General features: G+C 51.7%; 49 protein-coding genes (2 of these 49 running past the window's edge). 26 read left to right on the forward strand and 23 right to left on the reverse strand.

What is annotated here, in order from left to right; translation table 11 throughout:
• Nucleotides 1-250 carry the end of a 3-deoxy-manno-octulosonate cytidylyltransferase gene (gene kdsB, locus C9J03_RS08265; protein ID WP_039468745.1) on the forward strand. It extends 497 nt beyond the left edge of the window, so the window shows 250 of its 747 coding nt (coding positions 498-747); its start codon lies off the left edge, out of view; the stop codon is at nucleotides 248-250.
• Nucleotides 251-325: 75 nt separating this feature from the next.
• Here the strand turns inward: kdsB and C9J03_RS08270 are convergent, their stop codons facing one another.
• From C9J03_RS08270 to elyC, 3 genes are all read right to left on the reverse strand, one after another.
• Nucleotides 326-1201 (reverse strand): DMT family transporter, encoded by an 876-nt coding sequence (locus tag C9J03_RS08270; RefSeq protein ID WP_044622952.1) that lies wholly within the window; start codon nucleotides 1199-1201, stop codon nucleotides 326-328.
• A gap of 209 nt (nucleotides 1202-1410) precedes the next feature.
• Nucleotides 1411-2799, reverse strand: coding sequence for an L-cystine transporter (locus C9J03_RS08275; protein WP_044622953.1), 1389 nt, complete (start codon nucleotides 2797-2799; stop codon nucleotides 1411-1413).
• A gap of 335 nt (nucleotides 2800-3134) precedes the next feature.
• Nucleotides 3135-3917, reverse strand: coding sequence for an envelope biogenesis factor ElyC (elyC, locus tag C9J03_RS08280; RefSeq protein WP_044622954.1), 783 nt, complete (start codon nucleotides 3915-3917; stop codon nucleotides 3135-3137).
• Between the two features lie 120 nt (nucleotides 3918-4037).
• Here elyC and cmoM point away from each other — a divergent pair, with 120 nt between their 5' ends.
• The 10 genes from cmoM to C9J03_RS08330 all read left to right on the forward strand — a co-directional run bounded on the left by cmoM (nucleotide 4038) and on the right by C9J03_RS08330 (nucleotide 18691).
• On the forward strand, nucleotides 4038-4859 hold the full coding sequence (cmoM, locus tag C9J03_RS08285; RefSeq protein WP_039468754.1) for a tRNA uridine 5-oxyacetic acid(34) methyltransferase CmoM: 822 nt from the start codon (nucleotides 4038-4040) through the stop codon (nucleotides 4857-4859).
• Nucleotides 4856-6178, forward strand: coding sequence for a chromosome partition protein MukF (mukF, locus tag C9J03_RS08290; RefSeq protein WP_039468757.1), 1323 nt, complete (start codon nucleotides 4856-4858; stop codon nucleotides 6176-6178). Before cmoM ends, mukF begins: the two co-directional genes overlap by 4 nt.
• Entirely contained in the window at nucleotides 6159-6890 is a 732-nt protein-coding gene (gene mukE / locus C9J03_RS08295) for a chromosome partition protein MukE (RefSeq protein ID WP_044622955.1), read from the forward strand. The genes mukF and mukE overlap by 20 nt, the downstream gene beginning before the upstream one ends.
• A complete protein-coding gene (gene mukB, locus C9J03_RS08300) occupies nucleotides 6890-11353 on the forward strand; it encodes a chromosome partition protein MukB (RefSeq protein ID WP_044622956.1) in 4464 nt (1487 codons plus the stop codon). The genes mukE and mukB overlap by 1 nt, the downstream gene beginning before the upstream one ends.
• 294 nt (nucleotides 11354-11647) lie before the next feature.
• The gene (locus C9J03_RS08305; RefSeq protein WP_044622957.1) at nucleotides 11648-12646 is read left to right on the forward strand and encodes a hypothetical protein; all 999 of its coding nucleotides are present in this window, start codon (nucleotides 11648-11650) and stop codon (nucleotides 12644-12646) included.
• A 332-nt stretch (nucleotides 12647-12978) separates the two neighbouring features.
• A complete protein-coding gene (locus C9J03_RS08310) occupies nucleotides 12979-13764 on the forward strand; it encodes a tetratricopeptide repeat protein (protein ID WP_044622958.1) in 786 nt (261 codons plus the stop codon).
• Between the two features lie 294 nt (nucleotides 13765-14058).
• The gene (gene torE / locus C9J03_RS08315) at nucleotides 14059-14232 is read left to right on the forward strand and encodes a trimethylamine N-oxide reductase system protein TorE (RefSeq protein ID WP_039464313.1); all 174 of its coding nucleotides are present in this window, start codon (nucleotides 14059-14061) and stop codon (nucleotides 14230-14232) included.
• A 58-nt stretch (nucleotides 14233-14290) separates the two neighbouring features.
• A complete protein-coding gene (gene torC / locus C9J03_RS08320) occupies nucleotides 14291-15475 on the forward strand; it encodes a pentaheme c-type cytochrome TorC (RefSeq protein WP_039464311.1) in 1185 nt (394 codons plus the stop codon).
• 23 nt (nucleotides 15476-15498) lie between these two features.
• Nucleotides 15499-17988: a trimethylamine-N-oxide reductase TorA gene (gene torA / locus C9J03_RS08325; RefSeq protein WP_044622959.1), complete on the forward strand. Its 2490-nt coding sequence runs from the start codon at nucleotides 15499-15501 to the stop codon at nucleotides 17986-17988.
• Nucleotides 17989-18250: 262 nt separating this feature from the next.
• Nucleotides 18251-18691: a group II truncated hemoglobin gene (locus C9J03_RS08330; RefSeq protein WP_039464305.1), complete on the forward strand. Its 441-nt coding sequence runs from the start codon at nucleotides 18251-18253 to the stop codon at nucleotides 18689-18691.
• Between the two features lie 118 nt (nucleotides 18692-18809).
• On the opposite strand, the gene C9J03_RS08335 is transcribed toward C9J03_RS08330, so the two are convergent.
• Genes C9J03_RS08335 through C9J03_RS08345 form a run of 3 tightly spaced genes read right to left on the reverse strand, consistent with a single transcriptional unit; the run spans nucleotide 18810 to nucleotide 21714 of the window.
• Nucleotides 18810-19553 carry a LutC/YkgG family protein gene (locus tag C9J03_RS08335; RefSeq protein ID WP_044622960.1) on the reverse strand — a complete coding sequence of 248 codons (744 nt, stop codon included), beginning with the start codon at nucleotides 19551-19553 and terminating at the stop codon, nucleotides 18810-18812.
• 2 nt (nucleotides 19554-19555) lie between these two features.
• Nucleotides 19556-20980: a LutB/LldF family L-lactate oxidation iron-sulfur protein gene (locus C9J03_RS08340; protein WP_044622961.1), complete on the reverse strand. Its 1425-nt coding sequence runs from the start codon at nucleotides 20978-20980 to the stop codon at nucleotides 19556-19558.
• Nucleotides 20981-20994: 14 nt separating this feature from the next.
• Nucleotides 20995-21714, reverse strand: coding sequence for a (Fe-S)-binding protein (locus C9J03_RS08345; protein ID WP_044622962.1), 720 nt, complete (start codon nucleotides 21712-21714; stop codon nucleotides 20995-20997).
• A gap of 593 nt (nucleotides 21715-22307) precedes the next feature.
• On the opposite strand from C9J03_RS08345, the gene C9J03_RS08350 reads away from it, so the two are divergent.
• Nucleotides 22308-23096: a TSUP family transporter gene (locus tag C9J03_RS08350; RefSeq protein WP_039464295.1), complete on the forward strand. Its 789-nt coding sequence runs from the start codon at nucleotides 22308-22310 to the stop codon at nucleotides 23094-23096.
• Nucleotides 23097-23136: 40 nt separating this feature from the next.
• On the opposite strand, the gene cuyB is transcribed toward C9J03_RS08350, so the two are convergent.
• Nucleotides 23137-23847, reverse strand: coding sequence for a cysteate racemase (cuyB, locus tag C9J03_RS08355; protein WP_044622963.1), 711 nt, complete (start codon nucleotides 23845-23847; stop codon nucleotides 23137-23139).
• Nucleotides 23848-24053: 206 nt separating this feature from the next.
• Between cuyB and C9J03_RS08360 the strand changes: the two genes are divergently transcribed.
• Complete coding sequence (locus tag C9J03_RS08360; RefSeq protein WP_039464291.1) at nucleotides 24054-24944, forward strand: LysR substrate-binding domain-containing protein; 891 nt, start codon at nucleotides 24054-24056, stop codon at nucleotides 24942-24944.
• 61 nt (nucleotides 24945-25005) lie between these two features.
• Here the strand turns inward: C9J03_RS08360 and C9J03_RS08365 are convergent, their stop codons facing one another.
• Entirely contained in the window at nucleotides 25006-26307 is a 1302-nt protein-coding gene (locus C9J03_RS08365; RefSeq protein WP_044622964.1) for an anaerobic C4-dicarboxylate transporter, read from the reverse strand.
• A 377-nt stretch (nucleotides 26308-26684) separates the two neighbouring features.
• Here C9J03_RS08365 and C9J03_RS08370 point away from each other — a divergent pair, with 377 nt between their 5' ends.
• The gene (locus tag C9J03_RS08370) at nucleotides 26685-27455 is read left to right on the forward strand and encodes a TSUP family transporter (RefSeq protein ID WP_039464284.1); all 771 of its coding nucleotides are present in this window, start codon (nucleotides 26685-26687) and stop codon (nucleotides 27453-27455) included.
• On the opposite strand, the gene C9J03_RS08375 is transcribed toward C9J03_RS08370, so the two are convergent.
• Nucleotides 27415-28260 carry a LysR family transcriptional regulator gene (locus C9J03_RS08375; RefSeq protein WP_044622965.1) on the reverse strand — a complete coding sequence of 282 codons (846 nt, stop codon included), beginning with the start codon at nucleotides 28258-28260 and terminating at the stop codon, nucleotides 27415-27417. The genes C9J03_RS08370 and C9J03_RS08375 overlap by 41 nt on opposite strands.
• A 26-nt stretch (nucleotides 28261-28286) precedes the next feature.
• A complete protein-coding gene (locus C9J03_RS08380) occupies nucleotides 28287-28772 on the reverse strand; it encodes a MarR family winged helix-turn-helix transcriptional regulator (protein WP_044622966.1) in 486 nt (161 codons plus the stop codon).
• Nucleotides 28773-29462: 690 nt separating this feature from the next.
• Here C9J03_RS08380 and C9J03_RS08385 point away from each other — a divergent pair.
• The 7 genes from C9J03_RS08385 (at nucleotide 29463) to uhpC (ending at nucleotide 38109) form a co-directional block, all read left to right on the forward strand.
• A complete protein-coding gene (locus C9J03_RS08385) occupies nucleotides 29463-31145 on the forward strand; it encodes a L,D-transpeptidase family protein (RefSeq protein ID WP_052829733.1) in 1683 nt (560 codons plus the stop codon).
• Nucleotides 31146-31319: 174 nt separating this feature from the next.
• Nucleotides 31320-31868, forward strand: a complete 549-nt coding sequence (gene mepK, locus C9J03_RS08390) for a peptidoglycan L,D-endopeptidase MepK (protein ID WP_044622967.1) — start codon at nucleotides 31320-31322, stop codon at nucleotides 31866-31868.
• Between the two features lie 179 nt (nucleotides 31869-32047).
• A complete protein-coding gene (locus C9J03_RS08395; RefSeq protein WP_044622968.1) occupies nucleotides 32048-32701 on the forward strand; it encodes an MBL fold metallo-hydrolase in 654 nt (217 codons plus the stop codon).
• A gap of 329 nt (nucleotides 32702-33030) precedes the next feature.
• Entirely contained in the window at nucleotides 33031-34431 is a 1401-nt protein-coding gene (gene uhpT, locus C9J03_RS08400; RefSeq protein WP_044622969.1) for a hexose-6-phosphate:phosphate antiporter, read from the forward strand.
• A 173-nt stretch (nucleotides 34432-34604) separates the two neighbouring features.
• Nucleotides 34605-35213, forward strand: coding sequence for a response regulator transcription factor UhpA (gene uhpA / locus C9J03_RS08405; RefSeq protein ID WP_044622970.1), 609 nt, complete (start codon nucleotides 34605-34607; stop codon nucleotides 35211-35213).
• Entirely contained in the window at nucleotides 35213-36739 is a 1527-nt protein-coding gene (gene uhpB, locus C9J03_RS08410) for a signal transduction histidine-protein kinase/phosphatase UhpB (protein ID WP_044622971.1), read from the forward strand. Before uhpA ends, uhpB begins: the two co-directional genes overlap by 1 nt.
• A gap of 47 nt (nucleotides 36740-36786) precedes the next feature.
• A complete protein-coding gene (gene uhpC / locus C9J03_RS08415; RefSeq protein WP_044622972.1) occupies nucleotides 36787-38109 on the forward strand; it encodes an MFS transporter in 1323 nt (440 codons plus the stop codon).
• Here the strand turns inward: uhpC and C9J03_RS08420 are convergent.
• On the reverse strand, nucleotides 38106-38780 hold the full coding sequence (locus C9J03_RS08420) for a DUF2982 domain-containing protein (RefSeq protein WP_082060582.1): 675 nt from the start codon (nucleotides 38778-38780) through the stop codon (nucleotides 38106-38108). The genes uhpC and C9J03_RS08420 overlap by 4 nt on opposite strands.
• 398 nt (nucleotides 38781-39178) lie before the next feature.
• Here C9J03_RS08420 and C9J03_RS08425 point away from each other — a divergent pair, with 398 nt between their 5' ends.
• Nucleotides 39179-39589, forward strand: a complete 411-nt coding sequence (locus C9J03_RS08425) for a hypothetical protein (protein ID WP_039464252.1) — start codon at nucleotides 39179-39181, stop codon at nucleotides 39587-39589.
• Nucleotides 39590-39889: 300 nt separating this feature from the next.
• Entirely contained in the window at nucleotides 39890-40195 is a 306-nt protein-coding gene (locus tag C9J03_RS08430) for a hypothetical protein (protein ID WP_039464248.1), read from the forward strand.
• Nucleotides 40196-40264: 69 nt separating this feature from the next.
• On the opposite strand, the gene C9J03_RS08435 is transcribed toward C9J03_RS08430, so the two are convergent.
• A complete protein-coding gene (locus C9J03_RS08435) occupies nucleotides 40265-41455 on the reverse strand; it encodes an amino acid aminotransferase (RefSeq protein ID WP_039464246.1) in 1191 nt (396 codons plus the stop codon).
• A gap of 588 nt (nucleotides 41456-42043) precedes the next feature.
• Between C9J03_RS08435 and C9J03_RS08440 the strand changes: the two genes are divergently transcribed.
• Nucleotides 42044-43405, forward strand: coding sequence for an MFS transporter (locus C9J03_RS08440; RefSeq protein WP_044624419.1), 1362 nt, complete (start codon nucleotides 42044-42046; stop codon nucleotides 43403-43405).
• Between the two features lie 76 nt (nucleotides 43406-43481).
• Here C9J03_RS08440 and C9J03_RS08445 read toward each other — a convergent pair whose 3' ends face one another.
• On the reverse strand, nucleotides 43482-44231 hold the full coding sequence (locus C9J03_RS08445; RefSeq protein ID WP_044622973.1) for an enoyl-CoA hydratase-related protein: 750 nt from the start codon (nucleotides 44229-44231) through the stop codon (nucleotides 43482-43484).
• A 304-nt stretch (nucleotides 44232-44535) separates the two neighbouring features.
• The gene (locus tag C9J03_RS08450; protein WP_039464239.1) at nucleotides 44536-44754 is read right to left on the reverse strand and encodes a VF530 family protein; all 219 of its coding nucleotides are present in this window, start codon (nucleotides 44752-44754) and stop codon (nucleotides 44536-44538) included.
• A 147-nt stretch (nucleotides 44755-44901) separates the two neighbouring features.
• Between C9J03_RS08450 and C9J03_RS08455 the strand changes: the two genes are divergently transcribed.
• Nucleotides 44902-45360 (forward strand): YehS family protein, encoded by a 459-nt coding sequence (locus tag C9J03_RS08455; RefSeq protein ID WP_044624420.1) that lies wholly within the window; start codon nucleotides 44902-44904, stop codon nucleotides 45358-45360.
• Between the two features lie 82 nt (nucleotides 45361-45442).
• Here the strand turns inward: C9J03_RS08455 and C9J03_RS08460 are convergent, their stop codons facing one another.
• From C9J03_RS08460 to queE, 8 genes are all read right to left on the reverse strand, one after another.
• Nucleotides 45443-46021 (reverse strand): hypothetical protein, encoded by a 579-nt coding sequence (locus tag C9J03_RS08460; protein WP_044624421.1) that lies wholly within the window; start codon nucleotides 46019-46021, stop codon nucleotides 45443-45445.
• Between the two features lie 139 nt (nucleotides 46022-46160).
• Nucleotides 46161-46679, reverse strand: coding sequence for a DUF2937 family protein (locus C9J03_RS08465; RefSeq protein ID WP_044622974.1), 519 nt, complete (start codon nucleotides 46677-46679; stop codon nucleotides 46161-46163).
• A 247-nt stretch (nucleotides 46680-46926) separates the two neighbouring features.
• Nucleotides 46927-48327, reverse strand: coding sequence for an asparagine--tRNA ligase (asnS, locus tag C9J03_RS08470; protein WP_044622975.1), 1401 nt, complete (start codon nucleotides 48325-48327; stop codon nucleotides 46927-46929).
• A gap of 102 nt (nucleotides 48328-48429) precedes the next feature.
• Entirely contained in the window at nucleotides 48430-50049 is a 1620-nt protein-coding gene (locus C9J03_RS08475; protein ID WP_044622976.1) for a methyl-accepting chemotaxis protein, read from the reverse strand.
• Between the two features lie 223 nt (nucleotides 50050-50272).
• Nucleotides 50273-50929, reverse strand: coding sequence for a GNAT family N-acetyltransferase (locus tag C9J03_RS08480; RefSeq protein ID WP_082060583.1), 657 nt, complete (start codon nucleotides 50927-50929; stop codon nucleotides 50273-50275).
• An 81-nt stretch (nucleotides 50930-51010) separates the two neighbouring features.
• The gene (locus C9J03_RS08485; protein ID WP_044622978.1) at nucleotides 51011-51847 is read right to left on the reverse strand and encodes a helix-turn-helix domain-containing protein; all 837 of its coding nucleotides are present in this window, start codon (nucleotides 51845-51847) and stop codon (nucleotides 51011-51013) included.
• 191 nt (nucleotides 51848-52038) lie between these two features.
• Nucleotides 52039-54945: a hypothetical protein gene (locus tag C9J03_RS08490; protein WP_044622979.1), complete on the reverse strand. Its 2907-nt coding sequence runs from the start codon at nucleotides 54943-54945 to the stop codon at nucleotides 52039-52041.
• A 176-nt stretch (nucleotides 54946-55121) separates the two neighbouring features.
• Nucleotides 55122-55802 carry a 7-carboxy-7-deazaguanine synthase QueE gene (queE, locus tag C9J03_RS08495; RefSeq protein WP_044622980.1) on the reverse strand — a complete coding sequence of 227 codons (681 nt, stop codon included), beginning with the start codon at nucleotides 55800-55802 and terminating at the stop codon, nucleotides 55122-55124.
• A gap of 251 nt (nucleotides 55803-56053) precedes the next feature.
• Here queE and mlc point away from each other — a divergent pair, with 251 nt between their 5' ends.
• Complete coding sequence (mlc, locus tag C9J03_RS08500) at nucleotides 56054-57268, forward strand: sugar metabolism global transcriptional regulator Mlc (protein WP_044622981.1); 1215 nt, start codon at nucleotides 56054-56056, stop codon at nucleotides 57266-57268.
• 80 nt (nucleotides 57269-57348) lie between these two features.
• Here mlc and C9J03_RS08505 read toward each other — a convergent pair whose 3' ends face one another.
• Nucleotides 57349-57671 carry the 3' portion of an LON peptidase substrate-binding domain-containing protein gene (locus tag C9J03_RS08505; protein WP_044622982.1) on the reverse strand. The gene runs 244 nt beyond the window's last position, so only the last 323 of its 567 coding nucleotides appear in the window; the start codon falls outside the window, past its right edge — the gene reads right to left on this strand; it ends in the stop codon at nucleotides 57349-57351.

The raw sequence follows: 57671 nt of genomic DNA on the forward strand, positions 1-57671 counted from the left end.
CTTTGCCAAGCGCCCGCAGGAAATCCACCAGAATCTGATGCGCCATATCGGTATCTATGCCTACCGTGCTGGTTTCATCAACACCTACATCAACTGGGAGCCGAGTGCGCTGGAGAAAATCGAAGCGTTAGAGCAGCTTCGGGTGTTGTGGTACGGTGAGAAAATCCATGTAGAAGTGGCAATTGATGCGCCGCCGGCCGGGGTGGATACGCCAGAGGATTTGGAAAAAGTACGTCAACTGGTAGGTTGAGTACTGCGAAAAAAGTAACGGGGAAGCTTAAGCTTCCCCGTTTTTTTAGCTTGGGCACCCCTTGTTGTGCATCAGTTATGGCTCAGTGATTGCCCTGCTGCGCTTGCCCTTGAGTAAGCGCTTCCAGTTGACCGGCATCATCGGTACCACTATCAGCAAGATCCCCGCTAGTGTGAGCAGATCGGGAATTTCATCGAACCACATCACCCCGAACGCTGTCACGAACACCAGCCCTGAATACTCTGCCAGAGCAATTTGGCCGGCCGCCGCTTTCTTGTAGCCAATGACCACCAAGGCATGGTAGCCCAGCACAAATAGGTTGATCGCCATGATCCAGCCGACATGGCGCCACTCTATGTCAGCCCACTGCGGTACGGCCAAGGCGAGCGATAGCGGTAGGGTCATCACGCCGGTCCAGAATAGGGTTGAAACCAGGTGCTGCTCTTGGGGTAATTTACGGATCAATATGTTACCCAATCCCATAGAAAGGGCACTGCCAAGCCCGGCAATCGCGGCCCAGTGGAAATGCTCCGGCCGTAATACCACCAGCACACCGGCAAAACCGATGCTGGTGGCGATGACTTTCGACCGGGGCGGGGTTTCCTTGAGCAGCAAGACCGACAACGGCAACATCAGCAGCGGGCCAACATAGAACATCGCATTGGCGGTCGCCAGCGGCAAGAAGGTAATTGCGATCATGGCACAGGCGCTACCCATCAAGATCAACTGGGCGCGCCAGAAGGCAATTTTGCAGCATCCCTGGTGGCGCTTTTCCCGCGGCAGTGCCAGCCAGAACGGTAATAACATGATCACGCTGAGCAACTGGCGGATGAATACATACTGGAAGGTAGGGACTTCTCCGTTGAGGATTTTCAGTGAAACGTCAGAGAAGGAGGCTAACAAGTTGGCGGCAACAAGCAGGACAATGGCCTGGTTAACTGGACTACGCATTGATACTCGGTGGCTAAATGGGCTTAGTGATAAAATAATCCTGCCATATTGTATGGCAAGTGGACGTATTCTACCGATCCATCCTGAAAATTCACTGAGTAATTTGCAATATTACCGAAGAATTGAGCTTAGTATTTGATTATCAATAAAAAAGCCACCCATATGACTTGGGTGGCTTCCAATTTAGCGTCTAGTGCCTAGTGCTAGTTTTAAGCTTTCGCTGTCTGCTCTTCGATATCGGCATCGGACTCGAACAGGGCGTTGTCGGCTTGGCCCAGTACCCGAGAAGTAATGGTACCGGCAGTCATCGCGCCGCTGACGTTTACCGCAGTACGGCCCATATCAATCAGTGGCTCAATGGAGATCAGCAGGCCAGCTAGAGCGACCGGCATATCCAGGGCTGACAGCACAATTAGAGCCGCGAAGGTCGCACCGCCACCAACACCGGCAATGCCGAACGAACTAATGGTAACAATGGCAATCAGGGTTATCATGAAGCCAGGGTCAAGCGGGTTGATGCCGACCGTCGGGGCGATCATCACGGCCAGCATCGCAGGATACAGGCCGGCACAGCCATTCTGGCCCATGGTGGCACCGAATGACGCTGAGAAGTTAGAAACAGCATCGCCGTTGCCCAGCTTTTTCACTTGGGTTTCAACGTTGAGTGGAATGGTACCGGCGCTGGAGCGCGAGGTGAATGCAAAGGTCAGTACCGGCAGGATTTTCTTCAGGTAACGGATTGGGTTAACGCCAACAAACGCTACCAGGACCAGGTGCATTACAAGGATTAAGCCCAGGCCGACGTAAGAGGCCACCACGAAGTTGAGCAGGCTCAGGATGTCGTCGTAGTTCGAGCCTGCAACAACTTTGGTCATCAGCGCCAGTACGCCGTATGGCGTTAGGCTCAGCACCATGCGAACCAAGGTACGCACGACTTCCTGGGCAACGTTGATGAACTTCTCGAAGCTTGCACCCAGCTCTGGTTGGGTGCGGATCACGGTAAGGCCAGCCACACCGACAAAGGCGGAGAAAATCACCACAGCGATAGTCGACGTTGGGCGGCTACCAGCCAAATCGGCAAACGGGTTGGCCGGGAAGAAAGAGATAATCATGTCGGCAAAAGACATGGCTTCAACCGAGGTCAAACGGGTTTCCAGCATCTCACCACGGGCGATCTCGCGTGCTCCCTGAACGATCCCCTCGGCACTCAGGCCGAACATGCTGCTAATAAGAATACCGATCAGCGCTGATGCCGCTGTGGTCGCCAGCAGGATACCGATACTCAAGCCTGAGATTTTGCCCAGCGACCCCGAGTCTTTCACCTTGATGATGGCACCGATGATAGAGACAGTGATCAACGGCATGATGATCATTTTCAACAGGCTGACGTAGCCCGCACCAACAATGTTGATGTACTCCAGAGTGCCAGCGATAACGTCGCTGCCACCGCCGTACACAAGCTGGAGCGCGCCACCGAATAGCACACCCAGCCCCAACGCGGTAAATACGCGCTTGGAAAGGGTTTGCTCTGATTTTTGTTGTTTGACCAACAGGGCAATAATGATGGCGAAGACCGCCAAGTTGAGTATCTGGAACATCGAACCTAATCCTACCGTTGTTTATAACTCGCAATTCCGGTTTGCTAAGTCATCAATCACTAATTGGCTGCAATAGTAAGATGTGAATCGCAAAACCTGAATCAGTTTTCGCCGTTCTCGTTATGAGTAATCGGTATTTAATAAAACAAAAAAGAATAAGGGTGAAAAGTTGAGCAAAGTTGCTGTTTTTATACAAAAAAACGCTCGTAAACGTTAAGAATAAGGGGGGAGGGTCGCTATTAGTGAATAGGAAATCAGCCAGTGAGGCGAGGCAGATTTGATGCGTCAGTGACTCCGCCGGCCCGGAATGTTCCGGCGGATATCTTGGGGGGAGGCTATTGCGTTGCAGCTTCTTCGCTGCTGATCACCGTGCGAAGTTGCTGCCACCAGCGCCCCAGCTTTTCGTACCAATAGCGTTCGGTCTGTTCGAGGTATTTGGCCTGAGGGCGGTAGCGCTCCCAGGGCTGCTCAATCTTGTTGCTGGCAAGGAAGTTGGTCGGGGCGGCTGACGGCGTCAATCCGATCCTATTGAATTCTTCGATGGCTCGCTTCATATGGCTGGCCGACGTCACAACGACCAATTTGCTCTCGCCGACCACAGAGACGGCCTGAAAGGCCTCTTCCCAGGTATCTTTGGCGGTTTCAAGCAGCAGGATGTCATTTTTGTTGACCCCGAGGGCGAGCGCCACCTTCGCCATCATGCGTGCTTGGCTGATATCGGTACCGCCGCCGTAGCCCGACAAAATTAATTTTGAGCCCGGGAACAGTCGGTGAATACGCATCCCTTCAGACAGACGCATTAGCGATGTGCGGGAAAGCTGTGAGGTGATCGGCATGGCGTGATCAATCACATGGCCACTGCCCAGTACCATTACATAATCCACCGCCTGACCGGACGGAACGTAAGGCGGGTAAGCTTTTTCCAGCGGGCGCAGCAGACTGGTTGCGACCGGTTGAAAAGAGACAAGGAAAATCCCCAGAAAAGCAAAGCTGATGAAAAAGGATGCCAGCCCTTTACGGCGGGTAAACCAGAGAAGCAGTAGCCCCAGCAGGCCGAGCATGAGCATTGCGGGCAGGGGCATTAGTAAAGCAGAGACAATTTTTTTTAGTTCAAACATGCAATGTAGTCCGAAAAATCAGCAGTTGAGCTCGAAAAAGCACCACAAGCCTTTATTCCTTTATCGCTTGTGAGAAAATAAGCCACATTTTTAGAACCGCTATCATAACGTAAAGCTGACGTGATCGAAGATCGAAATTTTGACGACTTAGCGCAAAAATTTGCAAAAAATATTTACGGAACTGGCAAAGGCCAGATCCGCCAAACGGTTGTTTGGGAAGATCTTGAGCAAATTTTAGCCCTACTGAAGAGTGATAAACCGCTGCATTTACTCGATGCTGGTGGGGGTGTGGGCCAACTGTCACAGAAAGTGGCAGAGCTAGGACATCACGTCACGTTGTGTGATCTTTCTAGCGAAATGCTCAAGCTCGCAGAGCAAGATATTGCTAAAAACGGCCTGCTTGAGCAGTATCGTCTGGTGCACAGCCCGGTGCAGGCGATCGGGGAGCATCTGGACAGCCAGGTTGATCTGGTGTTGTTCCATGCTGTCATGGAATGGCTGGCCGATCCGCAGGCGGCACTGGAATATCTTCTTGAGCAGGTAAGACCAGGCGGTATTATCTCCATTATGTTCTACAACTATAATGGCCTGCTGTTTAAGAACTTGATTTGTGGCAACCTGACTCATATCGAAGAGGGGATGCCGCATAGAAAGCGCTTCAAACTTCAACCTCTGCACGGGATCAAACCTGATGAGGTATATAGCTGGTTAGAAAACGCAGGTTTTAACATTCTTGGTAAAACCGGAGTACGAACATTCCACGACTATATGCAGACAACGATGGTCGGGGATTACAGTTTTGAACAGGTACTGGCGATGGAGCAAAAACTTTGCCGCCAGGAGCCTTATTTGTCCCTGGGCCGATATATTCATGTTTACGCCCAAAAGCCGTTAGCAGGCCCAGAGACGTTGAAAAACAAAAGCAATAAGGACAACGGATGAGTGAAGTAACCCAGACCGTTCCCGAGTTGGTCAGTTGGGTTAAGCAGCATGAGTTTGAGCTTAACCTGCCAACCGAGCGGCTGGCGTTTCTGTTGGCGATTGCTGTATTGAGCGGCGATCGTTTTGATGAAGAATTAGGGGAAGGTGAACTGATCGATGCGTTTCGCATTGTCAGCGATATGTTCGAGCAGACACCGGAAACCGTGGCCTTCCGTGCCAACAACGCCATTAATGAGTTGGTTCGCCAACGCTTGATTTCCCGCTTTACCAGTGAGGTCACCGACGGTGCGAGTATCTACCGTCTGAGCCCGCTGGCACTGGGGATCACCGATTATTATGCCCGTCACCGCGAGTATTCAACGCTCAAGCTTTCCATTCAGCTTGCCATGGTTGCTGATGAAATTAACAAGGCCGCCACGGCAGCGCAGGAAGGCGGCGACGAGAGACACTGGCGCCAGAACGTTCATGCGGTGCTGAAATATTCAGTGGCCGAGATCTTTGACCGTATCGATCTCAACCAACGCACCATGGACGAGCAGCAGCAACAGGTGAAGCAAGATATTGCCGAACTGCTGAACCAGGATTGGCGCGCGGCGATCAGCAGCTGTGAAACCCTGTTGAACGAAACCTCGAGCACCCTGCGAGAGCTGCAGGATACCTTGCAGGCGGCGGGTGACCAGTTGCAAACCCAGCTGTTGATTATCCAGGAAGAAATTCAGGGTAACCCGGATCTGGAGTTTGTTGATGCCATGGTATTTAACTTGCAAGCCAAGTTGGACCGCATCATCAACTGGGGACAGCAGGCGATTGACCTGTGGATTGGCTATGACCGCCATGTCCACAAGTTCATTCGTACTGCGATCGACATGGACAAGAACCGCGCCTTCAGTCAGCGCTTGCGCCAGTCGGTGAAAGACTACTTCGACGCGCCGTGGATGCTGACTTACGCCGATGCCGAGCGCTTGCTCGACATGCGTGATGAGGCCTTGGTCCTGCGTGATGACGAAGTGACCGGTATCGTACCGGAAGAGATGGAATTTGAAGAGCTGGATCTGGTCAATGATCAGCTGGCGGAACAAATTGCCGCAATGTTGCAGGCCCACAAAGAGACCGGCGCTGCAATTAACTTGAGTTTGCTTCTTAAAGATTATTTGGCTCAGCACCCTCACGCGCAGCATTTTGATATGGCGCGTCTGGTGATTGATCAGGCTGTACGACTGGGTTATTCCGAGTCGGACTTCAATGCCATCCAGCCTGATTGGGAAGCTATTAATGACTATGGAGCCAAGGTACAAGCAAATGTCATTGACAAATATTGAAGAATTTATGCCTGAAAAGCTGGCCAAGGCGATTGCCAATCCGCTTTTCCCGGCACTGGACAACGCCCTTCGTTCTGGTCGTCATATCTCCAGCGAAGATTTGGACAACCACGCCCTGCTGATTGAGTTCGAGCAGGAGCTGGTGATGTTTTACAAGCGCTATAACGCCGAATTGGTGCGTGCGCCGGAGGGGTTCTTTTACCTGCGTCCGCGCTCGACATCATTAATCAGTCGATCGGTGCTGACCGAACTCGATATGCTGGTGGGCAAGGTACTGTGTTTCCTTTACCTCAGCCCGGAGCGTTTGGCGCACGAAGGGATCTTCACTAACCAAGAACTGTTCGACGAACTGATGCAGTTAGCCGATGAGAAGAAGCTGATGAAGCTGGTGACTCATCGTGCAACAGGTTCTGATCTTGACCGCGAAAAACTGTTCGACAAGACCAAGACCTCTCTGCGTCGTCTGCGCCGCCTTGGCATGATTATCCCGATCGGTGAAAACGGTAAATTCCGCATCAGCGAAGCGGTATTCCGATTCGGTGCTGATGTTCGTGTCGGCGATGATGTGCGTGAAGCGCAAATCCGCTTGATTCGTGATGGTGAAGCAGTGGTTGTTCATCAGCAGGAGCCAAGCCAGTCAAGCTTGTTGCAAGAAGCTGATGAAACACAAGAACAAGAGTTAGACAAAGCCGGTTTGGAGGGTGAGGCCTAATGGAACGCGGTAAGTATCAATCGTTGACCATGGTCAACTGGAATGGCTTCTTTGCCCGTACATTCGATATCGATAACCTGGTAACCACGCTGTCTGGCGGTAACGGTGCTGGTAAGTCGACCACCATGGCGGCATTTATTACCTCCCTTATTCCGGATCAGAGCCTGCTTCATTTCCGTAATACCACCGAAGCGGGGAGCTCCAATGCCTCTCGTGACAAAGGTCTGCACGGTAAGCTGAAACCGGGTACCTGTTACTCGGCACTGGATGTGGTGAACTCGAAGAACCAGCGCATCATTTTTGCAGTGAAACTGCAGCAGGTTGCTGGCCGTGACAAGAAGGTGGATATCAAGCCATTTATTATCCAGGGTTTGCCATCACATGTTAAACCGACCGAAATCTTGGTCGAAACACTGTCTGATAACCAGGCGCGTGTACGTCAAATTAACGAAGTGAAAGAGCTGGTCGGCAGCGAATATGAAGGCGTAATGTTTAAGGCCTTCAACTCGGTGACTGACTACCATGTGCAGATGTTCGAATTCGGTGTGTTGCCGAAGAAACTGCGCAACAGCACCGACCGCTCTAAATTCTACCGTCTGATTGAAGCCTCGCTCTACGGTGGTATTTCCAGTGCGATCACCCGCTCGCTGCGTGACTACCTGCTGCCGCACAACAGCGGCGTGAAGAAAGCGTTCCAGGATATGGAAGCGGCACTGCGTGAAAACCGCATGACGCTGGAGGCGATCAAGCTGACCCAGAGCGACCGTGATCTGTTCAAGCACTTGATCACCGAAGCGACCAACTACGTGGCGGCAGACTACATGCGCCATGCCAACGAACGTCGCCAGAAGCTGGAAAAAACACTGGGCTTGCGCGGTGAACTGATGGGGTCGCGCAAGAGCTTGGATGATCAGCAGGCCTCTCTGACCAACATGACAGCTGAGCTGGATGAACTGACCGAGCGCGAAGGGGCGCTGGAGCAGGATCACCAGGCCGCTTCTGATCACCTGCAACTGGTCCAAACCGCAGTGCGCCAGCAGGAGAAGATCGAACGCTATCGTGAAGATCTCGAAGAGCTGACCGAACGCCTTGAAGAGCAAGTGATGGTGGTCGAAGAAGCCGCTGAACAACTTGCCATGGCAGAAGAGCAGGCGCTACTGACAGAAGAAGAAGTTGATAGTCTGAAAACCCAGCTGGCAGATTACCAGCAGGCGCTGGATATGCAGCAGACACGTGCTCTGCAATACCAGCAGGCAGTACAGGCGCTGGAAAAAGCCCGTGATATCACAGGTGAGCACCAGATGCTGGCCGATCAGGCAGTCCCTTACCTTGCTCAGTTGAAGCAGGATCAGGAAACCCAAACCACGGCATTGTTGGCCCTCAAGCACCGACTGGATATGTCATCGGCGGCGGCACAGCAGTTTGAAAAAGGCCTGCAGATTGTTACCACGATAGCTGGCTCAATCGAGCGTTCAGAAGCGGGGAGCAAAGCCCGTGAATTGATTGCCAAAGCGCGACAGCTAGGAGCGATTACCGAGCGCAGCGACCAGCTAAAAGCCCAATATCGTGACCTGGAGCGTGCAGTTCGTAACCAGCGCCAAGCGACAGAACTGGCTGAAACCTATGCCAAGCGCTTTGCGGTTGAGCTTGACGGCGAGCTGGCACTGGCTGAAGAGCAGGCTCGCCACGAGGCGACGCTGGAAGAGCTGGAGCAACAGCAGGAAATCCTGGTCGAGCAGCGCAATGACATGCGCCGGCAGGAGCAGCAGCTGACCAGTCAGATCTCGGCTCTGGAAGCGGCAGCCCCGGCGTGGATTGCCGCCTCTGATGCATTGGAAAAGCTGTCTGAGCAATCGGAGCGTGAGCTTTACGATAGCCAGGCGGTGATGGAAGCGATGCAGCTGACTCTGGACAAAGAGCGTGAAGCGTCTGCGACCCGTGACAAGCTGGCCGCCCGCAAGCAGCAGATCGAGTTGGATATCGAACGTTTGGCTCAGCCAGGCGGTAGTGATGATTCACGCTTGCGTGCACTGGCAGATACCTTGGGTGGCAGCCTGTTGTCGGAGATTTACGACGACATCACCCTGGCCGATGCTCCTTACTTCAGTGCCATGTATGGCCCGGCCCGTCACGCTATTGTGGTACCGGATCTAAAAGGCATCAAAGACAAACTGGTGGCGCTGGATGACTGCCCGGATGATTTATACATCATCGAAGGTGATGCAGATTCATTCGACGACAGTGGTTTTGATGTTGATGAGCTGGAAGAAGCGGTTTGCGTTCACCTTAACGATCGCCAGCTGCGATACTCTCGCTTCCCGAAAGTGCCGCTGTTCGGCCGTGCCGCGCGTGAGCAGCGCCTTGAACATTTGCGTGAAGAGCGTGAGCAGCTGATTGAAGAGCACGCCAAGGCGTCCTTTGATTCGCAGAAGCTCCAGCGCCTATACCAGAGTTTCAACAGCTTTGTCGCAACCCACATGGCCGTGGCCTTTAGCGATGATCCAGAAGCGGCGCTGAAAGTGGCCCGTGACAAGCGTAATCAGCTAAGCCGCCAGCTTTCTGAGTCACAGGCTCAAGAGCAGCAACAGCGCAGCCAGCTAACAGCTGCCCGCGAAGCACTTGGCCTATTGGGCAAAATCAACCCGCTGGTAAACCTGCTGGAAGATGACACCCTACAGGCACGCTTTGAAGAAGTGCAGCAGCAGCTGTCGCAGCTGGATGAAGCCCGCCAGTACCTTAACCGCCACGGTAAAGCGATTGCTGAGCTAGAGTCACTGGTTACGGCGCTGGATGCTGATCCGCAGCAGTTTGATGCCTTGCAGATCAGCTACGATGATGCCGACAAGCAGCTTCAAGCACTGAAAGCGAAGATCTTCGCTGTTGCCGACTTGGCAGAGCGCCGCCACCACTTTGGCTATGCTGATTCCATCGACATGCTCAGCAAGAGCTCTGAGCTTAATGAGCAGCTGAAAGCCAAGCTGGCCTCGGCTGAGCGTGAGCGTAATCGCTGTCGCGATGCCCTGAAACAGACGCGTTCACAAGCGAACCAGTACAACCAGCTGTTGGCGTCGCTCAAGAGCTCGCACCAGGCGAAACTGGAAACGGTTCAGGAGTTTGAGCGTGAGCTTCAGGAGTTGGGTGTTCGCGCCGATGTAGAAGCCGAAGAGCGCGCCCGCTTGCGCCGAGATGAGTTGAACGAGCGTCTACACACCTCGCGTACTCGTCGCAGCCAGCTAGAGAAAGGTATCACCTCTGTCGAGCTGGAAATGAAAGGCTTGGTGAAACGCCTACGCAAAGTGGGCAAAGAATACCAGGAGATCCGTAAGCTGGTGGTTACCGCCAAAGCCGGCTGGTGTGCGGTACTGCGCCTGGCGCGCGAAAGTGATGTTGAACGTCGCCTGCACCGCCGTGAAATGGCTTACATGTCTGCCGATGAACTGCGTTCGCTATCGGATAAGTCCCTGGGGGCGCTTCGTTTGGCGGTTGCGGATAACGAGAACCTGCGTGACGCGCTGCGGGCATCGGAAGATGTCTCTCGTCCAGAGCGCAAAGTACTGTTCTACATCGCGGTTTACCAGCACCTGCGCGAGCGTATTCGTCACGACATCATTCGTACTGATGATCCAGTAGAAGCCATCGAAGAGATGGAAGTAGAGTTGGCTCGCCTGAGCGAAGAGCTAACTGCCCGTGAACAACGTCTGGCGATCAGCTCTGACTCGGTAGCGAACATTATTCGCAAGACTATCCAGCGCGAGCAGAACCGTATCCGTATGCTCAACCAGGGTCTGCAGAATATCAGCTTTGGCCAGGTCCAGGGCGTGCGCCTGAATGTGAAGGTACGTGAAACCCACGAGCAGCTGCTAACTGGCCTTGCCGACCAGCAGGATCAGCATCAGGATCTGTTCGGTAACCACCGCCTGTCGTTCTCCGAAGCGATTGCTAAGCTGTTCCAGCGCCTGAACCCGCATATTGATGTCGGCCAGCGTTCGCCGCAGGTGATGGGCGAGGAGTTGTTGGACTACCGTAACTACCTTGAGCTGAGCATTGAAGTTAACCGTGGTACCGACGGCTGGCTGCAGGCTGAGTCGGGTGCGCTGTCAACCGGTGAGGCGATCGGTACCGGCCAAGCAATCCTGTTGATGGTTGTTCAGAGCTGGGAAGAAGAATCTCGTCGCCTGCGCGGTAAAGATATCATCCCATGTCGCCTGCTGTTCCTTGATGAGGCCGCACGACTGGATGGTAAGTCGATTGCAACGCTGTTCGAGCTGTGTGACCGTTTGGATATGCAGCTTCTTATCGCTGCACCGGAGAATATCAGCCCAGAGAAGGGCACCACCTACAAGCTGGTGCGTAAGATCTTCAAAGATCGCGAGCACGTGCATGTGGTTGGTCTGCGAGGCTTCGGCCAGGAGTCTAAGGCTCCTGCTAATATCCAGACCATGTTGGAATTGGATCCGGTGTAACCGCGAATCTGCAGTTCCTGATTGACTAAAGCCGGTCCTGTGACCGGCTTTTTTCGTCTTGAACATAAGAACTTTTTCTCATTACTTAATTACCCTAACGATAAATTTTTTGCCCTTTTATATCCGCCTAAAATTTTAACTGTCAGATTCGGCCACTTGCCAGCCTGAACAAAGCAGCACACTGCGATGAACTCGCTTTGTTTTGGCTTGGCATAAAAATACATAACCAAACACTAAGCGGCCAGCATATTGGTTTGGTACAGGCCAATTTTTATTTGTCGTAGGGGTGATGACATGAAAAAAGCAATATTTCCAGTGCTCGCCACGCTCATTGTGGCCGGGTGTAGTGATTCCGATGGGGCTGCCTCGTCATTAAACAGTGATCCGGCAGCAAATCAGGATGACGGTTCAGTGCCAGTTTCGGTGGATGTGTCCACGCCGCCTAATGAAGTGCCCAAGGGGGCAGATGATCTTCAGGCGTGCGTGGCAATTGATGCCGTACAGGTGATGGACTTGGCAGGGACGATTGTGGAATGGACAACCAAGAGCATGAGTGATCCCTATGGGGTTAACTCTACCCAGTGTATACCGGCAGATTCGGAAATCCCTGTGGATAACGACGGCTATCCAAAATTTATCGTGATCGACCTGTATGATGTGACAGGGGTAGACTTGGTCAACCTGATTTCAGAGCAGCTGCTGCCGGTGGGCGAATACACCAGCATGGCGCTTTCCATCCTGCAGGGCAGCTACGGTGATTTCTTAGATACGCCTTACTCCTATGTCGGTAACCCAGTCGATAAGACGAAGATGGATATTGTCGATGATCTCAAGTTCGACGGGTTGGATATCAACATTGAGGTACCGACTACCTTTACTATGACACTGGATCTTCGCAGCATGATCCAGCTGATTGAGCAGGCATATTATCTGAAGAATGAAGGCTTCAAGGTGGTAGACAATATCACTGCTGGGTCGCTGTTCGGTGATATCGATGTCTCATCGTGCGCAACGTCGGTCAAAGATGCGTATGTTTACCTCTATGAAGCCGATTCACCGGAGTATGGTGATTTGGGATCAGACTATCCTCCGGTCAAAACCGCCAAGGTGGGGGATGATGGTACCTATGAGATGAATTATGTGCCGGAAGGTAACTATGACGTGGTGTTGGTATGTGATGCTCTGATGGATCTGCCAAACGAAATCGACCTGGATATTGATCTCGACGGTGACTATTCCAAATACGAAAACCAGTATATCAGCGCCGGTGATCAGCATTACCGCAACCTTTAGCCACAAACAGTAATACGTTCGAACTGCAGCCAGGTATCAGCCTGGCTGCTTTTCTTTGTGCACAGGTGTAACCTGGCGACATATTGTTCTGCTATCCAGCCTATATTCAGCTAATAACCGTACCCTATAGCGGATGTAAATCGGATCTATCTCTCATTTTTGATTCTGGGCTATATTTTCTTGTAAGCGATAAGTGGCTGACAGCAATAATATTAACCGCCAATGTCCTCATTTCTGGTCTCCATTGCCTGGTCTTTTTTGGTTGTTTTTTGACCGCTGCTTCTTTAAATTTCCTACCCAACAACCGCAAATGCTTTGAAAGAGACCGAGATATGCCAGCTACCATGACCCTGAAAAAAATTGTATTCGGTGCCATTTTCGGCCTAGTTGCTTTCGGTGCAACAACTGCCCATGCTTCGGTTACGACTTCTCCCGAGCACCACCTGCTTTCAACCTTGAACTACGTAGAACTTGAAGCTGAGCAGGGCGACAAAAACATGCAGCTGTTCCTCGGACGTGCTTACCTTGAAGGCAGTAACGGCTTGCAGGCTGATCCGCTGAAAGGCATGTACTGGCTGGAAAAAGCAGCAGTAGATATGCCAGAGGTCAAGACTCTGATTGGCGATCTGTTCAAGAAAGGTGAAGTGCTGCCACGTGATCACGAGCAGGCAGTACGCTGGTACACCGAAGCGGCCAATGAGGGTGATGTGCCGGCAATGGTTGAACTGGGTATGTACTATGCGTCAGGCGCAACCGGTTCGGTTGACTGCGGCAATGCCATCAAGTGGTTCAACGAAGCGGCCAACGGCGGCTCCCTAGAGTCAAAGCGTAACCTTGTATGGCTGTATGCCACTTGCTCCGATGATCGTATGCGTGATGGCGAGCGTGCGCTGAAGTTGGCGAAGCAGGTGCTAAGCCGCAATGGCACCGGGGATGCGGGCGACTATGATAACCTGGCCGCCGCTTATGCTGCATGTGGTGAGTTCCGCCGTGCCGTTGAAGCTCAAGAAACGGCAATTGGCAAACTGGATGAATCAAACGGCCAGCGCTATGCAAACTTCGAGCAGCGTTTGAAGCTGTACCAGCAGAACCAGACAATCTATAGCGCTTCCCTGTAATTTGCTGAAAAATTTGAAAACACTATAAAAGGTGCCGATGGGCACCTTTTTTGTTTTCAAAAAGCAGTACACCAGCCGAGCCTCCCGCTAACGACGTCATAACAACTTCCAGTCCAGTTTCAATCCTTAACTATACTTACAGGAATTAGCTCTTAAGAGTGATACCAACCTGCATAAGTACTTGATCAACCTTTTTTCCTGCACAACCTATAGTTCAACTACTTATCAATGCTGGTATTTGGCAACTGCCTACTTGAGAGCAAAAATAACAAGATAGGTAAAAGGAAAGAAGCAATGAGCAACCCGGAACCCGTCAGTGATAAAGAGAAAGCCAAGTATGAATGGCGCTCTTTTTTGTTTATCACCATTTTCCTATTTCCCATTCTAGCCGTCGCCATCGTAGGAGGTTATGGCTTTATCGTGTGGGCGATGCAAGTGTTTTTCCTTGGGCCTCCTGGCCATGGGTAATTTCTATTGCCGAGATATGAACGCCAGAGTAAAGCTGCGAAGGTATAGGTAGAGCACTATGATGAATGCTTTGAAAAAGCTGTGGGCGACATTTTGGCGTCCAGCAGTACATATTAGCTTGGGCGTATTGACGCTCGGCGGATTCCTGGCAGGGATCATTTTCTGGGGGGGCTTCAATACAGCCCTTGAAATGACCAATACTGAGAAATTCTGTATTGGTTGCCACGAGATGCGTGACAACGTCTACGAGGAACTACAGCAAACTGTCCACTGGTCAAATCACTCTGGTGTCAGGGCCACTTGCCCAGATTGCCATGTCCCCCATAATTGGACCGATAAAATTGCCCGTAAAATGCAGGCCAGCAAAGAGGTATACGGCGCAATTTTCGGAACGATCAATACCCGTGAGAAATTTCTCGAAAAGCGGCTTGAGCTGGCTAATCACGAATGGGAACGTTTTTCTGCCAACGGGTCGCTGGAATGTAAAAACTGCCACAACTACGACAGTATGAACTGGGACGAAATGTCGGATCTTGCCCGTACACAGATGCAGCAGGCTGCTGAGCGGGATCAGAGCTGTATGGATTGCCATAAGGGGATTGCTCATGAGCTGCCGGGCAACATGGAACTCTCGGGCGGCATGGTCCAGCAGCTGGTCCAGAAAGCGGGCAACACCTCCTTCAAGGAAGGGGAGAGCTACTTCAGTGTCCGTTACCTGCCAATGTATGAAGACGAAGCCCTGACCATTGATGGCGGTCAGCTCAACCCGGCCTCCGAGGTGAAGGTGGTGCAGGTCAAAGACAATGCGGTGCAGGTTGAGATCTCTGGTTGGCGTAAAACCAAAGGTTTTGGCCGGGTGATCAACGAGGACTTCGGCCTGAATATCCCGACGGCGGCCCTGAGCAAAGATGCTGCGCTCAGTGATACCCTGGTTGAGAAATTTGAAGAAAAAGAAGACGAATTAACAGGCTTGGGCTGGCAGCGGGTCACAGCGAAACTGTGGATGCCGAAAGAGTCACTGCTTGATGATGTGGAAGAGATCTGGGCCGAGGCAAGGCCAGCCTACAATAACAACTGCAGTATTTGCCATACCCAGCCAGCCGAAAATCACTTCGATGCGAACACTTGGCCGGGCATGTTCAACGGGATGTTGGCATTCGTCAACCTCGACCGTGATAGTGAAGCCCTGGTGCTGAAATACCTACAGAAACACTCATCAGACTTTTCTGATGCCGGCCATTAAAAGAAACGAAGCGAGGTAAGAACATGTCTCTGAGTCGTCGTCAATTTTTATCCGGGCTGGTTACCACGAGCGCGGTAGGGGTCATCGGTCCGAGTCTACTGACTTCTGTTGCCCGTGCTGCCGAAGAGGTGTCCTCACCGTATTCGGCTGATGGGGTTTGGAAAACCACGGGCTCCCATTGGGGGGCATTTCGCGCCAAGATCTACAACGGTAAGGTTGTTGAGATCAAGCCACTGGAGCGTGATAAATACCCGACAGATATGATCAATGGGATCAAGGGGATTATCTACAATCCTTCCCGAGTCCGGTATCCGATGATCCGCCTAGATTGGCTCAAGAAGCACAAGTACAGCGGGGATACCCGGGGCAACAACCGTTTTGTCCGGGTGACTTGGGACGAAGCGCTGGATATCTTTTACAACGAGCTGGAACGGATCCAAAAGGATTATGGGCCATGGGCACTGCATGCAGGGATGACGGGCTGGCGGCAAACCGGCCAGTTCCATAGCTGTGGTAACCATATGCAACGGGCCGTTGGGATGCACGGTAACTTCATGACCAAAGTTGGGGACTATTCGACCGGTGCTGGCCAGACGATCATGCCGTACGTGCTGGGCTCGACCGAGGTCTATGCCCAGGGCACATCCTGGCCTGATATCTTGGCAAACAGCAAAACGGTGATCTTGTGGGCCAATGATCCGCTGAAGAATACCCAGGTCGGCTGGCAGTGCGAGACCCACGACTCCTACATGTATTACGAGCAGCTTAGGGACAAGGTGGCCAAGGGCGAGATCAAAGTGATCTCGGTCGATCCGGTGAAGTCGAAAAGCCAGAATTACCTGGGGTGCGATCAGCTCTACGTGAACCCGCAAACGGATGTGCCTTTTATGCTGGCCATCGCCCATACCTTGTACAAGGAAGAGCTCTACGATAAGGCCTTTATCGAAACCTATGCCCTCGGCTTTGATGAGTTTATGCCTTACGTACTGGGCGAAGCCAAGGACAAAGTCGAGAAAACCCCAGAATGGGCGGAACCTATCTGTGGCGTCAAGGCCGAGGAGATCCGTGAGTTTGCCCGTCTGTTGGCGAAGGACCGTACCCAGTTGATCTTCGGCTGGGCGGTGCAGCGCCAACAGCACGGCGAGCAGCCATACTGGATGGGGGCTGTTATCGCGACAATGCTGGGCCAAATTGGCTTACCCGGTGGCGGTATTTCTTATTCACACCACTACAGTGGGGTGGGGATCCCACCAACCGGAGCCGCAGGCCCTGGCGGTTTCCCGCGCAATGTTGATGAGGGTAAGAAACCGAAATGGGACAATACTGATTTTAAAGGTTATAGCCGGACGATTCCGGTTGCCCGCTGGGTCGATGCGATTCTCGAGCCGGGCAAGGAAATCAACTACAACGGGTCGAAAGTGGTGTTACCTGATACCAAGATGCTGGTAGTCAGCGGCTGTAACCCCTGGCACCATCACCAGGACCGTAACCGGATGAAAACAGCTTTCCAGAAGCTGCAGACTGTGGTGACGATTGATTTTGCCTGGACCGCAACCTGCCGGTTCTCTGATATTGTGCTGCCAGCTTGTACCCAGTTCGAGCGCAACGACATCGACCTGTACGGAGCCTATTCGGGCACCGGTGTCCTGGCGATGCACAAACTGGTTGATCCGCTTTACCAGTCGCGAACCGACTTTGATATCTTCACCGATTTCTGCCGGCGTTTCGGCCGCAACAAGGAATATACCCGCGGTATGGATGAAATGGAGTGGGTGCGCTCGCTCTATGATGAGTGTCGTGAAGCCAACAAAGCCAATTTTGAGATGCCGGAATTCGACGAGTTCTGGGAGGTGGGCCAGGCCGGCTGGGTTGACTTTGGCGAAGGCAAGAACTTTGTCCGCCATGCCGATTTTCGCGAAGATCCTGAAATCAACCCGCTGGGCACGCCATCCGGGTTTATCGAAATCTACAGCCGAAAAATTGCCAGTTATAACTACGAGCACTGCCAGGGGCACCCAATGTGGTTTGAAAAAGCCGAGCGCTCGCACGGTGGGCCGGGATCCGACAAGTATCCGCTCTGGTTGCAGTCGTGCCACCCTGATCAGCGGTTGCATTCACAGATGTGTGAGTCGGATGAGTACCGGGCGACCTATACCGTTCAGGATCGCGAGCCGGTCTATATCAGTCCGGAAGATGCGAAAGCCAGGGGAATTAATGACGGTGACTTGGTGAGGGTCTTCAATGATCGCGGCCAGCTATTGGCCGGGGCGGTGGTATCAGGCGATTACCCCCAGGGGGTGATCCGGATCCATGAAGGAGCCTGGTATGGCCCGCTCAACGAGAAGCTCGGGGCGATTGATACCTATGGCGACCCGAATACCCTGACCATGGATGTCGGCTCCTCCGAGTTGGCCCAGGCGACCAGTGCCAATACTGTGGTGGTGGATATCGAGAAATTCAAAGGCGAGGTACCGCCGGTAACCGCATTCGGTGGGCCGATTTATGAGTCCTGACCGGCGTGGCGGTGGCTCGTTGGGTCCATAGGTTTCCGGTGGGAGTATTGTGACAACGCCTGAAGGTATACCCCGGTGCCTTCAGGCGTTGTCGTGTCATCCTGGTACTGTGGAACCTTTGGCTACCTTTTGCTGAGACCTTGCGACGAGGCTCTCGACTCAGTCTTCGTTTGTGATAGCTCGCGCAGCGCCAACCGGGAAATCTGCCGTATAATGACCTATTGATATATGTCCAAGTTTTAGCCGATGGTTGTAGATAGAGATGAAGCCTTACAGACCCAATGATTACAGCGTACGAGAAAGAACAGCGCCGGATTACACGGTAGGGGAGAATGCCTTCAGGGCCGCAGGCGGTGAAGAAGGCATTCGGGCTTTGGTGGAGTCCTTTTACCATCATATGGATAGCTGGCCGCAAGCAAGGACAGTACGTCAGATGCATGATGATGATCTCAGCGAGTCGATCGATAAGCTGACGACGTTTCTGGTGGGCTGGTTCGGCGGTCCTGCGCGTTATGAAGAGAAATTCGGTATGTTGAACCTGCCAGGGGCCCACCGTCATTTGGCGATAGGGGTGGCAGAGAAGGATATGTGGTTGCAATGCATGCAAAAAGCCTTGGACGATCAAGACTATGATGAGTTGTTCAAGCGCCATGTTATGGTTCAGCTGTCATTCCCCGCAGAGATGTGCCGTAACCGTACCTGACTACCTGACTACCTGACTACCTGACTACCTGACTACCTGATTATCAGTATAAAGGGCGTCGCAACACGCCCTTCCCCCGAAGTCCTCTCAGAGCCAGCGATAACGCTGCAAATACCGGCTAGAGATCGTCAATGATCACGTAGGTGGCATGGATCGGGCCATGAACACCAACCACCTTGATCAGCTCAATATCGGCAGTGGAGCTCGGCCCGGAGACAAAGTTCACACACGAAGGCAGCCGCTCTCCCTGCTGGGCTTTTCTGTGCAGCTCGGCAGTGGCCTGAGTCAAGCGGGCGACCAGTGCGCTTTTGGGCACGACAAACACCGAGGCTTCAGGCAGCAAGCTGATCGCCCGGCCTTGTGCCGGTTGGCTGTAGAGCACCATGGTCCCCGATTCGGCCAGTGCCTGCTCGGCATAGACGATCCCCACCTTTGCCCGTTCGGCGATCTCGATATTCGGTCCATAGCCTCGCTGGGGATCCCAGACATGGACCCTATGGTCGTTCGTATCGAGCTGCTCGGGGTCAAACAGTGCCAGTAGCCGCGTATCGGCGGACACCAAAGTTTCGCTGGGGGCCCGGGAAGGGCTGGCTGCCGTTTCGTCATTACAGTAACCGGCGCAAACTTGGCGCAATGATTCGGTCAGTCCCGCCTGGGTTGTGACTAAGACCTGGGCGCCCAGAGCCTTGCGGGTATAGTCAATCAGTATCTGTTTGAGTTCGTCGCTGCTTTTTCCTGCCATGATTTCGTGGTGGCACGCATAGCGCAGCGGCGGACGCTCAACAGGTGTCGTTTGTCGCGGACGCCCCAGCTTGGCGGCGATGTTGTCGAGAAAGCGTTCGCGGTTGATGATGTCGCTCATGTTCAAGACTCCGGGGTAGATTGTCTGTTTTTAAACCAGCTACGAAACGATGGGCCGTCAGGCTGGGGCAGATCCCTTGCTTGTGCCCACTCACCGATCGCGCCGACCTGCAGTGGTAGTTTGCCCTTGCGGATCAAGCCGCTGGCCAGGGTGGCACCGACCTTCACGGTTTTATCCCACAGCAATGGCCGCGCATTGATGATATTGAACGTTGCCACGCTCAAACGTTCTGAGAGCGGGGTCAGGCCCTGCTCGGCCATTTTTTGGCGGTGCTTGAGCAGCAGGTCAGATAACGGGATCTTGACCGGGCAGACATCATGGCATGCCCGGCACAGGCTGCAGGCATAGGGTAGCTCCTTGAAGTCTTCATACCCGCCGAGCAGAGGCGACAGCACTGCACCAATCGGCCCGGAATAGATCGACCCGTAGGATTGCCCCCCGATATGGCGGTAGGCTGGGCAGGTGTTGACGCAAGCCGCACAGCGCACGCAGCGCAGGATATCTTTAAATTCTGAGCCTAAGATATCAGAGCGACCATTATCGACGATGACTAAATGGAACTCTTCCGGACCGTCTAGCTGGTCGTTTTCTCGCGGGCCGGTCAGCGCCGTTACGTAACCGGTTAGCGGAAGGCCGACGGCACTGCGGCAGAGCAGGCTGATCACAATATCCAGCTCTTCAAAGGTGGGCACGATGCGCTCCATGCCCATGACCGCAATATGGGTTTTGGGCAGGCTGGTAGCGAGCCGGGCGTTCCCCTCATTGGTAACCAGGGTCACTGTGCCGGATTCGGCGACGGCAAAATTACAGCCGGTGATCCCGATGTCGGCTTGCAGGAAGTCGTGGCGAATATACTCCCGCACGTAACGGGTCAGAGCTTCAGGCTCCTCACTGCCCTGGTAGCCGATTTTATCGCGGAAAATATCACGGATCTGGTAGCGGTTCTTATGCAGTGCCGGTACCACGATATGCGATGGGGCATCGTAGTCGTCAACTTGCAGTATGTATTCGCCGAGATCGGTCTCGACAACGTCACAGCCGTTGCGCTCAATCATCGCATTGAGGCTGATCTCCTCGGTCACCATGGATTTGGATTTAACCACTTTCTTGGCATTCTTATCCTTGATGATGGATTCGATATAGGCGGTGGCCTCTTCGGCAGTTTGGGCAAAGAACACCTTGCCGCCGTTACGACTGACGCTTTCGCTTAATTGGTGAAGGTAGTAGTCCAGGTTTTCCAGAACATGGTTGCGGATCTCCATCCCCATTTCGCGCCACTGCTCCCAGTTACCGAGTGTGTCAGCCGCGATTTGGCGGTTGGTAAACATCCGGGTTTGCGCATTGGCGACGGATTCACGCATGAAGGTATCTTGCATCTGGACTTCGATGCGCTGCTTAAATTGGGTGTTGCTGGTTTTCATCGACACGGTTTGGACCTCCCTCAGCGGCTCATTAGTACATCGACAATGTGCATGACCTTGATGGACTTGCCCTCGCGGCTGATGCGGCCGCCGATATTGATCAGACAGCTGATATCCGCCCCGATCAGGTAGTCGGGCTCGACCGCACTAATATGGCTAACTTTTTCTTTGACCATCTCACCGGAGATTTCAGCCATCTTGACCGAAAACGTCCCGCCGAATCCGCAGCATGTTTCCTGGTGGTTGATCGGCTGTAGGATCAGGCCTTCGACTTGTGCGAGCAACTTGAGTGGCTCCTCGCGTACATTGAGCTTGCGGATCAGGCTGCATGACGGGTGGTAGACTGCACGGCCATCCAGCTTGGCGCCAAGCTGGGTAACGCCCAATTGGTTGACGATAAACTGGGTCAGTTCAAAAAATCGGTCGGCAATCTGCTGCGCCCTCAAGGCCCACTGAGGCTCATCGGCCAGGTATTCCGGGTAGCGTTTGATGGAGGCAACGCAAGAGCCAGCAGGGGAAACAATCGGGTACTCATTCGCTTCAAAGGCCGTGATGAGATTTTTCATACCATTCTTGCTGGCGTGGATGTAGCCAGAGTTGAGTGAAGGTTGGCCACAACAGCCTTGCTGCTCTGGGAAGATGACTTCACAGCCGAGTTGCTCCAGCAGTAATACACTCTTTTTGGCGACGTCCGCCTTGACGGTATCGCACAGGCAGGTGGCGAATAGGTTGACCTTCATACTTGCTCCAGTGCTTGGGGTGAAGTGGCTAGCAGGCTAACGCTTCACTCTTTGTAATTTTGTTTACAGGGTGTAACGAAATGTTGTTGTAGGAAGAATATTGTAGGGAATCGCCGGCTGGGCGCTACGCTTTTTTATTAGTATTAATGCTTAAATCAACGCAATGATGAAGAGGGAGCAGAATGGGTGAAAATTGAATAAAAGAATAATATTAATATAAAATAATCACTTAGCGTTTATTATTGTTGGGGTGGTGAGGCTGCATTTATCAACTTTTGGAAATAATTATTTTGTATCCTTGCCCAAATCCACGCGGCAGATCTGCCATGATTTTCCATGCTTAAACCGTCTGTTGTTTTGGTTTTACATCGGCCTTTGGCACTAATGTTTGTAAGATAACGACAAATTGGACTTTTATAATTGGAAAATGAAAGTTAGTTACCGAGCTGACCTATAAAAAATGGGAATAGGTAGGTATCCGTTTTTTCATTTTTCTTTTGCCGGCCAATCCGTATTCTATCGCCGCCTCTGCGAAGCTGTCGTTCCAGGGGCGTTTGTCTTTTGCCGTGTATTATTTTTGTGTTGGAAGTGGAATGGAATTTTCGTGGGAAATTATCGGGGCCCTGTTTGTCGTTGCTAGCCTGGCCGGCTTTATTGATGCCATCGCAGGAGGGGGAGGGATGCTGACCGTTCCCGCTTTGCTTGCAGCAGGGATCCCTCCGGCCCAGGCGCTGGCCACCAACAAACTGCAAAGTTCGTTCGGGAGTTTTTCTGCCACCCTGTATTTTGTCCGCAATGGCTTGGTTCAGCTCAACGAGATGCGCCTGGCTATCTTGTGTACTTTCGTCGGCTCTGCTGCTGGGGCCATGCTTGTCCAGTATATGGATGCCGGAACCTTAACCATGGTTATTCCGGCCTTGTTGGTGGCGATTGCGCTGTACTTTCTCATCGCGCCTGAAGCCGGTGACGGTGGTGGTCAGCCCAAGCTGGGCCAGGCCGGTTTTGCCTTGACCGTTGGTACCGGGATCGGTTTTTACGATGGCTTTTTCGGCCCGGGGACAGGGTCGCTGTTTGCCATTTGCTTCGTTGTCATCGCCCAACTCGGGATTGTCGAGGCCACGGCGAAAACCAAGGTACTGAATTTCACCTCCAACTTTGCAGCCTTGCTGTTTTTCATTGTCGCCGGTCTGCCCATTTGGGAGATTGGCTTGGTGATGGCGCTTGGCGGCTTTATGGGGGCGAGGCTCGGCGCAAAGGTGGTGGTGACCAAGGGGCGTAAATTGATACGCCCTCTGGTTGTGATGGTTTCTATGGTAATGGCGGTCAAGCTGCTTGCCGAGCAGCATCCGCAATGGCTGGAAACCATCGTGTCCTTTGTATAGCGCCGCTTGCTCCGGCTGGCCCATTGTGTTTGGCTTGCTATCAAGCAACCAGTTCGGCAGTGTCGGCCGTGGCCCACTCAATACAGGCCTTGGCCAGGATATCAAGTGAGTCGAGGCACTGCTGTGGCTGGTGGAAGACAGTTTCTGCAAGCGCAACTGGGATTTCCGTGCAGCCCAGAATAACGGCCTCGGCACCGTGTTCTAGCAGGGTATCAAACACCGGCTTCATCAAACGGTGACCTTGCTCGACATTACCGGCCTTGACCGCATAGATCCCGTCCATCACGGCTTGCTGCTGGTCCTGTGTTGGGGCAACCGCCGCAATTTGCTTCTGCGCCAATTTGGTCTGGTACATCCGGGTTGTCATGGTTGCGGTGGTGGCCATAATACCGACTTTACGGTAGCCACGCTGCTGGGCTTCGTCTACAACACTGTCTAGTATGCTGATCATGTGTACCCGGCAGGTGTTGCTTAGGCGGGGATACCAGTAGTGCGCGGTATTGCACGGCATCACGATACACTCGGCCCCGGCTTGTTCGAGTTGCTCCATGCCCTGTTTGAGGACCGGGTAGGGATCGTCGCCGTTGCTGATCAGGAAGGCGGTACGATCAGGAATTTGGGGGTTATTACTAACCAGCATAGGAATATGCTGCTGATCGCTGCAGGCCGGTGTCTGCGCGATAATTTTTTGCATGAACTCGACAGTGGCTAGTGGCCCCATTCCGCCCAATATACCTAATTTCCTGCTCATCTTATTGTTCCTACAGTATTTTCCACTGAGTTCACTATAGGGTAGCGCTGAGGCGGTGAGAAATGCCGTTGCCGAGCCGGTCATGCACAATCGGTATGACTAGATGCGAAAACTGTGATCAGAATAGCTTGAAACTGCTCTGTATGTGCAATGCGTTTCGCTATACTGCCGGTGCCTTTGGTTCGGGATAAAGATGTTGTACGGATATGAATATTGAAAGTAAGTGGCTGGAAGATTTTCTGATGTTGGCGGAAGTGAGGAACTTCTCGATGGCGGCGGACAAACGCAATGTCACCCAGCCGGCATTCAGCCGGCGTATCAAAGCGCTGGAGCAGACCGTGGGGGCTGAGCTGATCGATAGAAGCAAGACGCCGATAGCGCTGACACCCAGTGGCCGGCTGTTCCGGATCACCGCAAGGACATTGATCAACCAGATGATGGATGGGATTGGCCAGCTCTCGGATCTGTCGAAACTGGGGGGCAACAATGTCCGTGTGGCGGCTGCCCACTCCTTGGCCACCAGCTTGGTTCCGTTGATTCAATCTGAATTGATGACCGGCAAGCACAAGCCGATATTGAGTGTCGAGGCGATTGATGTCGATGATGCGATTGAGGAGTTGCAGGAAGGTGGTTGTGACTTGCTGTTGGCCTTCGATGATGAGTTGCTGCGCCTGCCACCATACCAGTCATTGCAAATCGGCCAGGCAGAGCTATTGCCGGTGTGTGCCTGCGACGGAGCGGGCAAGCCGTTGTTCAGAATTACCAACCATAAAGAAGTGCCCTGGTTGGCCTATAGCCCAAGTTCCTACATGGGACGGCAAGTAGAGGCGATTCGGAATCAGGTGAACTTGCAACCCGTGTTCCTCTCATCCATGACTGATCTGCTAAAAACGCTGGCGCTGCAAGGATTAGGCGTGGCCTGGCTTCCCGATTATGCGATAAAACAAGAGTTGGAAAATGGCCAGGTTGCGATCGTTGGTGATGCCTCACTGCGGTTGCCCATCACCTATTATGCCTACCGTTATCAGGCCCGCTTGCACCCGGCGGGGGAGCAAGTCTGGCAAGCCCTGCGGTTGCATGCTGAAAAGCAGGTGTAGCTGAACCCAGGTATAGACAAACAGCGAAGCGCCCTCAGGCGCTTCGCTCGGTTTGCAGGGATTACACAATCATAGGCGCCAGCAGGAAGCCACAGACTGTCGAGACCGCGACACCGATTAAGCCCGGCATCAGGAATGGGTGGTCGAAAATATTCTTGCCCATGCGCGTTGAACCTGTGGAGTCGAACTCAATTGCGGCCAACGAGGTTGGGTAGGTCGGAAGCACAAATACCCCAGTGACCGCAACGAATGAAGCCAGGATCGCCCAGTGTGGCACTTGTAGGCTCAATGCCAATGGAATGATCAATGGCGTTGTCGCGCCTTGCGAAAGTAATAGGGTGCAAGTACCGAACAACACCAGTGACAGCAGCATCGGGTAAGATTGCAGCAAGGAGCCGGCAAACTCTTTGATTTCAGGCAGGTAGGCATTCACCATGGTTGAGCCCATGGTCACAATACCAAGGATAACCGCGACAGAGCTCATGCCGGAGCGGAAAGTGGTGGTACGGATGATCTTCTCCGGATCAACCTTACACATAGGGACCATCAAGCAAGCAACGGCGAACATCGAAACAATGATGATATCACGGGTTGACATCATGCTGCCGTCGGCAAAGTGTGGGCGCAATACAGGGAAAGCGGCATAGATAACAATGGCAATGGTTGCAAGAAGGAACAGCATGACAGAGTATTTGGCTTTCGGGGCCAGGGCGATGTTTTGTTGTTGCTTTTGCTCCTGAGCCTGTTGTAGGCGGGTAAGGTAAACAGGATCATCTTTCAATTCACAGCCTTGGCGTGACGCAATGAATGCACCAACCATCGCGGCGATAAAAGATGCAGGTAGGCAAACTGCCATGATTTCCAAGAAGCTGACACCGATCGGCTCCATGATCGAAATCATGGCGGCCATGGCTGCAGAGATAGGGGAGCCCGAAATCGCTACCTGTGAAGCAACCACCGCACCGGCCAGCGGGCGGGAAGGGCGCACGCCGATCTCCTTGGCGACTTCCGAAATGACCGGCAAGGTCGAGAACACGGTGTAACCGGTACCGGCCATGATGGTCATCAGCCAAGTGATCATCGGGGCCAGAAAACAGATATATTTCGGGTTGCGGCGCATCAGGTTACCGGCATGGTGGACCAGCCAATCCATCCCGCCTGCCGCCTGCATGGTTGATGCTGCGGTAACCACCGCCATGATGATCAAAATAACATTGACGGCGGGGGCGCTGGGCTCCAGACCAAAGCCGAGGGTCAATATCGCCAGTCCCAACCCACCGGCTAGGCCGACGCCGAGTCCGCCCATTTTTAATCCCCAGTATATGCAGCCTAATACCACTAACAGCTCTATTGCTACTAACATAGTTTTTCCTGTCCGTTTGAAATGATAAAACCTTGAAATATTTGCGGGTATAGTGCGGAAATGGTTTTGGGGTGTTAAATGCCAAATATTGCTTCGCGATACCGAATCGGCATAGGGGCTACGCCAAAACTGGGACTGAGTTAACAGACCTGTGAGGTCAGGCCTTAATTCTGCACAAAATAGCAACGACTTTCGATGGCAAAGTAGCCACTGTTACTGGCGCAGTGAAGGAACTGGCATCGGTTTTTTTGTGACTTGGGTATGACCGATTCCAAACTGGAATGGGTTGTGGTCCGTCGTTTCGCTGTTCGAATTCTCACTGAAATGATACTTTTCTGAGCCTTAACTCAAGCACTTAACCGAAGAGAAATAAACAAATGGAGTTGTCATTTGACGTATTGGGGCTGCTTTTCCTGGTTGCAGCACTGGCAGGATTTATCGATGCAATCGCAGGGGGGGGAGGGTTGCTGACAGTCCCGGCCCTGCTGGCAGCTGGCGTGCCGCCCACCCAAGCGCTGGCAACCAACAAATTGCAGGGCTCATTCGGCAGCTTTTCTGCCTCGCTGTACTTTGTCCGCAATGGTTTGGTCAGTTTGGGGGAGATGCGCAATGCGATTGTCTTTACTTTTCTCGGTGCCGCGACAGGGGCCGAGCTGGTCCAGCGCATCGATGCGGGGGTGTTGACCCAGCTAATTCCTATTTTGCTGGTGTGCATTTCCCTGTATTTCTTGTTCGCGCCGCAGGTCGGGCAAGGGGGAGGCACGCCGAAACTGTCCGATAACATTTTTGCCTTGGTGGTGGGCACCAGTATTGGCTTCTACGACGGTTTCTTTGGACCGGGGGCGGGGGCACTCTATACCATCTGCTTTGTGGCCATTGCCCAGTTTGGTTTGGTGGAAGCCACGGCGCGAACCAAGATCCTCAACTTCACCTCGAACTTTGCGGCCCTGCTGTTTTTCATCTTTGCCGGCCTGCCGGTGTGGGAAATCGGTATTATCATGGCTGTCGGCGGGTTTATTGGGGCGAGAATGGGGGCCAAGGTCGTCATTTCCAAGGGGCGCAAGCTGATCAGGCCGATGGTGGTGATCACCTCGATGGGCATGGCGATCAAATTGCTAGTTGAACAGAATCCGCAATGGTTTCAATAAGCCGGCGTGTCCGCGGAGACTGGAGACTATTTGGGCGATAGCAGAGTTGGACCGGACGCGTTAACTCATCCAAGAATGGAAAGTGGTGGCAGTGGTGAGGGGCAATGTTGAGCGTGTTGACGATCGAAATGGGCACCAAAGCCGCTGCGACACCGCTCAGGGCAAGTTGGGCGGCGGCAGTATAGGAATCCATTTCCATGTAGGGGACGATCCCTGCCTTCTGCAATGAGCTGGCCTGATTGGCATTGGCCGGGTTTTTCAGGTCATTGACCAACATTTTGCTCGGTGGCTGGGTAAGGAGCTGGTGGCTCACCACTGAAAACGGTTCATCAAACAGGTGGGTCACCGCCAATCCGTGCTGGGGCGGCAGGTGACCGGCGCAGAAACCGATGGCGGCATCGCCAGCCTGGACCCGCTCGACAATGATCGGAGTATGGTGGGTACTGATGGCAAGGAAAGGATCCTGCTGGATGTATTCCCCCATCAAAGGTGCCAGGTAGCCTGCAACCAAGGTTTCAGAGCAGGCCAAATGGATAACCGTGCGATCATCGACATCAAGTTGATCGAAAATTTGTCCTTTCAGGGCCTTGAAACCGGGCTCGACGGCAGCGATCAGCTGCCGGGCATCGGCGGTCAGCTTGATACGCCGACCGTCAGGCTCGATAAGCTTTTTTCCGATCCGCTGTTCCAGTTTGGCAATGCGCTTGCTGACGGCACTCTGGCTGAGATACAGGCGGCTGCCTGCTTTGCTCATGGTACCCTCTTGGGCCAGTACCAGCAGCGTTTCAATCCCTTCAAGTAACAATCGTGGTTTCCTGTATTCGTAACCGTTTACCGATCAGTTTCTTGTTTGGTAATGCTGCCAACTTCCAGCATGGCGGCAACATCAAGGTGCTCTGCATTCATCATCGAAGAAATTCGCTGTACAGAAGACAGCAGCAGCGATTGCTCCCATTCTTCCAAACGGTGGAAGCGGGCAACAAAATCTTCTTGCAGCGGTGGTGGTGCTTTTGCCAGCAGCTCTTTTCCTTCATCGGTTAGGTAGGCGTGGACTTTGCGCTTGTCCAGTTTGCTACGCTCACGGATCACCAAGTGACGCTTTTCCAACCGGTCGAGAATCGTTGTGGCTGTTGCTTGGCTCATGTTGGTGTTGTTGGAAAGCTGACGGATAGTCACTTCGCCGGAGTCGCGTATTGCGCGCATCAACACTAGCTGGGGGCCGGTTAAACCAGCAAGCTTGTTTAATTTGCGCGAATGCAGATCGATTGCTCGGATGATTTGGCGCAGGGCAATCAAGACTTCTTCGTGCTTGTCCATATTACTCTCCTAATTAGTGCTCGGCGAAATTACAACAAACCGGCGAAAGTTGGAAGCCTTACTTTTCATAATGTTGTCTCGATCTGATTTGTTCCCGGTGAAAGGTGAAGCTCATCGGTAAAGAAAAAGCATTTACATTTTCTTACAGCCATAGTTATCACATTGGAAATGAAAACGATTCCCATTTCAATTGCTGTTTATGGGTGTAAAATAGCTTTCACATGGATGAATATATGATTAAGACACAATTCTCTCGTAATTTGATTATGGCTGCTTTTTGGGCGGCTCCCGCTGACATTTCCAAGCAGCAAAGGGGCATCGGGGTCTATGCGCCGTATACTGCTCAATCTTGGTTGATGCGTCTGGCGTCGGTGTTAAGGACGGTAAATGGCTTATCGGCACGGGAGCCGGAAAAGTTATATCAATTAATCTGCCCAAGTCGATGCTGTCGGTATAAAGCACGGTGATGTGGGACAATCACTGGAATATTGTCTGAAATGAATGGGCTACCGGTTTTGCACTAAATTGGTGCTGGTAGATTGTTGTTCTAATAATCGCAAAATATGTCAAATATCCTGACAACTGTCAGGATTTGAAACATTACTAACTGGCAATGGCGGCTAAATTTAGTCCGTCGTCACAGAGCAATTTGCCATAATTATGATAACGGCAATGAGGAGTCAGTTGGTAATGTTAAAGCTCAGTCGTATGGGGCTTGTCCTGATGTGTGTCTTCTCTCAGGTGAACCATGCTGAAGAAGATACCTGGCCGGTACAGCCTTTGTCTGCAAGGGATCAGCTGGAGCAGCAGTTCTCGGATGATATTCTGCAGCAAAAGAAAGCCCGACAGTGGGTGCATGAAGTCGCCAATAACATCGCGGCCATACGCTATGTTGATCAGCTGGCCGATTTGTACCAGAGCATCGGCTTCGTCCCGCTGTGGCAGGATACCTTCACTGCCAGTGATTTTGAACAGCAGCTACGCATGGTGGTGCTATCGAATATCAGCAGTGATTTCAACCGCCGCTATTCACTTTTAAAACACTACAAACAGGCAAATGACTGGCGCCAGTACGATCTGCTGGCGACCGATACCCTGTTTGCCTACATGAGCTACGTCGAGGGGATCCCGTCGTATGGCCGGGGGTGGTTGTTTGGTGCCGGGGTTGATCCCCAGCTGCCAGTGCCTTCCCAAGCTAGCCTGTCCCGTCTGTATAACGCGATCGATACAGAGCGGCTGCGGTTTTATGTCAACAGCCTCAAACCAGACGACGAAAACTATACCCGGCTGCTGCTGGCCATTGATGCCCTTGAGCCTGCGGCCAGCGGTGACTGGCCCGGGTTCTACCAACCGGGGATCATCCGGATGGGGACCCGGCTGCGTGATCCGGATGCGCTGATCACTATACTTGAACAGCTTGGCGATCTGCGGGATTTCGAGGCTGATCAGATCCGGGCTGCAGGTATACGTACCTACAATGTTGATCTGGCTAATGCGGTTAAGAGCTTCCAGCGCCGCCACGGACTGAAGGAAGATGGGGTGATCGGCCCGCAGACTCGGCAATGGCTGGCGATCTCACCAAGATCACGTATCCGTGTTCTGGCTCTCAATGCCCAGCGCACCCGGTTATGGCCTTCGGATGCCGCATCACTACTAGTGGTGAATATCCCCAATTACGCACTCAGCCTGTGGCTTAATGATCGGCATGTGCTTGATAGCAAAGTGATTGTAGGCCGGCCGAGCCGGAGAACGCCACTGCTGACCACCAATGTGTCTTCGGTGGTGTTCAACCCATACTGGAATGTACCTATGTCGATTATGCGCAAGGATATTTTACCAAAGGCGCAGCGAGACAGAGGGTACCTGCACCGTAATGGGTTTGCGGTGATAAGAAGCTGGCAGAGTTCCGAGCAAATTCCTATCCATACCATTGATTGGCGTATCGTCAATGCTAAGTCGTTCCCGTACCGGTTGCGGCAAAAACCGGGCAGGAAAAATGCCTTGGGTAGGTTCAAGTTCAACATGCCCAATGACCATGCGATTTATTTGCATGATACCCCCGCCAAGAGCCTGTTTGCCAAAGAGACCCGAGCGTTCAGCTCTGGTTGCGTCAGGGTAGAGCAGGCAGATAACCTGGCGATGATTTTACTCAATCACTCTGGGGTGCCGGAGCAGCGGGTCAATGAGCTTAAGTCACGTACGAAAACCAAGACAGTGGGGCTGTCCAACAAAGTCAAGGTCCAGGTGATCTACCAGACAGCCTGGGTGGATAGCGACGGCTTGGTAAATTACCGTAACGATGTTTACGACTATGACAAGTTCGTTGCCATGTCTCAAAACCAAGAATTATTTACATCTCTTTACACTGAATAAACTGCTTTTGCGTCAATAATTAGGCGATCTTTGGTGGAAAGATCGCCGAGTTTTTGTCATTTCAAGGTTTGACTGAACAATATCTGAACGCTATCTTGCTTCTCCATTGAGGAATCCCGGTAAGGGTTGCGTTATCGTGCCCGGAGTAGGCCAGAAGTTAGTTGTTGTTGAGTTATGTCTGAAATTGATTACAAGCGCCGTCAGCTTCTGGCGGCTGGCGGAGTGGCGCTTGGCGCGTGTTTGCTGCCAAGCTGGGCATTAGCGAGTCCGTACAAAGCAGGAAGTGCGCGTCAGATATCGTTGCATAATATTCATACCCGTGAAGAGCTCGAAAGTGAATTCTTCAACGGGAAACTGTATGTCAAAGAAGAGCTGCAGAAAATAAACTACATTTGCCGTGACTTCAGGCGCAACGAAGTCGCGAACATGGACCGGCGTTTGTTCGATGCAATCACCGAGATCCAAGCGGGGCTGGGCCACAAAGGCCAGGTTCGGATTATTTCAGGCTACCGCTCGCCAGCGACCAATAAAGCACTGCAGAAAAATGGCGGTGTCGCGACAAAGAGCTATCATATGAAAGGTCAAGCGATTGACTTCAACCTAGAAGGTGTCTCTCTGTCACGGATCCGCAATGCTGCACTTGATTTGCGTCTAGGTGGTGTAGGATATTATCCACGTAGCGGGTTCGTCCATATAGATACTGGACCGGTTCGTCGCTGGTAATGGCTAGTTTGCCTAGCTGCGTGCCCTAACCCAAACCGAATAATTTCAAAGCCGACACTTCCTCCCTCTCTTGGTAGCTGTCGGCTTTGCTGTCTCTTGCGTCCGCTGTCTTTCCCCCTGTTGCTGCACTGCGGTTTTTGCTATTCTGCGGCAAGAACTGAAATCGCTAGGAATTATCAATGAGCCTTCAATTTGAAATTGTGCCGGTCACTCCGTTTCAGCAAAACTGCTCCATCATCTGGTGTGATGAAACCAAGGAAGCCGCAATGGTTGATCCGGGAGGTGATATCCATCTTCTGAAAGAAAAAGTGCAGCAACTGGGACTGACTGTCACCAAGCTGATCTTGACCCACGGTCACTTGGACCACGTAGGTGGCACTGCACCGTTGGCTAAAGAATTGGGTATTCCGGTGGTTGGGCCGCACAAGGAAGACGCCTTCTGGCTTCAGGGCCTGCCTCGCCAGAGTGAGATGTTCGGCTTTCCATTAACCGAAGCGTTCGATCCTGATCAGTGGCTGGAAGACGGCGACACCGTTGCGGTGGGTAACCAGACATTGTCGGTACTGCATACCCCGGGCCATACGCCAGGCCATGTGGTGCTCTACAGCAGCGAGGCAAACGTGGCGTTTGTCGGTGATGTACTGTTCAAGGGAGGCATTGGCCGTACCGACTTCCCTAAAGGTGACTACCAGACCCTGATTGATTCAATCAAGGGCAAACTGTGGCCATTGGGCAATGACGTGACGTTTATTCCGGGTCACGGTCCGATTTCGACCTTTGGCAGTGAGCGTGCCTCGAATCCATTTGTTGCCGACGAGATGCCGCTGTACTGATGACAAAGCAGCCCAGATTAGTCTGGGCTTTTCCCCCTTGTTTTTTGTGACTACTTTCACGTTTCTTCTCTCCTCTGGCTGGAAATAGGAAATTTTCCTAACTGTCCTAAGTCCGGTTCTCAAGCCACCTTTTATCAGCCTCCCTACAATGCCTGCCAATGGTCTTCTTGCAGTTTGCTTAACTGGCGAGTAGGGGCTGTTGAAGCTTTACCTTTCTCGGTGCCGATTGCAGCGCTTTGTGAGGTTTCAACAGACCCTATTCGGCAGGAGAAAGCCAGAACGCGCAGCAGTTGCTGCAGATAACGTCGAAAAAGTATTGAGGGTGACACATGCTTAAACTCCTTGATCAGGTGAGAAAGCCAACACTGGATCTGCCTGTAGAAGAGCGCCGTAAAATGTGGTTCAAGCCATTTATGCAATCTTACCTGGTTGTGTTTATTGGCTATATGACCATGTATCTGATCCGTAAAAACTTCAACGTTGCTCAGAACGACATGATTTCTACCTACGGTTTGTCGATGACAGATCTGGGTTTGATCGGTCTGGGCTTCTCCATTACTTACGGTATTGGTAAAACAGTCGTTTCTTATTATGCCGACGGAAAGAACACCAAACAGTTTCTTCCTTTCATGTTGATTCTTTCCGGTATTGCGATGTTGGGCTTCAGTGTCAGCATGGGAGGCTCGAGCGCCAGCCTGTTTATGATGATTGGCTTTTACGCGCTCAGTGGTTTCTTCCAGAGTACCGGTGGCCCGTCAAGCTATTCGACCATCACCAAATGGACGCCGCGCAACAAGCGTGGTACTTACCTAGGCCTGTGGAACATGTCCCACAACGTGGGTGGTGCGGGTGCGGCCGGTGTTGCGCTATTTGGTGCTAACTACCTGTTCGACGGCCACGTGATCGGTATGTTCATCTTCCCGTCAATCATCGCATTGGTAGTGGGTTTCTTGGGGCTGCGCTTCGGTAGTGATTCACCGGAAGCATACGGCCTGGGTAAAGCGGAAGAGCTCTTTGGCGAAGAGATCAGCGAAGAAGATATCAGCGCTGAAGAAAACCAGATGACCAAGCGTGAAATCTTCATGGAATACGTGCTGAAGAACAAGATCATCTGGCTACTGTGCTTTGCTAACATCTTCTTATACATCGTGCGCATCGGTATCGACCAGTGGTCAACGGTATACGCTTACCAGGAGCTTGGCCTGTCAAAGGAAACCGCTATTTCTGGTTTCACCCTGTTCGAAGTCGGTGCGCTAGTTGGTACGCTGATGTGGGGTTACCTATCTGACTTGGCGAACGGTCGCCGTGCGTTGGTTGCCTGTGTGTCTTTGGTATTGATCATCTTCAGTCTTGAGTTTTACCAGCATGCAACGAATGAGTACATGTACCTGGGATCGCTGTTTGTGCTTGGCTTCCTGGTGTTCGGCCCGCAACTTCTCATTGGTGTTGCCGCTGTTGGCTTTGTGCCAAAGAAAGCGATCAGTGTTGCCGACGGTATCAAGGGAACCTTTGCTTACCTGATCGGTGATAGCTTCGCGAAACTGGGTCTGGGTATGATTGCCGACGGTACGCCTATCTTTGGCCTGACCGGCTGGAAAGGGACATTTGCTGCCCTAGATACCTCCGCGGCTGTGTGTATTGTCTTGCTAATCTTTGTTGCCATCGCGGAAGAGAAGAAAATCCGCCGCGAGAAGCGCCAGCAGAAGCAGCTTGAGCTAGAAACAGCGTAATCGCGACAACGAGATGCTTTACCTAAAAAACTGCCTGCGGGCAGTTTTTTTATGCCTGATTTCCATCGGCGGCAGGCTGCAAGTTCACTATTTTCGAATAATTACATTCCAGCCTTGTTTCAACAGGGCTGAACAGGTAGGTTATGCCTCTTTTTCGCCTTGGGGGACAAAAAATGATCAACGTCGCATTGGTTGATGATCACATCATTGTGCGGTCTGGATTTGCGCAGCTGTTGATGTTGGAAGACGACATCCACGTAGTGGGCGAGTTCGGCTCGGCGAAAGATGCCCGCCAAGGACTGCCGGGCAGCCAGGCCAATGTATGCATTCTCGACATTTCCATGCCGGATGAAAGCGGTTTGTCATTGCTGGCCGATCTGCCGGAGGGGATTGCCTGTATCATGCTCAGCGTCCACGATAGCGCCTCGGTGGTTGAAAAGGCACTGGAGGCGGGGGCCCGGGGATACCTGAGCAAACGTTGCAGTCCCGATGAGCTGGTCCAGGCGGTCAGGACCGCGGCGGCGGGCGGCTGTTACCTGACACCGGATATCGCGATAAAGCTGGCGACGACGGCGAAGTCTTCGTCATCGGTATCCCAGCTGACCAAGCGCGAGCGCCAGGTCGGGGAGATGCTGGCAACCGGATTGGATGTCAAAGCCGTGGCGACCGAGCTTGGCCTTAGCCACAAGACCGTCCACGTCCACCGGGCCAATGCCATGGACAAGCTCGGTGCCAAGAACAATGTTGAACTTGCCAAGCACTTCGATACCGAGGTGTTGTAATGCGCAACTTTGCCCTTACCACGCTTGGTGGGTGGCTGCTTATCGCCTGTGCCTGGTTTTGCCTTTGGGCGATCGCGTCGTATTTTACCCTTGACCCCGAGCTGGCTGTGTTTCTGTTTCCTTTCGCGTTGCGGATGGGAATTGCTTTGCATTGCCCGAAAAAATACTGGGGGGCGGTTTATGGTGCCGAGTGGGGGCTGATGCTGGCACTGGCTCCGCAGGTCGGTAATCCGTTATGGGAGGCAGCCTTGTGTGCCAGTGTTGCCAGCGTACCGTTGTTGTGGGGAGCACACGGCCAATATTACGGCTCCCAGTTGCGGCGGCTATGCGTGATGGGGACGGTGATCGGTTTGACGGCGTTGCTCAATGTTGCGATATCGGGCTGGTTCAGCGAGCACAGCTGGATGGTGTTGCTGGTCAGTATTACTGGCGGGTTGATGCTAGTCCCTAGCTGTTACCTGATTTGGAGCTACTTGTTCCAACAGGCTTGGATCCCGCTTACGGTGGATCTGGTGTCCAGGCCGGTGGCTTTGCGGGTACGGCACATCTTTTTCTATGCCGGGCTGTTTATTGCCAGTATTGCGCTGCAACTTGGTCTACCGGACGAAATGCGCCGGTTTGCCCCTTTCTGCTTGGCGATCCCGATCATCTTGTTGGCATTTCGTTACGGTTGGCAGGGGGCGTTGCTGGGGACGCTGCTCAATAGTGTGGCCTTGATAGCGGCCCGCAGTACGGGAAGCGATCTGGAGGTGACGGACTTGCTACTTTCGCTCTCGGCGCAAAGCTTAACCGGAATTTTACTGGGCATGGGGATCCAGCGTCAGCGCGAACTGAATCAGCAGCTGCGTCTGCAGTTAGACCGCAACCACAGTCTTTCCCGTCAGCTGGTCAAAGCCGAAGAGTCGGTGCGGCGCGATGTTGCCCGTGAGCTGCATGATGAAATTGGCCAGAATATTACGGCTATTCGTACTCAGGCATCCATTATCCAGCGGGTCGAGACCACCCCTGTCGGCGCGGGGTGTGCCGGGATGATCGAAAACCTGTCGCTGAATATCTACGACACGACCAAAGGGCTGTTGAGCCGGCTGCGGCCCAAATCACTCGATGATATGGGGTTGGCCGATTCTCTTGAGCAACTGATACGTGACTTGGAATGCGAGGCGCTCGGGATTAACGCGGTCATCACTTGGCATTGCAACGGATCCGACCCTGACACCTTGAGTGATACCCTGAGCGTGACGCTTTATCGCCTGTGCCAGGAGGCGATGAATAATGTGGTCAAATATGCCAATGCCAGCCAGCTTGAACTGACTTTTGTACTGTGTGACGACACGGTTGACTTGACCGTGAGGGACAACGGCCGCGGCTTCAGTGTTGACCAGGTGATGCAGATGTCATCCTCGGGGTTTGGCCTGCAGGGAATGCGCGAGCGGGTCGAGGCACTTGGGGGGACGATTCAGATTGAAAGCCAGATCGCCGGAGCCAACCAAGGCACTGGTATCACCATCCAAATGCCCCTTTTGTAAAGTCGGCAGCAACCAATCGAAGTGAGAGCCTACCTGTGAAAGCGCCCATGTCAGGGATCGTAAAGTCTTCGCCCGCAACCGGGGCTAGTAATTATGGCGACAGTGTTGATGCGCGCTATCGCTACTGGCGCCTGCACATCATGCTGACCATGTATGTCGGTTATGCGGTGTTTTACTTTACCCGCAAGAATTTTAACTACGCCATGCCGACCATGCTGGTTGATCTTGGGTTGGATAAAGCGGATATCGGTTTGATGGGGACCTTGTTCTACATCACCTATGGTGCCTCCAAGTTTCTTTCCGGGGTGATTTCCGACCGCTCTAATCCTCGTTTCTTCATGGGCATTGGCCTGATGGCAACCGGTGTGGTCAACATTATGTTCGGCTTTGCTGATTCACTGTGGTGGCTGATGACCTTGTGGGTATGCAATGCATGGTTTCAAGGCTGGGGATGGCCACCTTGCTCGAAGCTGATGACGACTTGGTATTCCCGGTCAGAGCGCGGCTTCTGGTGGTCTATCTGGAATACCGCGCACAATGTCGGTGGGGCGTTGATCCCCTTGCTGGTCGGCTATCTGACCTTACACTACAGCTGGCGCCTGGGTTTTATTGTTCCGGGGGGAATTGCGGTGGTGATCGGGGCGGTACTGTGCTGGCGGTTGCGGGATAAGCCTGTCACCCTGGGGTTGCCGACCGTTGGCGAGTGGCGTCGGGATCGGCTCGAGCTAACCCATGAGCGTGAAGGATTCGGCCTCAACACACGGGAGATCATACGCAAGTATGTCCTGACCAATAAATATATCTGGCTGTTGGCCTTTAGCTATGTGCTGGTTTACGTGGTGCGCACAGCGATCAATGACTGGGGTAACCTCTACCTGAGTGAACAGCAGGGATACGGACTGATCCAGGCTAATATGGCGCTGTCGCTGTTTGAAGTCGGGGGATTTGTGGGCTCTCTGGTCGCAGGGTGGGGGTCGGATCGTTTGTTTGGCGGCAACCGCGGGCCAATGAATGTCATTTTTGCTATCGGGATCTTCCTGTCGGTAGCGGCCTTGTGGTTGATGCCGGTGAAAAGCTTCGCCTTACTGTCAGGGTGTTTCTTTTCGGTCGGTTTTTTCGTCTTTGGTCCGCAGATGTTGATTGGTATGGCGGCGGCGGAGTGCTCACACAAAGACTCGGTCGGCGCGGCCACCGGGTTCGTTGGGTTATTTGCCTATATGGGGGCGGCGTTGGCTGGCTACCCGCTCGCCTTGGTGATGGAATATTTCCACTGGACAGGCTTTTTTGTTGTCATTTCCGTGGCGGCAGGGGTGATTGGGCTGTTGCTATTACCGTTTCTCAAGGCTCAGGCCGCGCCTGCGGGAGTCTAGCTGGCGGCCAGATAGCGCCGTGCCAAACCGGCAAAATCGGCGGCCGGGCGATCGAGGAAGTCTTCCGAGATAAAAAAGTCGTAGCCGATCAGCTCGCGGTTGTAGTGCATCCGGTTGGCCAACATGGCTTGCAAGCCTTTGAGGGTATGCCCTGAGTGGGTGGTGTAGTGGTGATCGTCGAACATGATGTCTTCTATCTCGTAGGGCGGGTTATCGAGGCCTTTGTGGGCCATGACGAGCAAGATCCGTTGGTCGATAAGCAACTTAGTGGCGACCCGGGGACATATTGACTCGATGAACTCCTCATAGTTCTTGAGACGGATCCCTACCCAGGGAACGGGCTGGTGCCAGCCGTCTCTGGCAATGCTGGCTTGGGCGATGCTGTCGATATTTTTCCAGCGCGCCAACCACCCCCCGTAATGGCTGTGGAATTGGATATGCATAAAGGTCAGGGTAAATGACAGTTCTGGGCCTTGTGAGTACTTGTAGCCGACCAGCATCATGATACAGGCGCCAATCAGCAAGATGGCGACGACGGGCGGGGCCACGGTGGGAAAGATCACACCAACGAGCGTGGCAACGACGAAGCCGACAATGCCTGCGATAAACAGGTTCGCCTGGTAGGGGGTAATACCGGTGGTGATGTAACGGGTCTTCAAACTGTCACGCATAGTTAATACCGAGCCGTTTTGATCAACTTAAGTATTGTCGAAATGGCAAAAACGATCACCCAAGTTGTGATTTTATCATGAATAATGATTTATTAATTGCATATGGGTATTTATCCAGATGTTTGACGAAGATACAGAAATATCCCGGCATAATCTCATAACATCTTTTTATTTAGAGCTTTTTTCTGCCAGTCAGAAATAGTCAAAAATGAGAGGTGGTCGCTTATTTTTGAGTATAATCATCTTTTGTTGAGGATGAAATAACCGTTCGCTGGCATTTCTCTGACATCCTTGGTATAACACGCGCTTACTTTTTCCCGCTGGAACTATCGGTCTGATCGTTATGCAGGTTGATGGATGGTGGTGACTGAAAGTAGTGCAACGGAGTAGGAAATTTAATGAGAATCTCTCACAAACGTAAAGTTCAGCTGAAACTACAAAAGCGTCTTAAGGGCCTAGTAGTTGAAGCAAAACCAGCAGCAGTGAAAGCTGTTGTGAAAAAAGCACCAACTGCAGAAACAGTAAAAGCTGCTCCAGCGGCAAAACCTGTTGTTGAAGAAAAGAAGCCAGTAGAAGCGGCAGCACCTGTTGCAGCTAAAGTGTCTTTGACTCCAAAACAGCAGCAAGTGCTGGATATTGTGGTTAAGAATGCTGAAGGTATCAATCCGAAAGGTATTGGTCTTGAGGCTGGCCAGGAAGACAGCAAAGCGGCTTCTTGGGCGACTGGTGCGTTGAAAAAACTGACTGAAGAAGGTTTGGTTGAGCGCATCCAACTGGCAAGCAATAAAGTGCTATACAAAGCGCTTTAATTATTCCCATGCAATGAAGCGCGCTGTTTGATGCAGGGCGATTCGAGCAAGCTTTGGGTTTGCAGCCAGGCCCGTTCCTGATAACGTTCAGGGGCGGGTACTATCCCTCCCTATTTTATTTGGCAGCTACTGCCACCAGCCACACTTATGAGATTGTCTCAAAATTGCGTTAATGAGTAACTCAATGATAAACGTGTTGCATTCTCCTGTCGTAATGTCTCATCTCTGCTATAACTTATTATAAATAGACACCCATCAGTAACGTCTTGGTTTCCAGGATGTGTGTGCGGAGGCGAGTTTATGACAATGATAAGTGCTAGAGAGTTCTCCGATTGGTTACGCGTTCGTTTTGCTAATGAAGATCAAGGCGTGAGTTTGACCCGGGAAGACATCAACCAGCTTACGGGGCGCCAGAGCTTTTCACTGGGATTTGTAAACGACATCCATTATGAACTCATGCAGCATGGTATGGCATTTGTCACTGATACGTCACGAGAGATTTTCTATTTGATCCCTGTGACCAACAAACCTTGGCGCGAGCAGTTGGAGCATCAATACGAACGAGAGCTTTTCTGCAACGTGCTGCCATTGGACAAGTCTGGTTAACCTATTTAGGTCTCAGCATAAAAAACGGGCGCAATCGCGCCCGTTTGTCGTTTTTGCCAAGTTAGGCGATTAAAGTACCGCCGCGATACCTTTACACAGTGGCTGCATGTTTGCTTTGGTCATGCCGGCAACGCTGATACGGCCAGAGCCAACGATATAGATACCGAACTCGTCTTTCAGGCGGTTAACCTGCTCTTTGCTCAGGCCTGAGAAAGAAAACATACCGTTTTGACGTTCGATAAAGCTGAAATCGGCCTCGACACCCAGATCTTTTAGGGTCTGCACAAACAGGGTACGCATTTCCTGAATGCGGTCACGCATGTCGGCGACTTCCACTTCCCATTCGGCGCGCAGGGCGGCGTCGTTCAAAATCTCGGTCACGATCGCCGCACCGTGCGCTGGTGGGTTAGAGTAGATCACGCGGGCAATACTCTTTACCTGGCTGAACGCGGTCGTGGCCTCGGTGCTGTTTTTGGCGACAAGGGTGAATGCACCGACTCGCTCGTTGTATAGACCGAAGTTCTTCGAGAACGAGCTGGCAATCAGTAGCTCTTCGCAAAGGTCAGCAAAAATACGCAGGCCTTGGGCGTCTTCCTCTACCCCTTTGGCAAAGCCTTGGTAGGCAAAATCAAACATAGGTAGCAGTTGCTTCTCTTTGCACAGTTCCGCGAGCTGTTGCCACTGGGGTGCCTGTGGGTCGATACCGGTTGGGTTGTGGCAGCAGCCGTGCAGCAGGACTACGTCACCAGGGGCCGCTTGGGCGAGGTCTGCCAGTGCTGCGTCAAAGTCCATGTCTTTGCTTTGCGCGTCGTAGTAGCTGTATTGCACCGTCTCTAGGCCCGCAGCGGTGAATACACCGTTGTGGTTGGCCCATGTCGGGTTGCTGATCCATACTTTTACGTCGCCTAGCTGGCGCTTGATAAATTCAGCAGCCAGGCGAAGGGCACCGGTACCGCCAGGGGCCTGGGCGGTCTGCGCACGTTTTGAAGAGATGATTGGCGAGTCGGTGCCAAACAGCAGCTGCTGTACAGCCAGACCGTATTCTGCCGTGCCGGGAATACTTAGGTATGATTTGGTGGTTTCTTTTTCCAGCAAAATCGCTTCGGCTTTTTTCACTGTGGCCAGAACAGGGGTATTGCCTGATTCGTCTTTGTAGATACCGACGCCAAGGTTAATTTTCTCCGGGCGGGTGTCTTGTTTGAACTCTTCAGTTAATCCAAGGATCGGGTCGGCGGGTGCAGCAGAAATTTTCTCAAACATTGTCAATCATCCATGCTGGTAATGGTAAGGGGTCAATATGTTCTTTATACCTTTTAACACCGGCGATTGACAAGAAATTGTAACATCTTAGCCAAATAAAATATGATAGCAGTGAAATGTCATTAGTTCTCGCTAACATTTGCACAAAACGGTCAAACTCTCCTCGTTGTTCTTTGCAAGAAAATTACAACAAAAATCATAGAACTACTGGTGTTTTGTGCGTCAAATCTCATTGAAACTGTATAAATTTCATCTAAAAACGTAATTAAATTAAAAATCGATGATGCAAGTGTACCCCTATGTGAAACCGATCACAGATGGTAGGGGTGGGGTTGTCATAGCATTGCTCCCCGATGGAAATCGGTCAAATGTGATGATCTGGGCCTGATTGGGCGATGTAAACATAGAAAAATCCTGTTTTCACCGCCAATAGTTAAGGAACATACTAATATCCCTAAGTTACCTCTCAATCCTTTTTTTGAGGTCGCTAGTGGATGAGCGTAATGAGGATCATCTGGTTTGTCCGAATGTTGTAAATCTGCTGCAGTTTCAATGTGTTTTGCAGCAGGCAGTATCGGGGAACACTCAATGGAAAAGCCACGCCTTACGTTTTGGCAGATATGGAATATGAGCTTCGGCTTTATGGGGATTCAATTTGGCTTCGGTTTGCAAAATGCCAATGTAAGCCGAATTTTTGAAACCCTGGGAGCTAGCATTGATCAAATCCCTATTCTTTGGATAGCAGCACCACTTACGGGCTTGTTAGTTCAGCCCATTATTGGTTACTTCAGTGACCGTACCTGGACGGTACTTGGCCGCCGTCGTCCTTATTTTCTCTGTGGTGCCATAGCCTCCTCACTCGCGCTGATTATCATGCCGTATTCCCCGTACCTGTGGGTGGCTGCCGGCATGCTGTGGATTTTGGATGCGTCTATCAATATCTCGATGGAGCCTTTCCGTGCCTTGGTGGCCGATAACCTTCCCTCTGAGCAGCGAACCCAAGGGTTTGCGGTGCAGACCTTCTTTATCGGTGTCGGCTCGGTGGTGGCATCAGCGATGCCCTATTTGTTGAGCAATGTATTCGACGTTGCCAATACTGCCCCGGCAGGTGAAGTGCCATCATCGGTCAAGATTTCTTTCTTGTGTGGGGCCGTGGTGTTTGTGGCGTCTATTCTCTGGACGGTGATCCGTACCAAAGAATACTCACCGCAACAGTTGGCGGCTTTTCACAATACAGCGCCGCAACAGGAGGAAGAAAAGGCCAGCTTGCAAGCGATTTTGTCTGATATCAAGGCGATGCCTAAGACAATGATGCAGTTGGCGGTGGTACAGTTTTTCTCTTGGTTCGCTTTATTTGCAATGTGGATTTACACCACATCGGCAGTTACCTCGCAAATTTTCGGCACCACGGATACTAGTTCGGCGTTGTATAACGAAGGGGCCGACTGGGTCGGCTTGTGTTTTGCCGCATATAACGGTATTTCGGCGCTGGCGGCCTTCGCTCTTCCTTGGTTGGCGCAGCGCACCAGCCGTAAGTTTGTCCATAGCTTCTCGTTGATCATCGGTGGCTTGAGCCTGGCATCGATTTCCCTCATCCATAATCCTGCCATGCTGATGGTCAATATGGTGGGTATTGGCTTGGCTTGGGCGAGTATCTTGTGTATGCCTTATGCCATTTTGGCCGGTGCCCTGCCAGTGAACAAGATGGGCTTCTATATGGGGGTCTTTAACTTCTTTATCGTATTGCCACAAATTCTGGCGGCGGGGATCCTGGGCTTCTTTACCCGTTGGGCGTTCGATGGCAATACCATGATGGCGATTGTGCTTGGCGGCGCGTCAATGATCTTCGCTGGCCTTGTGGTATGTATCGTGAAAGACGAAGACGAGCCGAATAACGTTGAGTCTAACGAGAAACAGATGGTCACAGCTTCAGAGGGAGTAACCGTTTAACCTCAAGCGCTGTGAGCATTAATAGGGCCAGCTTGTCAGCTGGCCTTTATCGTTACGGGAAAGCGATGGCCATCACTTAGCTAAACTTCGCTGGCCGCTTTTGCAGAAAAGCGCTGACGGCCTCTTTGGCTTCGTCACTTCTGATCCGTTTGATCAGCTCAACGTTTTCGTCCTCAATGGTTCTTAGCAGGCGTGCTTTGTCTTGCCGGCTGAGCATACGCTTACTGATCCGCATGGCTTTAGGAGGCAACTGGCTGATTTGTTCAGCGCACTGGAAGGCCAAGTCGTCAGGGGTTTGGCTAATCTGATTGATAAAACCCAACGCGAGCGCTTCCTCTGCGGTCATCGGCGCTCCGAGCAATAACATTTCTTTGGCTTTTCTCTGGCCGACAACCTTTACAAACTCAGTGCTCGATGCCATCTCAGGGCAAAGCCCCAAATGGACAAACGGCGTTTTGAAAACGGCCGAGGGCGAACTATAAACCACATCGACAAACTGCAGCATCGTGGTACCTATGCCAACCGCCGGGCCTGAAACCGACGCGACGATGGGGATTTCGCATTCTACCAATGACTTCATGAAGCGTTCGCCATGAAAGTCAGCCATACCCTGTGAGATGGCGACAAAATCTTGCATGTCATTACCACCACAAAATATCTCCGGCAGTCCACGCAATACAATCACCCGTGTTTCCGGTGATTGGTTGGCTTGGTTCAGGGTATCGGCCAGGGTGTGGTACATCGCTTGATTCAACGCGTTTTTGGCATCAGGGCGGGTGAGCTGGATATCAAGAATGGGTCCATTGTGGGTAATGCGGATGTCCATGTCAGCTTTCCTTAAGTGGTAGGATGAGTTGTTTTGCCTATTAATCATGGACAAGGCAGGACAATAAGACAATTAAATCTCGGCGGGCAAGATCCCAAAATAGGGTACGCGTTATATGGCGATAGGCCTTTGAAAGGCAGGATGAGGGTGTTGGCGGTCTATTGGCATTAGCGGTGCCATTGTCTTGCCGGAGGAAGATATTGAAGTACTTAAAAAATTATAAGTGTGATTAGATTGTGTTTAGCTCATGGCTGACCCACCCAAAGCGGCGTGTCAGCACTCATCGCTCGTAAAGGGCAGGCAACTAAAGGAAAAAGGTGTCGAGATACAACTGCTCGACTTCCTTTCTTGCCCACTCGGTGCGGCGCAGGAATTTCAGGCTCGATTTGATACTCGGGTCATTGTTGAAACAGCGGACTTTGACAATTTGCCCTAGCTCTTCCCAACCGTAGTGGTCGACGAGCTCTTCAAGGATCCTTTGCAGGGTAAGGCCGTGTAATGGGTTGTTTGGTTGGTGATCCATAGTGTTTCTTTGTGCGCTTGTCTTAATTCGGTCTGGGTGGGCACTATACCAGCTTGGATTATCTAATTAAATCGCGATATTTGTTAGACTTGACATAACTTCGCAGCAGGCCATGTTGGCAAGGCTGCATTAATGATGGGAAATACTGTGCTCAATAACGATATTTTGCGACGTCTTCGATATACCTTCGATTTCAGCGATTCTGAGATGATGGGTATTTTTGCCGCTGCTGAGCATGAGGTTAGCCGTGAGCAGATCAGTGATTGGCTGAAGAGAGAAGAGGAGCCGGCTTTCAAGAAGTGTACGGATCGCGAGTTGGCGATTTTTCTCAATGGCCTGATCAATGTTAAGCGTGGCAAAAGGGAGGGACCACAACCAGAACCTGAGTCGCGCTTGACCAACAATATGATTTTCATGAAATTGCGTATTGCGCTGAATTATAAAGCGGAAGATATTCTGGAGATTATGGAAAGTGTCGATTTTCGAATGAGCCAGCATGAGCTAAGCGCATTTTTCAGAAAGCCCGACAACAAGCATTACCGCGAGTGTAAAGATCAGATCCTGCGTAATTTCCTATTAGGGATGCAGTATAAAATCCGCCCTTGATTGGCGGCTATTGTTGCGCTGAAATGTTCAGTCAAACAATAAACAAGGGCTGCCAATGGCAGCCCTTGTTGTTTTGAGCGGTTTAACCTGCGCTTTCGTCCAGGCTGATGTCACCTTCATGTTGGTTGAGCAGCATCTTCTGGATGTTGAAACCGCACAGCATCAGGATCAGGCACCAGTTCAGGAACGGCAATGTGCCTTTTACCATACTCTCGGCCAACTGGGCCGGTTTCCATTGAAAAGTTTCACACAGGCCGTCGATCGTGATGCCGGTAAAGGTGTTGTCGCCGATGACACGCTTGAACTCTTTTTCCGTCGGCATTTCAAACTGGGTTTTGTTCTTGAAGGCTGTCGGCTTGAAGGCGCGCATGACCTTGCGTGCGTCGACGTCTATCGGCTGGCCGTTGTTCTGGATGTTCGGCCGGCCTGCCAGTGCAGTCAGGAAGCACCAGCAAGGGTAGGGAATATCGGAGATATTTTCCGGTTCACGCTTGTAGCGTGACATCCAGTCAGAGAGTTTCTTTTCTTGTAGACCTGTTAAACGGGCGAGGGTAGCGGCATCGTAACCATACTCTTTGAGTAGGTTGATAATTTCAGCAACTTCGGCAACGAAGGGCTTGGCCCATTGGTTGGCAGGGGCTAGGGTGACATCTCTGATCATGCTGGACTCATTGGCATCTATAGGGGTGCTTGAGAGGCTCAAGCGCATAGCCATAAGCTTATTCGAAGCGAATGATTAAGTCTATTCTCCAGGCGTTGCCAGTCTTCTTTGACGCATTAGCTGTATATATATCGGTCAGTTAGTCATTGCATGACGTTGGGGGCGGGGGGCTATATCGCTGGCGACGCAATAATAAGACTGGTAGATAAAGGATAGCGTTGAGGCTTAGTGCCATCACTACACAAATAGCGATGTTTGGTAAATCAATGGGAATACCTGGCTTGAAATGGATTAATACACGTTGCAGCACGTCGGCCCTTAGTGGGTTAAACATATATAGTGCTTTGTCGATAAGATGACCGCTTGAAAGAGTTTCTAAAGCAGATTCAAGCATGTGGTGCTGCTCGATAACCGCCAATTTTTGCTCGGCATCGAGCCGAACAATCGAATTTGCTTCTTGGAGTAGGGCCGTAATCATACTTTCGGCACTATCAAAACCATGCTGGCGAGCATTGTATTCGTAGCGTTTGACTTGCTGGGCGGTTCCGTCATAAAAGCCAGAAAGGTACTGCAGGTAATGATCCGCAAGCATGGGAGTTTGCAGAGTTATTATTAATAGTCCACCAAAAATTAGCCTATCAAATATCCTTTTAAACATATTGCCTCCATACAGTGAGCTTTATTGAATATAAACGAATTTTATGGATTGTGGAAAATAGCGGCACCAGCGAGCAATTTTTTCCACATGTTGTGCGAGAGGGAGGAGTGTGCGCCTATACGTATAATGGGTCGATGAGGTTGGTCCGACGGGCTTTTGCAAGACGAAAAACAAACAGGACGAGCATGGGCTCGTCCTGTGAGGTAGATTGACCTATGTTGGAATAGGTTTAGCTTCTAACGCTGAATTAGAAGTTTGCTGAGCGTGGCGTACGTGGGAATGGGATCACGTCACGAACGTTAGCCATACCCGTTACGTAAGAAACCAGACGCTCGAAGCCTAGACCAAAGCCAGCGTGCGGTACTGTACCGTAGCGGCGTAGGTCACGGTACCAGCCCATGTGCTCAGGGTCGATACCCATCTCAACCATGCGCCCGTCCAGGATTTCCAGACGCTCTTCACGCTGAGAACCACCGATGATTTCACCGATACCCGGTGCTAGAACGTCCATCGCAGCAACAGTCTTGCCGTCGTCGTTCATACGCATGTAGAACGCTTTGATGTCTTTCGGGTAGTTCTTCACGATAACCGGAGCTTTGAAGTGCTCTTCTGCCAGGTAGCGCTCGTGCTCAGAGGACATATCGATGCCCCACTCAACGTCGAACTCGAACTTGCGGCCAGAGTCTTTCAGGATCTGGATGGCATCGGTGTAGTCAACCTGGGCAAAGTCTGAATCTACAAACTGCTCTAGGCGAGAGATTGCGTCTTTGTTGATGCGCTGAGCGAAGAACTCAAGATCATCACGGCGCTCTTCAAGTACCGCTTTGAACACGAACTTCAGCATGTCTTCAGCAAGCTTGGCAACATCGTCTAGATCGGCGAATGCCACTTCAGGCTCAACCATCCAGAATTCTGCAAGGTGACGGCTGGTGTTAGAGTTTTCAGCACGGAACGTCGGGCCGAAAGTGTAAACCTTGCTTAGGGCACAAGCGTATGCTTCTGCGTTTAGCTGGCCAGATACGGTCAGGAATGTTTCCTTGCCGAAGAAGTCTTCGTTGAAGTCAACATCGCCCTGTTCGGTACGAGGCAGGTTAGCCATGTCCAGCGTCGATACGCGGAACATTTCACCGGCACCTTCACAGTCAGAGGCTGTGATCAGCGGTGCAGACATCCAGAAGTAACCCTGCTCGTGGTAGAAACGGTGGATAGCTTGAGAAAGGCAGTTACGAACACGTGCTACTGCACCGATGACGTTGGTGCGCGGACGAAGGTGCGCCACTTCACGAAGGTATTCGATTGAGTGACGGGTTTTCGCCATTGGGTATGTGTCGGCATCTTCAACCCAGCCAACGACTTTAACGTCAGTGGCGGCTAGCTCGAAGTCTTGACCTTTCGCTGGTGATTCAACAATCTTACCGGTGACCTCAACAGAGCAACCAGTGGTCAGTTTAAGTACTTCTTCCTGGTAATTATTTAACTCATTAGGGACCACGGCCTGAATCGGGTCGAAACAAGAGCCGTCATAAATGGCAAGGAAAGAGATTCCAGCTTTGGAATCACGACGTGAACGGATCCAGCCGCGAACAGTGACTTCACTGTCAACCGCTAGCTTACCGCTAAGTACGTCTGTTACAGGCGCGTAAGTCATGTGTAAATTATTCTCCGTTAAGGCACTTTATTTGTGTACTGTCGGGTATTCTACCCTAAGACACAGTCCAAGGAACCCATATTACCTGTCTTACGTTTAGCATCAAGCCTTGTTATTGCCTGAAAGGGTAAATTGATGCAGTAATCGCTCTAATTGTTCCGCCAAGTGCTCAAGATTTACGCTAATTTCCTTCGAAGCCTGGGCATGGGTAGCTGTATCGTCTGCATGTTGGCTAATGGTGTCGATTTTTGAACGGATACCGTCGGCCAATGAAGCTTGGCTGGCACTTTGCTGCTGAATATCGACTGCATGGGTATTGACTACCTGGATCTGATCACCCATCGCTGCCAATGCGGTTGATAACTCTTGGATGGTATCGACCTTGGAATAGGCGGTTTGGCAGGTGGTATCGATAGCCTCTGCAGACGCTTCGCAGTCGTTGTGCAGGGTTGCAATGATTGCCTGAATATCGCCAGTTGCCTGGTGGGTCCGGGTGGCGAGACTACGAACTTCATCAGCCACGACGGCAAAGCCACGGCCTTGTTCCCCGGCTCTGGCGGCTTCGATGGCGGCGTTGAGTGCCAGTAAGTTGGTTTGCTCGGCAATGTTGCGGATCACATCGAGGATACTGCCCACCTGAAGACTCTGCTGGTTGAGGTGGTCAATCTTCAGTTTGACGTTCTCGATGGCCTTGACCAGTTGCTGGATATCTTCGCCGGCCTCAGAAGCGAGTTGGGTGCCCGCGTTGGCCGATTCGGCTGCATGCTGGCTCAAGGTTGCCGATTCGGTGGTGCGCTGCTCGGTGTCATGCTGCTGGTGCTGCATGGTATCGATGGCACTGAACATGTCGCCGGTTTCGACTCGTTGGCTATCGGCAGCCCGAGTGGTCTGGGAGGAGACCGAAATCAAGTGGTTGGCCTGCTCGCTAAGTGAGACCGATGTTTGCTGCACCTGCTCCAGGCTTGCGGAGAAATTGTCCAGCATTTGATCATAGCTGTTGCAGAGTTCTCCGATTTCATCTTGCCGGTTGTCATTGAGCCGCTGACTGAGATCTTTATTCTTGCTGGTGGTGCACATGTAGTCTGAGAGACGCTTGAGCGGGTTGACGATGATTCGGCGGATCATGAATAGGGTAAAGAGGAAGCCGGTTGCGGCGATGGCGGCCATAATGCTTCCTGCCGAAAGCAACTGCTGGTTAATACGCTGGTACAGGGGGGCTAAATCGTACTCCAGCCGCACAACGCCGAGCACCTCATTTTCCGGTACGATATGACATTGCAAACAGTTAGTTCCCCGGTAGTCGGCTTTGGCCTTCATCGGCAGCGCCACCAAGAGTTTGCTGCCACGCTCGGTGGTTATGGTCTCGGCAATGGTTTCTCCGGCCAGCGCGCGTTGGTCGAAGTGGTCAACGGCAGCCTGGTTGTCTAGCCCGGGGCCGAAAAACTGAGTAATGCCAGGGCCCCGGATCACCCTGACATTCTCAATTCCACTGTGGGAGAGAACCTTCTGGCGCAGGGTTTCCTTTTGCGACATAGTCCCGGTCAGCATCATCATATTTAAGCTATCAAAGTAGTTGCCGGCTTTATCCAGCGTTTGTTCGCTGATCACCGACTCCAGCAACTTCTTTTGTTGTCCAGCCTCATAAATAAGGCTGGTTACCAAGACGATAGTGAAAACTGAAAACAGGGTAAGCAGCAGTTTGTTGGCGATTGTAAGACGCATCTTCCATGATCTCTTCTTTTTTTTGTGGATATTGTAATGTGTTTGAAATGTTAAAAGATGGCTGGTTGTAGTGGGTGTGATGCCGAGCAACAATTCTGTTTGAGAATATTACCTGAATGTGATCTGTGTGTGGCCTAGGGCTTTGTTATTGAATGGTATTTAATCTTATCGCTGCTGGTTGGCGACAAAGAGGCCAAACGGAGTTTGGCCGTATGGTGTTAATTTAATGTTGGGCTAAATGCTCTTCTGCAGTCATGCCATAATAGACTTTGTCATCGAAGCCTTGCTCGAGTTTATAATAGTCTTTCTGGCGTCCTTCAAGTTGATAGCCACATTTCTCTAAGGTCTTGTATGAGCCAACGTTCGCACCATAGCAGTTGGCAGTGATTTTGTGGCTGCCTAACTCATTGAAGCCTAAGTTGGTCATTAATTGGCATGCTTCAGTAGCGATACCTTGACCCCATGCATAGGCTGGTAGTTGATATCCGATCTCATGATTCCCAGAGCAGAACATTACTTGGGTAATGGCTGTCATACCCATATAGCGGCCATCTTGGTCCCGGATAATGAAAGTTGGACTATCAGGCCAGACACCATTATTTATTGCTTCTTGGGTATTCTCAATAATTGGGCCGAAGAAACCTTGGTACAAGCTTTCGTCGGCAGGGGCAAAGAATAGGTATTGGTTGACCTTATCGTCACCGAGCATGGTGATAATATCGTTTAAATCAGACGGCTGAATAAGGCGGATGGTCAATATGTCGTGGAATGCGATAGCGTCGCCTTGTTTCAATGCGGAATATGACGCTAGATTTGCTGTTGAAGTTGAAGTTGAAGTTGAAGTTGAAGTTGAAGTTGAAGTTGAAGTTGAATTAGTCATAGTTACCTCGTTAGCTGGTATCTATATTAACTAGGCTGATAAGTTTGCGATTGGACTTTTGCGACAAAATAAACAGAAGACTTATTCAAAGTCCCCATAGATGTCGATGGTTAGATCCCGGTTTTGCAGGTAGCAGGAAGGGGTACGCCTAAGCTGTTGTTTGAGTTGCCTGATCAAATGAGATTGATCACTGAAACCAAATTGTTGGGAAAATGCGGTCCAATCAATATCGTTATTTTGTTGATAGAGCGCTAGAATCATCTGCTCCAGCTTGATCATCAATTGGTACTTTTTGACACTTAGCCCAGTGACCTGACGAAAGCTTCGTTCCAGTGTACGTCTAGAACAAGCACATAAGTCGGCTAGTTGGTTAATACTTAAGTTATCGTCAGTTGCTTCACGCTGATTTACCTCTATAGCCGCAATAGCTTTTTGAGTGAGGGTGAAGGACTTATCTATATTGTCGGAAAGGGGGAAGCCTTCAAACTTTTTGTGTAAGCATGCGATAATTTTTTTCTTCGTTCCGCATTGATACAACGTCTGTCGAAACTGGCTATCGAATACCGGTGTCAGCCAGTCAAACCAGCCACATTGATTGACTAACTCAGCGCTGGATTTGTTGAGTAAGTAAAGTCCTTCGGGGCGAAAAGTAATACCTATTCGTTTAAGTGGGGCATTATCGATAAGGGTAAGCAGCCTGTCGCTTGCAGTTAGTAAGTGACTCCCTTCGCCTGACAATTGTTCGTCATCACCTTGATAGCAATAAGTTTGCTCTGGTGGGGTAAATAATAGATGTGCCCTAGGGTTGGGAATGAGCTGTGGAAGTTGTTCAATGCTGTCACCGTTTTCCACTTCAAGATACCAGATCTGGTGAATGAGCCATTCATAACCTTTCAGTGGGTGCTTCCACGTGATCATTCCTGTTACCTGTTCCCGGGTTAAACTTGCTGCCTTTTAAGTTTGGCGAGTAAGCGTTGTTAGTTATCGATGTTTAGTTATTCTAAATCATTCGCGCCTTTAAATGGCGTTTTATCGCTTGAGCAAATGGCGACTAGCCTGTGGCGCACAAAGCCCGGTTTCCCCGGGCTTTGTTTCTTAAAGCTGGATCTCTAAGGTGTCTGTTCTTCCGTGACATCGAAGGCACAGACTTCACCATCGTTGAGTATTGTTCCGGCTGGTGGCCCTGCGGGCTCCTCTTCCGCCGGAGGTGTTTCTCCTTCCGCCGGAGGTGTTTCTCCTTCTGGTGGCGGGGTTTCGCCTTCAGCTGGCGGGGTCTCACCTTCCGGTGGCGTCTCTTCTTCTACCGGTGGTGGCGGTTCAGTCGGAACCACATTGGGTACCGAGCTGGCGTCTACCAGGGTGACGATGTCACTCCAGATCTCACCTTCGTTGCTGCCGTAGTTCAAAGATTCATCCGTTTGCCAGCGCCCCTGGTGGTTGAAGGCTTTGATGGCCAGTTTCAAACCGTCGGTATCGGTGATTTGGATCCGCTCATTCATCGGGTACGACTCGTCAACTGACTCGTAATACAGCGTGCCGTCTTCTTCTATCTTCCAGCGAATGGCAATATTGAAACCACAACCGCTTTCATCAATATACGCCCCATCGAAAAATTCCCCTTGGAAAGTATCGCTGAGTTTCAGGTAGCGTGCTGACCCCGGTTGATTATCGCTGGCAAACGACAGCGCTTTATCGTCGCGGTCATCGCCACTCTGTCCCACTAACAGTGCCTCGGTGAAGATCGGGTTACGGCCGAACCAGATCTGTTTGCAGAGCTGGACCTGGCTGTTGTAGTTGGCAAGGCTTTCTTTCACAACCGGGGTTGCCGTGGTTTGATCCCAGCCAGAATCACCATCAAGGCAAGCGGCTAGGGAGCCCGGTGCATACTCGCGGGCCATCAGGCTGGTGATTTGCGCTTGCTGTCCCTGCTGGCTGAAGACCTTTATCGCCAGCAGGTTTTGCTGGTACTCATAGCTGGTCAGTGCCCAGTAATCGAATTCATCTTCAATGTTGGTGTTGCCGATAAGTTTTAGGTAGCCCTGCTCAGTGAAGGACCATGCACGGGATCCTGTTTCCCTAAGGGTATGGCGGTAGTGCTCCCAGCTGTTGTCGCTGCGCAGGATATGGGCTGTTATTTCTCCCTCCTCGCTGATCTGTACCAAGGTTTTGTCGGTGAGATCACCGACTGACTGGTTAGTGAAACGCTCGTCACCGCCACATTCGGTCACGGCATTGAGGAACAGCCCTTCATTGGCCAGGTCGGTGTCCCCGAAGGCACACTCGGCAAAGGGCGGCAAGTTGTCACGGGTGGCCGCGGCAAAAATCTGTGCTTTGGCATCATTATCAAAGCCTGAGGTATTGAATTCAGCGCGTTCGAGCAATACCTCGCCAATATTGACGAAACCCCGGTCCTCGATGAGGAAGAGATTGCGGCCATTGAACGCGTAGTCGTCGGCAAGTTGCTTGATGACGTCCGGTACATCGAACCGGATCACCGGTTTGCCCGAAACCGTGGTCGGTGCCCATACCCCGGTGTCCTGGATTGTCCACTCGTTGGCTGCAATGCGGCTCCAGTAGCGGACAGTAAAGAAATCATCACCGATGAACTCGGCGACAATATTGTCGCTAAGTTTGAAGCCGTTGACCTGATCAATAGTGATACCCACGTTGAACAATGGCGTCTTGATATCGTCAAGCGAAGTAAACCCGGCATCGGGAGTCAGGTATGGATAGGCGCGGCAGGTGTCCTTATCATTGGTATTGTCGCAAAGCAGGTAGGTTTCTTTTTCTGGCCGCCAGGTAAAGTAGAAGCCCGAGGCACCGTCCCCAAACGTCATTTCGTCTTCGATGTAGCGGGTGAGGTAATGGTTCTCCTTGCTTGACAAGAAATCGTGCATTTTCTTGCCTGACAGCGCGTAGACTCTGGCTTCCAGGGTCATACCTGACTCATCGTTGATGTTGAGTGCGGCGTCAGTGAGAAGCGCCGTTTTATCGGTGGCGAATTCGACCTTCAGATAGTCGAACAAGCCAAGCCAGATCCCCTGATTGGTCAGCACTTGCGAGCGGATGTCGTCGGAGCCAAAGCTGGTAGAGTTACTGAAGTAGGTGAAAACTTCCGTCAGGGTGATATCTTCACTGCCGCTTTTATCCCAGCTGAACTCACTGATTGTGGTTTCGTTGCCGTCATACGATGTCGTGTCGGCAAAAATCGCCTTGCCTTGGTTGCCCTCTGACGCACTGATTTCCCAATAACCGTCATTGAGGATGGCCAGCACATTGGCGGCGACAGCCGACTGTTCGGTAAAGAACCGCTCAAGCCGGCCTTCGGTCATGGTCTGAACAATAGTCAGGCTCATCAGATCTTTGAGCGTTAGTCCTTGAATACCGATTTTCGGGAAAAGGGTATCACGGATATCGATGGCGATCTTGTTGATGTCTTCTAGGGCGAGAGCAACCGCCCCCTGTGCCCCGGATTCGAAAACGTCAGTGAATACGCCCCAGCTTTCATCGGCGACAACTCGCTGGGCAAGGGCATAGTAGGTGAGCGATGACTCAAGAGAAATGGCTAGGCGCTCAGTGGCCAGCGGTGTCATGAGCAAACCGCTGGGTAGGCTCTCGCCTAGGGTGTACTCGGGAACTCCGTCCAGGTCAACCAGCAAGACGGCATTGATCCGCGCCCGGGTGCCCGCATCTAGGACATAGTTGCCATCTCCCTTGGCCTCTAGCCGGGTGATATCGATAGATTCAAAAATTTTCCCTTTGTCGTCCAGCCAGACAGCCGCGAAATTCTGTTCGGTAAGATGTTTAACTGCATTGGCATAGGCTGGGCTGATCAAAGAGAAACCTTGATTGGCGGCAAGAACCATACCGTCGGGTGCATCGACAGAAACCGTGAAGGTGGTTGAAACGGGCACGGGCGTGCCTGTAACGGGCTCGGCGGGCTTACCGCTGTCTCCACAGGCAGCAAGCAGCAGGCTACTGATAGCCAGCAGGGTATATCCCAGGTAACTGCGCATAATAATTTCCCCAATAGGTCACTGGATCATGAATCTTTATTGGTATTAGTTTCTGCTCAGTATAGATAGGGCAAAAAGATGCAAAGTTAAGAAAGGAGATGTGTCTCGGAGATAGAGCGGCTGTCCTGAAAGTAAGACAGCCGAATAAGGTAGCCTGTCACCTTGATGTCAAGCGACTACGCGATAGCGAGGTATTTGTGGGTCTGGATAGACAGGCGCCAGTTGCGCTTGATGCAGGTTTCGATACACAGCTCGGTCGCCCTCGGCTTCTGGCTGATTGGCTGCAGGGCGATATTGACGTTGGTCTTGAGCTGTTTTCCCGCGAGCAGTTCATCAAGCTGATCGATATCTTTTTGGGTACCGACAGGATGCTTGATCTCATCGGCACGTTCCAGCGCACTTGCAAGCACAGGAAGCTTGGCCTTCATGTTGATTTTGGGTGAAACCGTGACCCAGGTGTTATCCGTTGCCTGCACCTCAGAGGTACCACTGGTTTCGATCTGGCAGTTAAAGCCCGCTTGCTCAAGAGCGGTAGTAAGCGGCAGCAAATCGTAGATACAAGGCTCGCCGCCGGTGATCACGACATGTTTGGCGGTGTAGTGCTGCTGGGCAAGTAAATTAACGATGCCCTGGGCATCTAGCTCGGTCCAGATCGGGGAGTCTCCGGTCTTTTCCATGACGTCTTCGATAGAGCCGTGATCCTGAGGTTCAGCACTCCAAGTTTGTTTGGTATCGCACCAGGCACAGCCCACAGGGCAGATTTGGAGCCTGACGAAAATGGCAGGTACACCGGTAAATACACCTTCACCTTGGATTGTTTCAAAGACTTCGTTAATTTTGTACACCGTTAACCTCATGGTGGGGGATTTTGCGACCGGGCATTATCGCAAAATTGCATGGAGCTGTCTTTATATCGGTTAATTTTTGTAGTTAAAAAAAAGGCAATAGTTTTGCGGTACAATGAGAGCTGGGGCAAAAATTGCTTTGTTTTTCATGAATCGTCGTGACCCTTGTCACGGACTGAACATTATCGACTTCACAATTACTTCGCAAAGTAAAAAAATTCAATTTGTATTAAATGATAACAGAATTTACCGGGAGTTTAGGCATGTATGTCGCTCAGCCAGGTCACATAGACCATATCAAAAGAAATAATGCCGGCAGCGTGTACAAGCTTATTGACTTGTTTGGCCCCATCTCCCGCATTGAGCTATCCAAACGTAGTCAGCTAGCCCCTGCGAGTATTACTAAAATTACCCGTGAGCTCATTGAAGCCCACCTAATCAAAGAAACCGCTATTCAGGAATCTTCCAGCCGGGGCCGCCCTGCCGTTGGCTTGGTGCCTGCCAATGAAGGCTGGCAGTTTTTGTCTATCCGCCTGGGGCGGGGCTACTTAACCATCGCTTTGCACGAGCTGGGCGGGGATATCCTGGTGGAAGAGCGTCAGGATATCGATGTACTTCATCAAGATGAAGTTCTGAAAAAGCTGATTGCCGAGATCCACACTTTCTTTGCCAATCATGTTGGCGAACTAGATAGGATCACGGCCATTGCCGTGTCACTGCCGGGACTGGTAAATTCTGATGCCGGTATGGTTATCCAGATGCCCCATTACGATGTTCACAACCTCGAACTCGGGCCTGCAATCCATGAAGCAACAGGGCTGCCGGTATTTATCGGTAACGATACTCGCTCTTGGGCACTGGCCGAAAAACTGTTCGGTAACTCTCGCGATGTGGCCAACTCCATTTTGGTGTCTATCCATCACGGTGTCGGCGCCGGTATCGTGCTTGACAATGTTGTGCTGCAAGGGCGAATCGGTAACGTGGGTGAGCTGGGTCATATCCAGATCAAACCCTACGGCAAACGTTGTTTCTGCGGTAACCACGGTTGCCTAGAAACGGTGGCCAGTGTAAAGGCTGTTATCGAGCAAGTTGATCAGAGGCTACGGGAAGGTCACCCCTCGTCGCTTCATGGCAAGACGCTGACGGTAGAGCGGATTTGCGAGGCGGCTATGGCCGGCGATACATTGGCCCGGCAGGTGATTGTTGAACTAGGCCACCATTTAGGCCAAGCCATTGCAATCATGGTTAACCTGTTTAATCCCGAGAAGGTGTTGATCGGGGGTGAATTCAATCGTGCGAAAGATATTTTGTACCCGGCGATCATGGATTGTGTCCGCAGTCAGTCGCTGCCGGTGTACAACCGGGATTTGGTTATTGAGCAGAGCTCGTTCTATACCCAGGCGACTATGCCGGGCGCTGCGCTGGTGAAACAAGCCATGTACGATGGTCATTTGTTGATGAAGCTGATTGAGGGTTGACTAGCGTTGCCGCTGGCTCAGGTAAATATGTCTTTGTAAAAATTCACATCCACAGACATATACTTGACTAAATTGTCACATTAGCTGTCACTTTTCAGTTGTTCGTCAATGACATTGTGCAGAAAGGAGAGGGCTGCCCGGTGATCATTACGGCTCATGAACCATTGCTTCTGGTTGGTTTCCAGGGGCAACAGTTCTAGCCAGCGCTGGCATACCCAAGTCATGTCATTGTAATCGGGCAAGGGGTAATTCTCAGCATGCTCGGGATATTCATCGAACAGGGCTTTCAGGCTATTGGAGATATCCCGGTCGACAAACTTGATTTGGCTTGGGGTCCAATTGGATATTGGAGTGACATCGCCAAACCGCAAACCATCTTCTTCTTGCCAATGTTTATTGATCA

The sequence above is a fragment of the Photobacterium gaetbulicola genome (genome assembly GCF_003025515.1).
In the GTDB taxonomy this organism is placed as follows: Bacteria; Pseudomonadota; Gammaproteobacteria; order Enterobacterales; family Vibrionaceae; genus Photobacterium; species Photobacterium gaetbulicola.

Excerpts from the sequence above, each read along its gene's own strand:
- C9J03_RS08350 (WP_039464295.1), top strand. The coding sequence starts at position 22,308 with ATGGAATTTTCGTGGGAAATTATCGGGGCCCTGTTTGTCGTTGCTAGC.
- mukB (WP_044622956.1), top strand. The coding sequence starts at position 6,890 with ATGGAACGCGGTAAGTATCAATCGTTGACCATGGTCAACTGGAATGGC.
- torE (WP_039464313.1), top strand. The coding sequence starts at position 14,059 with ATGAGCAACCCGGAACCCGTCAGTGATAAAGAGAAAGCCAAGTATGAA.
- C9J03_RS08345 (WP_044622962.1), bottom strand. The coding sequence starts at position 21,714 with ATGAAGGTCAACCTATTCGCCACCTGCCTGTGCGATACCGTCAAGGCG.
- torA (WP_044622959.1), top strand. The coding sequence starts at position 15,499 with ATGTCTCTGAGTCGTCGTCAATTTTTATCCGGGCTGGTTACCACGAGC.
- uhpB (WP_044622971.1), top strand. The coding sequence starts at position 35,213 with ATGCGCAACTTTGCCCTTACCACGCTTGGTGGGTGGCTGCTTATCGCC.
- C9J03_RS08370 (WP_039464284.1), top strand. The coding sequence starts at position 26,685 with ATGGAGTTGTCATTTGACGTATTGGGGCTGCTTTTCCTGGTTGCAGCA.
- mukE (WP_044622955.1), top strand. The coding sequence starts at position 6,159 with ATGTCATTGACAAATATTGAAGAATTTATGCCTGAAAAGCTGGCCAAG.
- C9J03_RS08360 (WP_039464291.1), top strand. The coding sequence starts at position 24,054 with ATGAATATTGAAAGTAAGTGGCTGGAAGATTTTCTGATGTTGGCGGAA.
- C9J03_RS08365 (WP_044622964.1), bottom strand. The coding sequence starts at position 26,307 with ATGTTAGTAGCAATAGAGCTGTTAGTGGTATTAGGCTGCATATACTGG.
- torC (WP_039464311.1), top strand. The coding sequence starts at position 14,291 with ATGATGAATGCTTTGAAAAAGCTGTGGGCGACATTTTGGCGTCCAGCA.
- C9J03_RS08440 (WP_044624419.1), top strand. The coding sequence starts at position 42,044 with ATGGAAAAGCCACGCCTTACGTTTTGGCAGATATGGAATATGAGCTTC.
- uhpC (WP_044622972.1), top strand. The coding sequence starts at position 36,787 with ATGTCAGGGATCGTAAAGTCTTCGCCCGCAACCGGGGCTAGTAATTAT.
- C9J03_RS08490 (WP_044622979.1), bottom strand. The coding sequence starts at position 54,945 with ATGCGCAGTTACCTGGGATATACCCTGCTGGCTATCAGTAGCCTGCTG.
- elyC (WP_044622954.1), bottom strand. The coding sequence starts at position 3,917 with ATGTTTGAACTAAAAAAAATTGTCTCTGCTTTACTAATGCCCCTGCCC.
- C9J03_RS08465 (WP_044622974.1), bottom strand. The coding sequence starts at position 46,679 with ATGTTTAAAAGGATATTTGATAGGCTAATTTTTGGTGGACTATTAATA.
- C9J03_RS08480 (WP_082060583.1), bottom strand. The coding sequence starts at position 50,929 with ATGACTAATTCAACTTCAACTTCAACTTCAACTTCAACTTCAACTTCA.
- C9J03_RS08380 (WP_044622966.1), bottom strand. The coding sequence starts at position 28,772 with ATGGACAAGCACGAAGAAGTCTTGATTGCCCTGCGCCAAATCATCCGA.
- C9J03_RS08460 (WP_044624421.1), bottom strand. The coding sequence starts at position 46,021 with ATGATCAGAGATGTCACCCTAGCCCCTGCCAACCAATGGGCCAAGCCC.
- uhpA (WP_044622970.1), top strand. The coding sequence starts at position 34,605 with ATGATCAACGTCGCATTGGTTGATGATCACATCATTGTGCGGTCTGGA.
- C9J03_RS08435 (WP_039464246.1), bottom strand. The coding sequence starts at position 41,455 with ATGTTTGAGAAAATTTCTGCTGCACCCGCCGACCCGATCCTTGGATTA.
- C9J03_RS08335 (WP_044622960.1), bottom strand. The coding sequence starts at position 19,553 with ATGAGCGACATCATCAACCGCGAACGCTTTCTCGACAACATCGCCGCC.
- uhpT (WP_044622969.1), top strand. The coding sequence starts at position 33,031 with ATGCTTAAACTCCTTGATCAGGTGAGAAAGCCAACACTGGATCTGCCT.
- C9J03_RS08450 (WP_039464239.1), bottom strand. The coding sequence starts at position 44,754 with ATGGATCACCAACCAAACAACCCATTACACGGCCTTACCCTGCAAAGG.
- C9J03_RS08310 (WP_044622958.1), top strand. The coding sequence starts at position 12,979 with ATGCCAGCTACCATGACCCTGAAAAAAATTGTATTCGGTGCCATTTTC.
- cuyB (WP_044622963.1), bottom strand. The coding sequence starts at position 23,847 with ATGAGCAGGAAATTAGGTATATTGGGCGGAATGGGGCCACTAGCCACT.
- C9J03_RS08305 (WP_044622957.1), top strand. The coding sequence starts at position 11,648 with ATGAAAAAAGCAATATTTCCAGTGCTCGCCACGCTCATTGTGGCCGGG.
- mlc (WP_044622981.1), top strand. The coding sequence starts at position 56,054 with ATGTATGTCGCTCAGCCAGGTCACATAGACCATATCAAAAGAAATAAT.
- C9J03_RS08385 (WP_052829733.1), top strand. The coding sequence starts at position 29,463 with ATGTTAAAGCTCAGTCGTATGGGGCTTGTCCTGATGTGTGTCTTCTCT.
- C9J03_RS08330 (WP_039464305.1), top strand. The coding sequence starts at position 18,251 with ATGAAGCCTTACAGACCCAATGATTACAGCGTACGAGAAAGAACAGCG.
- C9J03_RS08430 (WP_039464248.1), top strand. The coding sequence starts at position 39,890 with ATGACAATGATAAGTGCTAGAGAGTTCTCCGATTGGTTACGCGTTCGT.
- mepK (WP_044622967.1), top strand. The coding sequence starts at position 31,320 with ATGTCTGAAATTGATTACAAGCGCCGTCAGCTTCTGGCGGCTGGCGGA.
- asnS (WP_044622975.1), bottom strand. The coding sequence starts at position 48,327 with ATGACTTACGCGCCTGTAACAGACGTACTTAGCGGTAAGCTAGCGGTT.
- C9J03_RS08420 (WP_082060582.1), bottom strand. The coding sequence starts at position 38,780 with ATGCGTGACAGTTTGAAGACCCGTTACATCACCACCGGTATTACCCCC.
- mukF (WP_039468757.1), top strand. The coding sequence starts at position 4,856 with ATGAGTGAAGTAACCCAGACCGTTCCCGAGTTGGTCAGTTGGGTTAAG.
- C9J03_RS08395 (WP_044622968.1), top strand. The coding sequence starts at position 32,048 with ATGAGCCTTCAATTTGAAATTGTGCCGGTCACTCCGTTTCAGCAAAAC.
- C9J03_RS08275 (WP_044622953.1), bottom strand. The coding sequence starts at position 2,799 with ATGTTCCAGATACTCAACTTGGCGGTCTTCGCCATCATTATTGCCCTG.
- C9J03_RS08425 (WP_039464252.1), top strand. The coding sequence starts at position 39,179 with ATGAGAATCTCTCACAAACGTAAAGTTCAGCTGAAACTACAAAAGCGT.
- C9J03_RS08475 (WP_044622976.1), bottom strand. The coding sequence starts at position 50,049 with ATGCGTCTTACAATCGCCAACAAACTGCTGCTTACCCTGTTTTCAGTT.
- queE (WP_044622980.1), bottom strand. The coding sequence starts at position 55,802 with ATGAGGTTAACGGTGTACAAAATTAACGAAGTCTTTGAAACAATCCAA.
- C9J03_RS08445 (WP_044622973.1), bottom strand. The coding sequence starts at position 44,231 with ATGGACATCCGCATTACCCACAATGGACCCATTCTTGATATCCAGCTC.
- C9J03_RS08485 (WP_044622978.1), bottom strand. The coding sequence starts at position 51,847 with ATGATCACGTGGAAGCACCCACTGAAAGGTTATGAATGGCTCATTCAC.
- C9J03_RS08270 (WP_044622952.1), bottom strand. The coding sequence starts at position 1,201 with ATGCGTAGTCCAGTTAACCAGGCCATTGTCCTGCTTGTTGCCGCCAAC.